Source organism: Sporobacter termitidis DSM 10068 (genome assembly GCF_900130065.1).
In the GTDB taxonomy this organism is placed as follows: Bacteria; Bacillota; Clostridia; order Oscillospirales; family Oscillospiraceae; genus Sporobacter; species Sporobacter termitidis.
In genome coordinates this window covers 1-57,671 of the sequence record NZ_FQXV01000010.1, presented here as the reverse complement: position 1 = coordinate 57,671, position 57,671 = coordinate 1, and the positions used below count along the sequence as shown (strand labels likewise).

At 55.8% G+C, this 57,671-nt stretch carries 37 protein-coding genes and 3 riboswitches (1 of these 40 running past the window's edge); of the genes, 30 read left to right on the top strand and 7 right to left on the bottom strand.

Going from position 1 to position 57,671, the window contains the following annotated elements:
* From BUB60_RS13650 to BUB60_RS13605, 10 genes are all read left to right on the top strand, one after another.
* Window positions 1-823 carry the 3' portion of an SDR family oxidoreductase gene (locus BUB60_RS13650; RefSeq protein ID WP_073080065.1) on the top strand. It extends 29 nt beyond the left edge of the window, so only the last 823 of its 852 coding nucleotides appear in the window; its start codon lies off the left edge, out of view; it ends in the stop codon at window positions 821-823.
* A 17-nt stretch (window positions 824-840) separates the two neighbouring features.
* Window positions 841-1,914: a PfkB family carbohydrate kinase gene (locus BUB60_RS13645; RefSeq protein WP_073080063.1), complete on the top strand. Its 1,074-nt coding sequence runs from the start codon at window positions 841-843 to the stop codon at window positions 1,912-1,914.
* A gap of 15 nt (window positions 1,915-1,929) precedes the next feature.
* Window positions 1,930-3,381: a decarboxylating NADP(+)-dependent phosphogluconate dehydrogenase gene (gnd, locus tag BUB60_RS13640; RefSeq protein WP_073080061.1), complete on the top strand. Its 1,452-nt coding sequence runs from the start codon at window positions 1,930-1,932 to the stop codon at window positions 3,379-3,381.
* Complete coding sequence (locus tag BUB60_RS13635; protein WP_242941211.1) at window positions 3,378-4,679, top strand: nickel-dependent putative hexonate epimerase; 1,302 nt, start codon at window positions 3,378-3,380, stop codon at window positions 4,677-4,679. The genes gnd and BUB60_RS13635 overlap by 4 nt, the downstream gene beginning before the upstream one ends.
* A 22-nt stretch (window positions 4,680-4,701) precedes the next feature.
* The gene (locus BUB60_RS13630) at window positions 4,702-5,637 is read left to right on the top strand and encodes an isocitrate lyase/PEP mutase family protein (RefSeq protein WP_073080059.1); all 936 of its coding nucleotides are present in this window, start codon (window positions 4,702-4,704) and stop codon (window positions 5,635-5,637) included.
* Window positions 5,638-5,692: 55 nt separating this feature from the next.
* The gene (locus BUB60_RS13625) at window positions 5,693-7,312 is read left to right on the top strand and encodes an ABC transporter substrate-binding protein (RefSeq protein WP_073080056.1); all 1,620 of its coding nucleotides are present in this window, start codon (window positions 5,693-5,695) and stop codon (window positions 7,310-7,312) included.
* Between the two features lie 121 nt (window positions 7,313-7,433).
* Window positions 7,434-8,384: an ABC transporter permease gene (locus BUB60_RS13620; RefSeq protein WP_073080054.1), complete on the top strand. Its 951-nt coding sequence runs from the start codon at window positions 7,434-7,436 to the stop codon at window positions 8,382-8,384.
* A gap of 6 nt (window positions 8,385-8,390) precedes the next feature.
* Entirely contained in the window at window positions 8,391-9,311 is a 921-nt protein-coding gene (locus BUB60_RS13615) for an ABC transporter permease (protein ID WP_084726494.1), read from the top strand.
* The gene (locus BUB60_RS13610; RefSeq protein ID WP_073080051.1) at window positions 9,311-10,318 is read left to right on the top strand and encodes an ABC transporter ATP-binding protein; all 1,008 of its coding nucleotides are present in this window, start codon (window positions 9,311-9,313) and stop codon (window positions 10,316-10,318) included. Before BUB60_RS13615 ends, BUB60_RS13610 begins: the two co-directional genes overlap by 1 nt.
* The gene (locus tag BUB60_RS13605) at window positions 10,315-11,310 is read left to right on the top strand and encodes an ABC transporter ATP-binding protein (protein ID WP_073080049.1); all 996 of its coding nucleotides are present in this window, start codon (window positions 10,315-10,317) and stop codon (window positions 11,308-11,310) included. The genes BUB60_RS13610 and BUB60_RS13605 overlap by 4 nt, the downstream gene beginning before the upstream one ends.
* A gap of 344 nt (window positions 11,311-11,654) precedes the next feature.
* Here the strand turns inward: BUB60_RS13605 and BUB60_RS13600 are convergent, their stop codons facing one another.
* Entirely contained in the window at window positions 11,655-12,455 is an 801-nt protein-coding gene (locus tag BUB60_RS13600) for an SDR family NAD(P)-dependent oxidoreductase (RefSeq protein ID WP_073080046.1), read from the bottom strand.
* Between the two features lie 235 nt (window positions 12,456-12,690).
* Between BUB60_RS13600 and BUB60_RS13595 the strand changes: the two genes are divergently transcribed.
* The 13 genes from BUB60_RS13595 (at window position 12,691) to BUB60_RS13535 (ending at window position 27,698) form a co-directional block, all read left to right on the top strand.
* The gene (locus BUB60_RS13595; protein ID WP_073080044.1) at window positions 12,691-14,268 is read left to right on the top strand and encodes a helix-turn-helix domain-containing protein; all 1,578 of its coding nucleotides are present in this window, start codon (window positions 12,691-12,693) and stop codon (window positions 14,266-14,268) included.
* Between the two features lie 322 nt (window positions 14,269-14,590).
* A complete protein-coding gene (locus BUB60_RS13590) occupies window positions 14,591-15,373 on the top strand; it encodes an SDR family oxidoreductase (RefSeq protein ID WP_073080041.1) in 783 nt (260 codons plus the stop codon).
* Window positions 15,374-15,427: 54 nt separating this feature from the next.
* A complete protein-coding gene (locus tag BUB60_RS13585) occupies window positions 15,428-16,966 on the top strand; it encodes a sugar ABC transporter ATP-binding protein (RefSeq protein ID WP_073080038.1) in 1,539 nt (512 codons plus the stop codon).
* Window positions 16,950-17,987, top strand: a complete 1,038-nt coding sequence (locus BUB60_RS13580) for an ABC transporter permease (RefSeq protein ID WP_073080036.1) — start codon at window positions 16,950-16,952, stop codon at window positions 17,985-17,987. The genes BUB60_RS13585 and BUB60_RS13580 overlap by 17 nt, the downstream gene beginning before the upstream one ends.
* A 55-nt stretch (window positions 17,988-18,042) precedes the next feature.
* Window positions 18,043-19,419, top strand: a complete 1,377-nt coding sequence (locus BUB60_RS13575) for a sugar ABC transporter substrate-binding protein (RefSeq protein WP_073080033.1) — start codon at window positions 18,043-18,045, stop codon at window positions 19,417-19,419.
* 360 nt (window positions 19,420-19,779) lie between these two features.
* A complete protein-coding gene (locus BUB60_RS13570) occupies window positions 19,780-20,808 on the top strand; it encodes a zinc-dependent alcohol dehydrogenase (RefSeq protein WP_084726492.1) in 1,029 nt (342 codons plus the stop codon).
* 93 nt (window positions 20,809-20,901) lie between these two features.
* Complete coding sequence (gene lpdA / locus BUB60_RS13565; protein WP_073080027.1) at window positions 20,902-22,275, top strand: dihydrolipoyl dehydrogenase; 1,374 nt, start codon at window positions 20,902-20,904, stop codon at window positions 22,273-22,275.
* 20 nt (window positions 22,276-22,295) lie between these two features.
* On the top strand, window positions 22,296-23,288 hold the full coding sequence (locus BUB60_RS13560) for a thiamine pyrophosphate-dependent dehydrogenase E1 component subunit alpha (protein WP_073080024.1): 993 nt from the start codon (window positions 22,296-22,298) through the stop codon (window positions 23,286-23,288).
* Window positions 23,289-23,293: 5 nt separating this feature from the next.
* Window positions 23,294-24,268 carry an alpha-ketoacid dehydrogenase subunit beta gene (locus tag BUB60_RS13555; RefSeq protein WP_073080022.1) on the top strand — a complete coding sequence of 325 codons (975 nt, stop codon included), beginning with the start codon at window positions 23,294-23,296 and terminating at the stop codon, window positions 24,266-24,268.
* Window positions 24,269-24,302: 34 nt separating this feature from the next.
* The gene (locus BUB60_RS13550) at window positions 24,303-25,502 is read left to right on the top strand and encodes a dihydrolipoamide acetyltransferase family protein (RefSeq protein WP_073080019.1); all 1,200 of its coding nucleotides are present in this window, start codon (window positions 24,303-24,305) and stop codon (window positions 25,500-25,502) included.
* Between the two features lie 33 nt (window positions 25,503-25,535).
* Window positions 25,536-25,976, top strand: coding sequence for a VOC family protein (locus BUB60_RS13545; RefSeq protein WP_073080017.1), 441 nt, complete (start codon window positions 25,536-25,538; stop codon window positions 25,974-25,976).
* Window positions 25,977-25,979: 3 nt separating this feature from the next.
* Window positions 25,980-26,969, top strand: a complete 990-nt coding sequence (lplA, locus tag BUB60_RS13540; protein ID WP_073080015.1) for a lipoate--protein ligase — start codon at window positions 25,980-25,982, stop codon at window positions 26,967-26,969.
* A gap of 18 nt (window positions 26,970-26,987) precedes the next feature.
* On the top strand, window positions 26,988-27,698 hold the full coding sequence (locus BUB60_RS13535; protein ID WP_084726491.1) for an MBL fold metallo-hydrolase: 711 nt from the start codon (window positions 26,988-26,990) through the stop codon (window positions 27,696-27,698).
* A gap of 234 nt (window positions 27,699-27,932) precedes the next feature.
* Here BUB60_RS13535 and BUB60_RS13530 read toward each other — a convergent pair whose 3' ends face one another.
* Window positions 27,933-32,453: a SpaA isopeptide-forming pilin-related protein gene (locus BUB60_RS13530; RefSeq protein ID WP_073080012.1), complete on the bottom strand. Its 4,521-nt coding sequence runs from the start codon at window positions 32,451-32,453 to the stop codon at window positions 27,933-27,935.
* 215 nt (window positions 32,454-32,668) lie between these two features.
* On the opposite strand from BUB60_RS13530, the gene BUB60_RS13525 reads away from it, so the two are divergent.
* Window positions 32,669-33,457, top strand: a complete 789-nt coding sequence (locus BUB60_RS13525; RefSeq protein ID WP_084726490.1) for a class D sortase — start codon at window positions 32,669-32,671, stop codon at window positions 33,455-33,457.
* 47 nt (window positions 33,458-33,504) lie between these two features.
* Window positions 33,505-33,589: riboswitch (cyclic di-GMP riboswitch) on the top strand.
* Window positions 33,590-33,677: 88 nt separating this feature from the next.
* The gene (locus BUB60_RS13520) at window positions 33,678-34,217 is read left to right on the top strand and encodes a CAP domain-containing protein (RefSeq protein ID WP_073080007.1); all 540 of its coding nucleotides are present in this window, start codon (window positions 33,678-33,680) and stop codon (window positions 34,215-34,217) included.
* Between the two features lie 184 nt (window positions 34,218-34,401).
* On the opposite strand, the gene BUB60_RS13515 is transcribed toward BUB60_RS13520, so the two are convergent.
* Entirely contained in the window at window positions 34,402-35,526 is a 1,125-nt protein-coding gene (locus tag BUB60_RS13515; protein WP_143162362.1) for a helix-turn-helix transcriptional regulator, read from the bottom strand.
* Window positions 35,527-35,903: 377 nt separating this feature from the next.
* Window positions 35,904-36,782, bottom strand: a complete 879-nt coding sequence (locus BUB60_RS13510; RefSeq protein WP_073080002.1) for a DUF4430 domain-containing protein — start codon at window positions 36,780-36,782, stop codon at window positions 35,904-35,906.
* 970 nt (window positions 36,783-37,752) lie between these two features.
* A riboswitch (cobalamin riboswitch) is annotated at window positions 37,753-38,008 on the top strand.
* Window positions 38,009-38,174: 166 nt separating this feature from the next.
* Here BUB60_RS13510 and BUB60_RS13505 point away from each other — a divergent pair.
* The 5 genes from BUB60_RS13505 (at window position 38,175) to BUB60_RS13485 (ending at window position 53,693) form a co-directional block, all read left to right on the top strand.
* Entirely contained in the window at window positions 38,175-39,116 is a 942-nt protein-coding gene (locus tag BUB60_RS13505; RefSeq protein WP_073079999.1) for an AAA family ATPase, read from the top strand.
* On the top strand, window positions 39,117-40,268 hold the full coding sequence (locus tag BUB60_RS13500; protein ID WP_073079997.1) for a DUF58 domain-containing protein: 1,152 nt from the start codon (window positions 39,117-39,119) through the stop codon (window positions 40,266-40,268). It begins immediately after the preceding gene.
* Between the two features lie 14 nt (window positions 40,269-40,282).
* Window positions 40,283-42,559: a transglutaminase-like domain-containing protein gene (locus tag BUB60_RS13495; protein WP_073079994.1), complete on the top strand. Its 2,277-nt coding sequence runs from the start codon at window positions 40,283-40,285 to the stop codon at window positions 42,557-42,559.
* A 101-nt stretch (window positions 42,560-42,660) separates the two neighbouring features.
* Window positions 42,661-42,915: riboswitch (cobalamin riboswitch) on the top strand.
* Window positions 42,916-43,084: 169 nt separating this feature from the next.
* A complete protein-coding gene (locus tag BUB60_RS13490; protein ID WP_073079992.1) occupies window positions 43,085-52,015 on the top strand; it encodes an InlB B-repeat-containing protein in 8,931 nt (2,976 codons plus the stop codon).
* Between the two features lie 19 nt (window positions 52,016-52,034).
* Entirely contained in the window at window positions 52,035-53,693 is a 1,659-nt protein-coding gene (locus BUB60_RS13485) for an S-layer homology domain-containing protein (protein WP_073079989.1), read from the top strand.
* A 129-nt stretch (window positions 53,694-53,822) separates the two neighbouring features.
* Here BUB60_RS13485 and BUB60_RS13480 read toward each other — a convergent pair whose 3' ends face one another.
* The 3 genes from BUB60_RS13480 to BUB60_RS13470 all read right to left on the bottom strand — a co-directional run.
* Window positions 53,823-55,115, bottom strand: coding sequence for a nitrogenase component 1 (locus BUB60_RS13480; RefSeq protein ID WP_073079987.1), 1,293 nt, complete (start codon window positions 55,113-55,115; stop codon window positions 53,823-53,825).
* On the bottom strand, window positions 55,081-57,285 hold the full coding sequence (locus tag BUB60_RS13475; RefSeq protein WP_200796636.1) for a nitrogenase component 1: 2,205 nt from the start codon (window positions 57,283-57,285) through the stop codon (window positions 55,081-55,083). The genes BUB60_RS13480 and BUB60_RS13475 overlap by 35 nt, the downstream gene beginning before the upstream one ends.
* Before the next feature lie 43 nt (window positions 57,286-57,328).
* The coding region (locus BUB60_RS13470; protein WP_143162361.1) for an ASKHA domain-containing protein at window positions 57,329-57,671 on the bottom strand (343 nt) is incomplete at its 5' end.

The window sequence follows — 57,671 nt, the reverse complement described above, 5'->3', positions numbered from 1 at the left end:
GCGTGGAAAGGTTGCTGTCGTCACTGGCGGCGGAGGCGTTCTTTGCAGCATGTTTGCAGAAGCCTTGGCGCAGTCGGGCGCGAAGGTTGCCGTGCTGAATCGTACATATGAAAAAGCGAGGGTCGTGGCCGAGCAGATCGCCGCCCAAGGCGGCGCTGCGAAGGCATATAAGGTCGACGTAACCGATAAGGCGGCAATTCTCGGCGTCCATGATACGGTTCTTTCTGAGCTTGGCAAATGCGATATACTGATCAACGGCGCCGGCGGGAACGATCCCAGGGCGACGACGGCCAAAGAATATTATGCGCCTGGTGATCTCAATGCGGACATCGTCTCATTTTTTGATCTTGATACGGAAAGCGTCAGGGCGGTATTTGACCTCAATTTCATCGGCACGCTGATTCCGACCCAGGTGTTCGCAGCGGACATGCTGGGGAGGGGCGGCTGTACCATTATCAATATCTCGTCTATGAACGCCTTTACGCCGCTGACGAAGATCCCGGCTTATTCCGCGGCCAAGGCTGGAATCAGTAATTTTACGCAATGGCTCGCCGTCCATTTCAGCAGGGTGGGCATCAGGGTCAACGCCATCGCGCCGGGTTTTTTTTCAACTGCTCAAAACGCATCGCTCCTTTTTAACCAGGACGGGACGCCGACGGCGCGTACGCATAAGATTCTCTCCGCGACGCCCCTGGGCCGGTTCGGAGAGAGGGATGAGCTGATCGGGACGCTGCTGTATTTGGCGAGCCCGGAAGCCTCCGGTTTTGTCACAGGCGTGGTCATACCCGTTGACGGCGGCTTTTCAGCCTACGGCGGGGTGTAATTCGAGGAGGAATCGCTATGGAACTGAGAAAAGACTGCAGGTATGCGCTGGTGATCCCGACAAGCATGGGAATCCGCATCACACCGGCGGAAAGACAGCCCGTCCATACGAGCGCACTTTATACGATGCAGGCGACCAGCGCGGAATCGAATGTCGGGAATATTGCCGCTGCGCTCGGGGAGCGCGTCAAGCTCCTGACGACCTTTGTGAAGGAAAGCGAGATCGCGCTTTTCATCAAAGGCGAACTGCGCAGAAGGAATCTGGAATTCGAAGGGCCCGAGGTGCCGCAGGGCGGCCCGTGGGGATACCGCCACCAGTTCAATATCGCCGACAGCGGTTTCGGTATGCGCGGCCCGCGGGTGCTCAACGACCGGGCCGGCGAGGTCGGCCGGACGCTGAACGTCGAGGATTTCGACCTGGACCTCATTTTTAACCGGGACGGCGCCGCGATTGTACATATGTCCGGCCTGATCGCCGCGATTTCACCCGAAACAAGCCGATTTTGCCTGGAGATCGCCAAAGCTGCCAAGAAAGCGGGCACGCTCGTCAGCTTCGACTTGAATTACAGGGCGTCCTTCTGGGTCGACAGGGAGTCCGAGTTGCGGGAAATATTTTCTCAAATCGCCAGCCTGTCCGATATACTTGTGGGCAATGAGGAGGATTTCCAGCTCGCGCTCGGCATCGAAGGTCCGAACGCGGGCGGCGACGGCCTCGGTGGTATGATCGACGGCTTCAAGGAGATGATCCATCGGGTGAAATCCGTTTACCCGAACGTATCCGTCTTCGCTACGACGCTCCGCCAGGTGCTGAGCGCCGGCACACACCTCTGGGGTTCCGTCATGCTCAGCGGTGGGGACTGGTATGTCATTGAGCCGCGTGAGATCGAGGTCTTTGACCGTATCGGCGGCGGCGACGGCTTCGTCGGAGGTCTTCTTTACGCCGTCCTCAAGGGCTGGGAGCCTGAAAAATGGTCGCAATTCGGCTGGGCGGCAGGCGCGCTGGCAGCCACGCTAGGGACGGATTATGCCCAGCCTGCCAGCGAAGAACAGGTTTGGAGCATCTATCAGGGCAATGCCCGAGTGAAGCGGTAGGCTGGGAGGATAGACATGAAGCAGAGCGATATCGGCATCATCGGACTGGCCGTCATGGGCGAGAATCTTGTCCTGAACATGGCGGGCAGAGGCTTTACAGTCAGCGTTTATAACAGGACGACCGAGAAGGTGACACGGTTCCTCGAAGGACGCGCTGAAGGAAAAACCATTACCGGCGCTTATTCTCTTGAAGAGCTTGTCGGCCAGCTCAAAAGACCGCGTATGGTCATGATGATGGTCAAGGCCGGTGCCGCCGTCGATCAGCTTATCGAAGTGCTGATCCCGCTTCTTGACAAGGGCGACATACTGATCGACGGCGGCAATTCCCATTATCCAGATACCATGCTTCGGACCGCCTATGTGGAGAGCCAGGGACTTTTGTACGTCGGTACGGGCGTTAGCGGCGGCGAGGAAGGCGCCCTGAAAGGCCCGTCCATGATGCCCGGCGGTTCTCCGGCCGCCTGGCCGCATATCAGGCCGATCTTCCAGGCGATATGCGCCAAGGTGGAGGACGGCTCGCCCTGCTGCGACTGGATGGGCAAGAACGGTACCGGTCATTTTGTGAAAATGATTCATAACGGCATCGAATACGGCGATATGCAGATCATTTGCGAATCATATCAGCTGATGCGCGATCTGCTCCGTATGACTGCCGATGAAATGCATGACAAATTCAGAGAATGGAACGATTCCGAGCTGAATAGCTATCTGATCGAAATCACCCGGGACATTTTGGCCTTCAAAGACGGAGACGGGGCACCCCTGTTGGACAAAATCCTCGATACGGCGGGGCAGAAGGGGACCGGGAAATGGACTGTGATATCGGCGCTGGACGAGGGCGCTCCGCTCACGCTCATCGGCGAGGCCGTCTTTTCGCGGAGCCTGTCGGCGATGAAAGACGAGCGCGTTGCGGCGTCTAAAGCGTACATCAGTAGCAGACCGCATTTTTCCGGAAATAAGGCGACGTTTGCCGATGATATCCGAAAGGCGCTATACGCCGCCAAGCTCATTTCCTATGCGCAGGGGTTTGAGCTCATGCGCAGGGCAGCCAAATCAAACGGCTGGAGTCTCAATTACGGCCGCATCGCGCTGATATGGCGCGGCGGCTGCATCATCCGAAGCGTCTTCCTCGGCAAGATCAAAGAGGCGTTTGACAGAAATCCGGCACTCAGCAATCTGCTGCTGGACCCCTATTTCAAGCGGACGCTTGAGGAGCTCGTCCCTGCGTGGCGGCGGGTTGTCTCGGCTGCGGTGACACACGGAATCCCCGTGCCGGCGCTGAGCTCGGCGCTCAGCTACTTTGACGGGTATACCAGCGAATTTTTGCCAGCAAATCTGCTGCAGGCACAGCGCGACTATTTCGGCGCCCACACGTTTGAACGCACCGACGCCCCACGCGGTCAATTCTTTCACGTCAATTGGACGGGAGAGGGCGGGATGACGGCGTCTACGGTTTACAACGCATGAGAGATATGAACAGCACGCTCCGGATCGGGAAAAACGAGGACGGTCTTTCCGACTGCGAAATAGCCGACGCACTCTGTAGCTCCCTACCCGATAATTTCACAAAAATGAAAAAGGTACTGCTGATTCCGCCGGACGCAACACGCGCGCATTCCGGCGCTGGGAAACTGACCAATATGCTTTTTCACCTGCTTAAAGACGCTTGCGCGGTGGACGTCCTGCCTGCGCTGGGCACGCATATGCCGATGACGGCGGGCGAGTGCGCCGAGATGTTCGGCGATATCCCTTATTCGCACTTCATGACGCATAACTGGCGGACGGACGTCGTCAAAATCGGGCAGGCACCGAAGGAATTTGTCAGGGATATTTCGGATGGCCTCGTAAACGAGCCGATCGATTTTGAAGTCAACAGCCGCCTGCTGGACCCGTCGTATGACCTGATCCTGTCCATCGGACAGGTCGTCCCGCACGAAGTCGTCGGCATGGCCAACTATACGAAGAACATTCTGGTCGGCTGCGGCGGCAGCAACATTATCAACATGTCGCATATGCTCGGCGCTTTTTACGGACTGGAGCGGCTGATGGGCAGAGACCACAGTCCCGTTCGCCGCCTGTTTGACTATGCTGAGGAAAGATTTCTGAAAAAGCTCCCGATTCATTATGTGCTGACAGTGGTCTCCGCTCCGGGCGGACACCCCGCAATTCATGGCCTTTTTATCGGTAGGGAACGCTTCCTTTTTGAACAGGCGGTTGCGCTCAGTCAGAAGTACAACGTGATGTTGACAGATCAACCGTTTAAAAAGGTTGTGGTATATCTTGAGCCGGGTGAATTTAAAAGCACGTGGCTCGGCAACAAAGCCATATACCGCACCCGGATGGCTATTTCCGACGGCGGTGAGCTCATTATCCTGGCACCGGGGGTCGAACGCTTTGGCGAGGACGCCGAAATTGACAGGCTGATCCGCAAATACGGCTATACCGGCCGGGAACATCTCGTTGAATGCTGCCGGAGCAATGAAGAGCTCATACGAAATCTGTCGGCCGCGGCCCATCTGATACACGGTTCCCCGGACGGCCGCTTCAAGGTTACTTATTGCGTGCGTCATTTGACTGCGCAGGAGGTCGCGGGCGTGGGCTTTGGCTACCTGCCGTATGATCAGGCTGCAGCGCTGTACGATCCTGAAATCTTGAAGGACGGCTTCAATACGACGGCAGGCGGGGATGAGTTCTTTTATATCAGCAATCCGGCCGTCGGGCTATGGGCCGAACGGAAAAAATTCAGCAGTAATCGATTAATTTGATTTTTATTAAGGAGGAGTTAAGGTGAAGGACGCCAGCAAAAGGGTAACATTGAGGGAACTCGTAGCAAAAGAACAAGTCTTTGCCCCCTGTATCTGGGATTGCTTTTCAGCGCAAGCCGCCGAGCTCAACGGATTTGAGGCGACGCTCCTGTCGGGTGGCGCGCTGTCGGGCTGTGTGGCCGGTATGCCGGATATCGGGCTGATCACGGCCGACGACCTTGTGCGCCAAACGGAATTCATCACGCAGTTTTCGCCGCTGCCCTGCATCATCGACGCCGACGACGGGTATGGCGAGACGCCGCTTCACGCCTATCGGACGACAAAACGATTGGCGCATGCCGGCGCGATGGCTCTGACAGTCGACGACACGACAGGTCTTCGCGGGTACAACAGGTGGGGAAAAGAGCTGCGCTCTGGTATGAAGGACGGCACTATGAAGCATCCCGTTATCACGAGAGATAACTGGCTGGCCAAGATGAAGGCCTCGCTGGAGGCCTGTGAAAGGACGGATTGTCTGCTGATTGCCCGGACAGAGTGCAAGCTGCAATACGGGCTGGACGAGGCGATCGAACGCTGCCTGAGAGCTATTGAGCTCGGCGCCGAAATGACGCTGATTATTGGACTGATGAATCTGGAGGAGGCCGAGTATGTCTCGAAGCATGTGCCCGGCTGGAAGATGTGGCCGGACGTCATGTCGCGCAACGGAGTGCCGGATGTCCGCATCGAAGATCTGGAGCCGTTGGGCTTTAACCTGGTGACAATGCACATTTATGAGAAGGCGGCCATGTGCGGGATGCTCGATTTCGGCAAGCATGTCATCAGGGACAGAAACACGGTTTATCACGATTCGCATGATATGGGCCTGACGCCGGAGGAGGCAAAGGCCTTTATGGGGCCGTCGCACGACGCCCACTGGTTTGAGAAGGAGGCAAGGTTTTACGATTTGACGAAGTCCTGAGCAAGCTTCTACAGGGATCCTGCGATGCTTAATAATGACGGAAAGGAAATGACGAATGAAAAAGTTTATCGCAACACTTCTCGTTCTGGCCACTGTGATTTCTCTTGCGGCGTGCGGAGGCAGCACAAAAAATACCACGACGAGCGCATCGCCTGAATCCAGCAATACAGCCGCAATGACTGAAGCATCTGCTCCCGCAACCTTGACGCCGACCGCCGGCGGTATCCTGGAAATCGGAGGATCTGCGATACTGCCTACGGACGTGACGTGGTTCAAGGTCCGCGGAATCATGGAAGTGGCTTTCGCAGGGCTTTGGGGGTATGAGACACTGATGCGGTACTCCGCAACAGGCACGCCGGAGTGCTTCCTGCTGGATTCGATCACGCCGGATGCCGGGGCCCTGACATGGACAATGAAAGTCAAGGACGGCATTACATTCTCCGACGGCAGCAAGCTCACGGCGGAGGTCGTCGCCTGGAACCTGAACTACTATAAGGAAAACGGCATTCTGGCATCATCGTTTTTCTCCAACTTCGTCAACGCCGAAGCGACGGACAGCAAGACTGTTGTCTGCCATTTCTCCTCCTGGGAAATTCTGTTTGACTATTATCTCTGCCGCACAGTCCTGATTGCCTCCAAGGAGGCCTTTGACAAGGGCGGCGCCGACGGACTCGTTGCCAATCCTATCGGGACCGGGCCATTCGTCCTGAAGAACATGACACCCGATGTCGATATGACTATGGACAAAAACCCGAGCTACTGGCAGGGACAGGTCCTGCTGGACGGCGTGCATTACACGTATTACGCCGATGAGCTTGTCGCAATGGAGGCGCTTAAGGCCGGCGAGATTACCGCCGCCATGTCCGATTCCTATTCATCAATCGATTCGTTGATGAAAGAAACCATCAGCCTGACGAAAACGCAGACGGCACTGCCCAGCTATGCCTATACAATGTGCTTTAAGTCGAACGACCAGAACGATCCCTGCTCCAACCTCGATGTTCGCAAGGCGATCAGCTACGCCATCGATACCCAGGCCCTCGTCGACACGCTGACATACGGCTATGGGGTAAAGACCACGCAATGGTGCATGTCCAATAACGAATATTACAGTCCGGATGTGACGGGACAGCCATACAATCTGGAGACGGCCAAAAAGCTGCTTGCCGACGCCGGCTATACGGATGGCTTCAGCACAAAGCTTTGGTACTTGAACATCCCGCAGATGAGCGATACGGCTGCCGCCGTTGCTGAAATGCTGAGCAAGATCGGCATTACCGCCGACCTCAATCCGATCGATGCCGCGTCCTATGTCAACTACATCGGCGGCTGGGATTCCGGTATACTCATCCACACAATGGGCATGGAGGGCGGCGCCGCCTCCCAGTATGCGACAACGTTTGTCAACGACATTTCCTTCGGCCTCGGCATGAACGCCTTTGCCATCCCGGACAGTCTCGACGCACTTGTCAAGCAGGCAAAATCCGCAGCCTCAAGCGATGAGGCCGTCAAGCTGTTCAAGAAGGTGGCGTATGACGTTTTCGAGGATCAGTGCCTTGTCAAGGTCCTGTACTGCACGACCTCTTACAGCTTTGTCAGCGATAAGGTACACGATGCGGATTACTGCACCGTGCAGAACAGAAGGTGCGATCTCTGGAAAGCCTGGGTCGGGTAAAGCACTGAATTGAGTTCATAGCCGACATCAACGGTATGAACAGGTACGCGAGGGGGTCCGCGCCGATCGGGGCCGGTCGGCGCGGAGTCTGCTCGATTCATTTGCATTAGGAGGTGTATGCGTGAGCGCATATATCGTCAAGCGTATCTTAATTTCCATATTTGTTGTGTTTGCCGTCTCGATCTTTTCGTTCATGATCCTGCAGATCATGCCGGGAGATCCGGCCAGGCTTGCCCTCGGATACGAAGCGTCGGAGGAAGATGTGCAGACGCTTCGTGAAAAAATGAATCTTGATAAGCCGGTCGTGACGCAATACATCTTGTGGGTCAAGGGCGTTGCCAGGGGGGATTTCGGGCAATCGGTTATTTATAAGCAGCCGATTGATAAAATGATGGCCGAACGCGTTCCCAGAACTCTGACGCTCGGAATTCCGGCGCTGTTCATCGCCGCGCCGCTGGGTATCGTGGTCGGTGTGATATCGGCCGTCCGGCGCGGTAAACCGCTCGATCAGATACTGACGTTCCTGACGACGGTGTCGATGGGCATGCCCGTTTTCTGGACGGGAATACTCAGCGTCTTCATTTTTTCCGTGGAACTGAAAATTCTTCCCCTGCAGGGATATGTGAGCCCGTCTCAGGACTTCGGGCAATACGTCTACAAGGCGATCTTGCCGGTATTCTGCATGGCGCTTCCGATGATCGCGGGGATCGCCCGCCAAACAAGAACAAATATGCTGGATTCCATCAATCAGGACCATATCAGAACCGCCCGCGCCAACGGTCTGCCGGAGCGAAGCATCATCTTCAGGCATGCGCTGAAAAATGCCATGATTCCTATTATTACGGTAATCGGCATGCAGGTGCGCGTCGTGATCGGCGGATCGCTTCTTGTTGAGAAGGTTTTTAATGTGGCCGGACTCGGTACTATTCTGACATCTTCCATCAATACGCGCGATTATATCGTCGTTATGGTCGGCGTTCTGATCATCTCCCTCATTACCGTGGCGGTGAACCTTGTCGTCGATATTCTGTACGGCGTCATCGATCCGCGGATCCGTCTTTCACGGAGGTAGAACACTATGGATAATGAAATTCGCGAAATCAGCTGTATCACGGACGAAGAGACCAGGCTGAAAGCGAAAAAGCGGCGAAAACAGAATATCAGATATTTCTTTACCGTTTTATTCGGTCGCGGCATCCTGGCGAAAATCTCCTTCGTCCTGGTCTGCATTTTTATCCTGGTTGCCGTTTTCTGCCCTCTTTTGACCTCCTATACGCCGTTCCAGCAGGAGCTCTCCAATGCGTTGAAGGGCGCTTCCCCGCAGCACCTTCTGGGGACCGATAATCTTGGACGGGACCTGTTCACGCGCATTGTCTACGGCGCCAGGTTTTCCTTGAGCATCGGCCTGCTGTCCAGCGTTTGGGCGCTGGTAATCGGTGTCGCGCTCGGTCTGGCGGCCGGATATTTCGGCGGCATCTTCGGAGGCCTCGTCATGCGCCTGATGGACGCACAGCTCTCAATACCGCCGCTGATCCTCGCCCTGTGCCTCGCCGCTGTTTTCGGGGGGGCGGTCTTCTCGATCAGCCTCATCATCGGGATATCCGCCGTTCCGGGTTATGTCAGGGTTATTTACGGCCAGGTTCTATCTCTTCGGGAATACGACTATGTCGAGGCGGCGCGATTAATCGGCCAGGGCAATTTTAAAATACTTTTCAAGCACCTGCTGCCGAACTGCTTCCCCACGATCATTGTGATGTTCACGATGGGTGTCGGCACGGCGATTATGATTGAGTCGGGTCTGGCGTATCTGGGCATCGGCATAAAGGCACCTACGCCATCCTGGGGCGTTATGATCTTTGAAGGCTATAAGTATATCTTCAGTTCGCCCCATCTGGCCTTATGGCCCGGCATTATGCTTATGCTCCTGATTATCTCCCTCAGCGTTGTCGGAGACGGTCTGCGTGACGCGCTCGATCCGAAATTAAGAGGTAAACTGTGATGGGGAATAAACTGCTCGAGGTCAAAAATTTAAAAACGACATTTTTCACTGTCAACGGCGAAATTAAAGCCGTTGACGGTATATCATATTATGTCGATGAAGGGGAGGTCGTGGCGCTTGTCGGTGAATCCGGCTGCGGGAAAAGCGTCTCTCAGCTGTCCGTGATGCAGCTTGTCCAGTCCCCTCCGGGAAAAATCGTGGGTGGGGAGATCGTGTTTCAAGGACAGGATCTCCTGCAATGCGGCGCACAATCAAAGGAGATGCGGGAAATCCGCGGCGCGCGGATCGGCATGATCTTTCAGGAGCCGATGACGTCGCTTGACCCCGTTCAAACCGTTGGCAGCCAGCTTGCCGAGGTCATACGCCGGCATAAAAAAGTCAGTAAAAAACAAGCCTGGGAAATCGGTGTCAAAACGCTTGAAGCCGTTTCGATTCCCGACGCCCGGGTCAGAATGAAAAACTATCCGTTTGAGTTGAGCGGTGGAATGCGGCAAAGGATTATGATCGCGATCACGTTGGCCTGCCAGTCACAGCTCATCATCACCGACGAGCCGACAACGGCGCTTGATGTCACAATCCAGGCGCAGATCATGGAGCTTTTGATGAGGCTCGTCAGGGAGAATAAAACGTCGCTTGTCGTCGTGACGCATAATTTAGGCCTTGTAACGAGGCATGCCGACCGGATTTACGTCATGTACGCCGGGAAAATTGTGGAATCCGGCGTCACGGAGGATATCATCACGAAACCGAGGCATCCATACACCATCGGCCTTCTGAATTCGGTGCCGAAGCTGCGGAGAGATTGCTCGGAGGATCTGAATCCTATAGAAGGCGCGCCTCCGGATCTTGCCAATCTTCCGAACGAATGTTATTTTCTGCCGCGATGCCCGTATGGGAAGCAGGCCTGCAAGGGAAAGAAATATCCCGATTTGAGACAGGTCGATGGCCAAGAACATTTCATCGCATGCTTTATGGATATAGGGAATGATGAAGGGTGCACGATATGAACGAGAAAAAACCGTTGCTTCAGGTCGAGGGACTGAAAATGTACTTCCCGCTGAAGAAGGGCCTGCTGTCACGAACGTACTGCCATGTCAAAGCGGTCGACGACGTCAGCTTCGAGGTCCGCGAGGGCGAGACCTTCGGCATTGTCGGTGAAAGCGGCTGCGGGAAGACGACAACCGGGAAATGCATCTTAAGGATTCATGATCCGACGGACGGAAAGATCATCTATAACGGCAGAGATATCTCCAAGCTGCCGAAATCAAAGTTCAAAGAAAACAGGCGGGAGCTTCAGCTGATCTTTCAGGACCCGTATGAATCGCTCGACCCACGGCAGTCCGTCTGCTCTATCCTGGAAGAAGCGATCGTCTGCGACAGGAAATTCCACACAAAAGAAGAGATCAAAAAACGCATGCGCGAGCTTCTAAGCCTTGTCGAGCTGCATCAGGATATCGCGCTGCGGTATCCGCACGAGCTTTCCGGCGGGCAGCGCCAGCGGCTGGGCGTTGCCAGGGCCCTGGCCTGCAATCCGAAGCTGATCGTCTGTGATGAGCCCGTATCGGCGCTGGACGTGTCGATTCAGGCGCAGATTATCAATCTTTTCCGGCGGCTCCAGGAGGAGCTTGGTCTGACTTACATCTTCGTCGCGCACGACCTGGCCGTTGTCCGTCACATCGCGGGAAGAATCGGCGTAATGTACCTGGGCCGGATGGTCGAAATCCTGGATTCCGACGACCTCTTTGAAAATTCGCGGCATCCTTACACGAAAGCGCTGCTTTCGGCGGTGCCGACAACAGACTACTATAGGGAAAAGCGGCGTGAAAGGATCGTGCTGGAGGGAGAAGTCCCGAGTCCGATCAACGCGCCGCCGGGCTGCCCGTTTCATCCCAGATGCCGGTATGCGACCGATATATGCAGGACAACGATGCCTGAGCTTCTTGACCGGGGGCGCAATCATCTGGTCGCCTGTTATCACGACGGCCCTTGTGAATCGTAGATATTAATTACGATAAAGTGCTCACATAGGAATAAAGTTATGCTTGCCGCAGAACGATGACAACCTAGTTGCCGAATGATTATTCCTGTGACCTCCACCCCGTTTTGACGTACACGCCGCCAAAAATGTCGGCTTACATCGAGTTCCGCCGTGCGCGGCGGAAGTTCTGCGAAGCTTTTATCTCGAAAATAAGCTTGGCTACAGTCTGAAAGACACTATTCGATAGTGTCTTTTATATTTATTAATGTAATTTACATCGAGCACATCATCTAACTAATAGACGAATCGTAAGGGGTTTCCATATAACGGGCTACCAGTGCTTCGTCATTTTTACGGGCACGCAATCATTCCCAGTTGAAATAAGCTGCATTGGTTGCTAAGTGACCTCCGTCAACCGGAAGAGCAACTCCGGTAATATGGGAAGATTCCTCAGCTGCAAGGAATGCCGCAACGGAAGCGATCTCCTCAGGCAACGCCAGACGCCGCATTGGATTTTGCGTTCTATTAAGTTTGGCGTAAGCTTCGGGATCGTTACGTACCCGACCATTAACGCTTTCCCACATGGGAGTGGCGACTTGACCTGGACAGATTGCATTGGCTCGGATGCCTTTATCGGCATAATCGCAAACAATCGATTTCGCCAAGCCGATAATTGCATGTTTTGAGCACACATAGTCAGACGCGGACGGAGTGCCGATAAGACCACCGACAGAGGAGGTGAAAATGATTGAACTTGGCTCATCGTTTTTCAGCATCTGTTGGATTTCGTATTTGGCGCAATAAAAGGAGCCAAATAGATTGATACGTACCACACGCTCCCAAGCTTTGCAATCGACCTCTCCGACGGGGGCTCTGGTCATCATAACCCCTGCATTGTTCATGGCAAAGTTGAGTTTGCCGTATTCTGCAATAGTGTTTTCCATTGCCATTTTGACGCTTTCCTCGTCACTTATGTCGACGTTCAGACAAATAACCTTTGCTTCAGAGTTTTCTGCCGCTATTAAAGCCTTAGTCTCGGAGAGCTGACTGTCGGAAATGTCGAGGAGGGCCAACTTTGCCCCCTCTCTGGCGAAGCGTATAGAACAGGCTCTGCCGATCCCCGTGCCAGCGCCTGTAACGATTCCTACCTTATCCTTTAAAAGCATGGGACTCTCTCCTTGCCGGTATATTCCATGAAGGGAATAATACCTGTTGATAATTTGAATATTTGACTGTAATATCAAAGTAATGGTAATTTATCAAAAAGATAAATCAATGTAAATAAAAACGAATTGTAAGATTAATAATACCCACATTATTTACAAAATCCTTCACAAACGACGAATTAGCCCACATTAAAATATAAGCTGAACGATATTTTTTGGAGGGGGAGACTTTGCAATGCCACATAATATCACGATCTTTGCAGATGACGATATTATTGATGCTTTGGAACACTTCCTGAAAGCTTTCTACCCTTCTTTCAGGATCGGACATAAGGCAAGTTCATATCAGGACTGTCTGGAACCGTCCATCCAAAACAAAGCCGACATATTCATTCTGCAGGCCAAATCTCCTGTCACGCATGTCGATGATTTGCTTTTTGCATTACAATGCGCTGGTTTTTCTCCTGTGTACGTTTTGTTCCAGGTATTTGCCCCCGGGAAAATCCGCTATGCGACAACAACATTTACAAACCCTCTTGCCATAAAGGTTAATGAAATTTTCAACAATGCAGTCAAGGGCATATTCATGTGCGAGCACCTCAGTTTCCGCACGACGCTCTTAAATGATGATGTTTGCTCCAGCGCCGAGTCCTCGGCGCGGCACGAAAGCCTCCTGGAGATTCTCAGAGGCTGCAACCAGCAGGAATTTTTATTTTACCGGGAGAAATACGGACTGAATCTAAAGGGCAACGGGTATTATCTGTTTTTCTGGGAGCTGATGGGTGTCGAATTCACCGATCATGAATCCAATAAGTTTATATATAATTTTTCGGGAGAAATGCTCCTGAGGGAATGTTACGATATCATCAACCAGTATAACGGAGGCGAAGTGTTTTATAGCACGCCCAATCTCCTGTGTATCATTTTAAACGACCTTGATATAAGGAGCGAAGCGGGGAAAAGAGTCAAGTTCGAAGAGATGGTCCGCAAGCTGGCGTTTTGTACCGGCAATAAGGTCGCATGCCGGTATTTAAGCGCCCGTGTTGACGACATCAAAAGTTTACGGTATGCCTACCAGAAATATCATTCAGAAAAGTCCCTCTCCTTTTTCCTCAGGGATATGAGCGTCATTCGACCGGCGCTGATTGAAGAACAAAAGAGATATACGGATGTAAAGACCATCAACACGCTGCTCCATGAAATAACGGATTATTTATGCTATGACTTGTTGAATCCATCGCTGGAGGCCGAACTGTATATGCTTTATTTTGATATACTTAAGCCTGCCATGAGTTTTACCCTTTATTATTCCAGTATAGCCGCCGTCTACAATGCCATGGCCGAGGTCCAGTACTCATTTGACGATATCATGCCGGTCGTGAATAATAGCCCGAATCTTCTGCAGTTTTCCTCTATCGAAGAACAGTATGATATTCTCCTGGAACGGATCCAGGAATTACGCTCCACAAGGATGCGACGGATGAGCAGCGCCGTCGTGCTGAAAGCCATGAATTATATATCTGAGCATTACGCGCAGGATATTTCAATCATGGATGTCTCAAAAGCACTTTTTGTCAGTAATGGCCATTTGAGTCAGGTTTTTAAACGTGAAATGGGCATGAGCGTCATTAAGTACTTAATCAACTACCGTATTGAGCAGGCAAAAAAATTTCTAAGGGAAACGGAAGAATTTATTTATACGATTTCAGAAAATATTGGGTATCATGACTTCAGGCATTTTTCCCGGACATTCAAGGAGATCACAGGTCTCTCTCCCACAGAGTACAGAAAGCAGTATCGCTTGAATTCATGATGCTTGCAAAGAAAACAAGAAGCTGACCGATATATTACAGGGATACGTTTAAAAAGATATACTGCCTCCGTCAATTATGCGCAAGACGCCATAGCCTTCAATCGGCCATGGCGTTTTGTATTTTATTCGCAGGCTATGAACTTGGCGGCTCTCCGATTACTTACGAAAAAACTCTCATATATTTATGCAAATACCACATATACAACTTTTAAAACCTCAAAATTTTAAACACTTTTTCAATTTACACACACACTGCGCTCCGGCTGTTGATGTAAAGTTAAATAAAAGCAATTCAAAATAAATTCATCGAACTGGGGTAAATATGAGTAATATGGAGAGTTTTTCCTTAGAATCATTCAGCCTGCGCGACAAGGTCGCTATTGTGACAGGTGCAAATCAGGGACTGGGAATGGCATTTGCAGCGGCTTTGGCCAAGGCGGGTGCCGATTTGTTCGTACCTCATTTGACAGACGACGTATCCGAAGTAAAAGAACTGGTCGAGCGCGAAGGCCGGCGTGTGTTTTTTTCCCAGGGCGATCTCACGGATGCCGCCTATCTTGACAAGATCATGCCGGAGTGCCTCCGTGTTTTTGGTAAGGCCGATATTCTTGTCAATAATGCCGGTGCGCACGCATTTGCGGAATTCGAGAGCTTTAGGGACGAGGACTGGAAAAAGGTTATAGATGTCAGCCTCAACGCATGTTATTACCTCGGTCATCGGGCGGCGCTGCAGATGATAAAACAAGGTGGAGGCAAGATCATCAATATCGGGTCAACGCTATCCTTCACAGCCGACAGGATGTGCCCGCCCTATGTGGCCGCCAAGCACGCCATTACCGGCTTAACGCGCAGCTTTGCCAACGAACTGGGCCAGTACAATATTCAGACAAATGGTATCGCGCCAGGCTTTTTTGCCACTGAGGTCAATGCCGAGCTCCGCAAGGATCCGGCTTTTTATGACCGGATCACCAAACGCATACCAGCGGGAAGGTGGGGTAATCCATGTGATCTTATGGGGCTCGTTGTGTTTTTTGCATCCCACGCTTCCGACTATATCAACGGCTGGATGCTTGGTGTCGACGGAGGATTTTTGACAACGCTGTAGTCTTTATTCCGTCATAGTAGTTCCTTAATTTGTTTCGAGAGGTGTGAGAAGTCAATGGCGGAAGATCAGGCGGCAAAAAAATCGTTCGACATTGAATACAGGGTGGAAATGCATCATATCTGTAAGAGCTTTGAAGGTGTCAAGGCGCTCCGGGATATGCAGCTGCAGATACGGCCTGGTGAGATACACGCACTGGTGGGCGAAAACGGCGCCGGGAAATCCACGCTGATCCGCGTCCTTTCCGGAGTTCACATGCCGGACAGCGGCGAGGTGAAAATCAACGGAAAAAAAGTGCATCTGCATGACCCGAAGGACGGCATCCTGGCCGGCATATCCGTTATTTACCAGGAGTTTGCTCTTGTGCAGCATCTTTCAGTGATGGAGAACATTCTTCTGGACGAATTTAGGGACAGGAAATTTGTCAACTGGAAGGAAATGCGTCAGAAAGCAAAGGAATTCCTTGAAGAGATCGGATTCGGCAACATCGACGTCAATGCCCGGGTGAGCGACTTGTCGGTCGCTTATCAGCAAGTTGTTGAGATGTGCAAGGCGCTGACGCGAAAGGCCTCCATCCTGGTCCTTGACGAACCCACGGCTGTCATGACAAACAGGGAAGTGGAGCAGCTTTTTAAGCTGCTATTAAAACTGAAGGAAAAGGGCGTCTCCATCATCTATGTCTCGCACAGGCTTGAGGAGATATTCCAGATCTGCGACAGAATCACCGTGCTGAAGGACGGCCAGTATGTAACCACGGTGGAGACGTCATCCATTGACAAGAATCAGCTGGTAGCGCTGATGATCGGGCGTGACCTGAGCAGCTTCTTCCCCGCGCGCGATTGTGAGATCGGCGATGTCGTTCTCACGGCAGAGCATATCAAGGCCGGACGGGCTGTGCAGGATATTTCTTTTGACGTCCGCGAGGGCGAGATTCTCGGCCTCAGCGGGCTGGTGGGCGCAGGGCGTACCGAATGCATACGGGCCATCCTTGGCGTCGATAAGCTGGAGTATGGCACGGTGACGCTCCATGGGAAAAAGATCCGGCTTGGCTCCACAAAGGAGGCCTACGAGCACGGCGTCGGCTTTTTGCCCGAGGACAGGAAGAACCAGGGCGTATTGTTAAGGAGGCCTATCTTCCAGAATATTACGCTTTCATGCCAGAAGGCAATAACCAGGTTCGGCTGGATACGCAAGAAGAAGGAACAGCCGATCGTAGAGAAATATATCAGGGAACTGGCCGTCAAGTTGGCGTCACCGTCGAATAACGTTGAGAGCCTTTCCGGCGGCAACCAGCAGAAGGTGGCAATCGCCAAGATGCTGGCCGCCAACTCCAAGGTGCTGTTCCTGGACGAACCGACCCGCGGCGTGGATGTCGGTGCGAAGATTGAGATATTCAAGATCATTAACGAGCTGGTATCGCAGAAATACGCCGTCGTCATGGTATCGTCGGAAATGACGGAAATCATCGGCATGTGCGATCGCGCGGTTGTGATCAAGGAAGGTCGAAGTGTCGGAGAGCTCCAAAAGGATGAGCTGACAGAGCTCAACATCATTCAATATGCTATGGGGGTCAGGGTCAATGATACTGAAGAATAGGGAAAAAGCCGCAGCAGACAGCAGAAGCACCGTCGGCGTGCAGAAGATGTCGCTCAGTACGTTTCTTATACGCTATAACGCCATCATCATCCTTGTAATATTGATCATCGCCGCGTCTGGTCTCTCTCCCTTGTTTATCTCCAAAACGAATGTTTTCACGCTGCTTCGGCAGCAGGTCCCGTATCTGATCATCGCCATGGGTATGCTGATGGTCATCGTCACTGGCGGCATTGACCTGTCGGTGAGCTCCGTTGCAGCGGTGAGCAGCATTATGGTGGCGTATTCTATGACGAAATGGGGCCTGTCGGGCGGCGGCTGGAGCACATGGGGCGCCATCGTCATCGGCGTGGGTGTCGGCGCGCTGTTCGGTGCGCTGAACGGTTTGCTGATCGCCCGGCTACGTATGCCGTCCTTCATCGTGACGCTGGCGATGATGTACGCCGGCGAGGGTATTGCCTATATCATCACGAAGGGCAACACGCTGATGCTCAACAACAAAACCGGAGGCTATGCGGACCTGGTGGGATTCTCCACGGCAACGACAATTTTTGGAATTCCCGTCGCCGTTATTTTCGCGCTTGTGGTTGTGATCATCTTCTTTTTAGTGATGAAATACACAACCTTTGGCCGGATGGTATATGCCATCGGCTCGAACGAATCAGCCGTACAGTTGGCCGGCATCAATTCGAAGAAGCACCTGTTCTTTGTGTATCTTCTATCCGGCATCCTTTGCGGGATCGCCGGCGTGATCATCACGGCGCGGTCGGGCAATTCCTCGGCGCTGACGGCAAGCGTTGACTACAACATGTCGACGATCGCGGGCGTCGTCATCGGCGGCGCGAGTCTGATGGGCGGCGAGGGCACGGTGGTCATGACGGTAATCGGCGTCTTCATCATTGCCGTCATCGGAAACATCATGAACCTCATCAACCTGGCGTCTTACCCGCAGATGGTTGTCAAGGCTGGTGTCATCATCCTGGCCGTATTGCTCAAGAGCCTAAGCAGCAAGAAACACGGATAAAAATAAAAGGAGGCCACTTCTTCAGAATTTGAACAAATAACAGGAGGAAAGCACGATGAAAAAATGTAGAAAGCTCATGGCATTGGTCCTGGCTGTACTTATGCTCGTCGCCGTATTCGCGAGCTGTGCGGGTACAAGCAACACCACCTCCCCCAGCGCCTCGACATCCGCAACCCCCTCCTCCGCCGCCCCCGCGTCCGGCGAAACACCTTCAGCATCAACCTCGTCTAACGGCAACGGTGCCGAAGCGCTTGACAAATTGATGTCCCTGGAGGACAAGCTGCCTCTCGGCGGTATACAGGCCAGCCATCTGGACAGCCGGGCCAGTGTCGACAAGGCTCTTCCTTTTAAAGCGCATAATAACCCCATCACCATCGGATGGTGCAGCGCCACACAAAGTGCCACTTTCTTCACGGAGATGGTCACGTCGGCCAAAGCAGCCGCCGATAAATACGGCTATAAGCTGAACTACCAGGTCGCGGATTTTGACGTCAACAAGCAAATGACCCAGATTGAAAACTTCCTGACTCAGAATGTGGATTTCCTGGTGATCAATGCGGTTGATATTGACGCCACCTCGAGCTATTATCAGCAGGCTGTCGATAAGGGCATTCCTGTCATTGTTGTAGGACCCACAGGGGGCAAGCCCGAATATCCGATCATCACCACCGTCGTATCAGCCAGCTTTGAGTGCGGCTATGTGGTCGGCGAGTACACCGCCGAAAAGCTGTATGACCAGTTCAAAAATACCCCGATTAAGATCGGCGCATTGGTCAGCCGCGCCGGCGACGCCGACTCCAACAGCCGTTGCTGCGGTTTAATCAGCGGGTACCTGCACAAGTTCGCCGAGCTTTCCGGCAAACCCTATCCTTCCAAGTGGGATGCCGTTCTGGACGGTTATGACTTTTGGACCGAATGCCGTGACAGCGGTTCAGGAACTTTTGAAAACATCATTAATTTTGTGGGCTACGGCTCCGCCGGCTCCACGGAGAGCAATGCCGGGCAACCCTTTGCCGCCGACCTGCTTACCGCCCATCCTGATATGAACCTCTTTTTTGTCGAAACAGCGACTCTTCAGCCTGGCGTTATGGCGGAGATCGCACAACACGGACTGACGGCGGGCGAAGACATTTATGTGGCGTGCGGAGCCGACGGTGAGGACTGGACCTTAGATGAGATCAACAAGGGCACAATCCTTTGCACCGGAACAAATGCGCCCTATTATACCGGCGAAGGCGTCGTTGACCTTATTCATAAGATTGTTGACGAAGGTTTTGATGCCAACAACCTTCCTGCCACATCCTACACGCCGACCTATGTTATCAGCGTGGACAACATTAAACAGTATTATGATCCCAACAGGCTTTTTGCCCCCATGCTCCCATGGGATATACAGACCATCGATCAATATAACGCCGCTAACGGCGGCTGAGCAAAACGCTCAGGCGATCAGGAGAAGCACCGCTTGCCGTCAAACCGCCTGCCGTCAATGATACGCATTTAATATGAAAGGCGGTATGTTCATCCTTTATCAGGAGGACATACCGCTTTTTCATCCGGCGGAGTCAACCGTCCGAGGCCCGGGTATATTTACGTTTTGAATCAAATTTTCAAACACTTTTAAGATTTACGCGCACACAGTTTTCTCCCGGCTGATGTAGACTTAAATAAGAGGTGCTGATTCCGTCCGCGCTGAAAAGGGCAAGTTCATAGACAGCTTGCATAGGAATGGAGCTGTCCTGATGCATTTTTACATTTTAAATAATCAAGAATCAAAGCGGGGTGCTGAATTTTGAAAGGCGTTGTCTATGTAGACCGGGGCAGGGTCGAAGTGCGGGAGCTGCCCATACCTATTACGGGGGAGGATGAGGTCCTGGTCAAAATCGAATACTGTGCGCTGTGTGCGACTGATGTCCATGTCGTCAGTCACGGTTTATTCGGTATTAAGCCGCCTATGGTTATGGGTCACGAAGCTACCGGCACGGTGGTCGAAGTGGGGGCAAATGTGAAGGCCAAGGGGTACTTCCAGCTCGGAGACCGGGTTTCCGCTTGTCCGGCGCAGTATTGCGGCAAATGCAGCCATTGTAAAAAGGGGCTTATCATGTATTGCGAGGAGTCCGGCTTTGAACCGGAGAAAAAGCCGATGGATGCAATGGTCGAATACCGTACCTATCCTCCCGAGCAGCTTTTTAAGCTGCCGGACAATGTCCCCTTCGAGTATGCCGCGCTGGTTGAACCCATTTCCACTGCCAGCCGGGGAATCGCACTTGCCGCTATGCCGATGGGCAGCACGGTTTGTGTCTCCGGCGTAGGCGCCATAGGTCTCATTATGCTGAACCTCATTAAATACCGCGGCGGTACACGATTGACTGTCATCGATCCCGTGCCCGAAAAGCGGCTGATGGCGCTGGAGCTGGGCGCGCAATATGTCATCGACCCAACGAGCCGGGACGTGGAGGCAGAGTGCGAAAAAATTACTGGCGGCATGGGTTTTGATTTCGTATTCGAGATGTCCGGTTCGCCCAAGGCAGCGCCGCTCTGCCCAAAAATCATAGGTAAATGCGGATGTATCATATACTTTGGCGTATATCCCATGGATTATGAGCTGCCGCTCAACCTCTTTGACATGTTCGGCAAGGAGGCGCGTCTCCAGTTTGTGTTTACGGACCCATATCTGTTTCCAAAGAGCGTGGATCTGCTCAGCCGTTTGGATATGAACAAATTGATCGGTCCCATTTACGAGATGAAAGACGCTCAGCAGGCTTTCGATGATTTCCAGACCGGGAAATATCCCAAATTGCTGATCAAATGTACGCAATAAAACAAATGAACACAAATATAAGCCGTAAACGCCTGTGACAGGCGCATGATATGTTGAAACACACCGCGCCGGACGGAAAGGGGAAACAAAGTAATGGGAAAAAGGATCGTCGTCATCGGAGGCGGACCCGGCGGTTACGCGGCGGCTATCAAGGCCGCGCAGCTGGGCGCCCAGGTGACATTGGCGGAGGCCGCGCAGGTGGGAGGGACCTGCCTGAATGTTGGCTGTATTCCAACTAAGGCGCTGCTCCATACGGGAGAGTTCTACCGCAAGGTTGCCATGAACGCAGTCGCCGGGGTGAAAACTGTAGGTGCTTTTTTGGATTGGCCTGCCGTACAGCAGCATAAGGAGAAAATTGTCGGGAAGCTGACCGGCGGCGTGGCTGCCCTTCTGAGGCATAACGGTGTGAAGGTCATCAGTGAGTCCGCGTCTCTGCTGCCCGACCGTAAGGTCAGGATCGGAAACGAAATACTGGAAACGGATGCGGTTATTCTTGCCACCGGCTCCGTCAATACCGACCTGCGCTTTCCCGGCTCCGATCTGTATGGCGTCATAGACAGCACGAAGGCGCTCTCGCTGGACGAGGTTCCAAAATCCATGGTCATCGTGGGCGGCGGCGTGATCGGCGTCGAATTTGCAACCCTCTTCAACGCCGTCGGCACAAAGGTCTCCATCATTGAGCTGCTTCCGGAAATATTGCCGCCGGTTGACGTGGAAATTGCCGGCTTCCTGCACGAAACTCTGATGGAAAACGGCGTGCAGTTATACACCGGCGCCAAACTCACCGGCGTTGAAAAATCTGAGGATGTTCTGACCGTCGGTTTCGAGCAGAACGGTGAGACGCGGCAGGTCACCGCGGAAAAGGTTTTGGTGGCTGTAGGGCGGCGGCCCCGTACCGCCGGCCTGGGGCTGGAGGCGCTGGGCATCAAGCTGACGCGAGGCGCCATAGACGTTGACGACTATTTCCGCACGAACGCGCCTGCTGTTTATGCCGTTGGTGACTGCAACGGCCGGATCATGCTGGCACATGCCGCTATGGCACAGGGGGTCGCCGCCGCGGAGCATATTATGGGCGCAAAGCCGCATTATGATCCCAAGATTGTTCCAAGCTGTGTTTATTCCTCGCCTGAGATCGCCTGCGTGGGCATGACCGAAAAACAAGCGAAGGAGTCTGGAATCGACTATTCGGTCGGCAGCTTCAACCTCGGTGGAAATGGCAAATCCCTCATTGACGACGCAGGCGGCGGTTATATCAAGATTATCGCCGATAAGACGTTGGGCGAGGTGCTGGGCATCCACATGATCGGTTCCAGGGTGACGGAAATAATTGCGGAGGCCGCCCTTTGCATGAACATGGAGGGAACAGTGGAGGACATCGTCAATACCGTGCATGCGCATCCGACTGTCAGCGAAGCGGTCTGCGAAGCCGCCATGTCCGTATTTGGGAAATCGATCCACGGAGTCTGATGATATATGGAGGAAACGATATGAAATCTCTTAAAGATGAGAACCGGGAGGAAATGCTGGAACTATTGCGGATGATGGTTCGGATACGCGCCTTTGAGGAGAAAGCGGCACGGCTTTTTCTGGACGGCAAGCTTATCGGCTTTCTTCACCTGTACAGCGGAGAGGAGGCTGTTGCCACGGGCGTCTGTGCCTGCCTTCGGGAGGATGATTATATTACCAGCACGCACCGCGGTCACGGACATTGTCTTGCAAAAGGCGCGGATATTAACCGTATGATGGCCGAACTGTACGGCAAGGCAACGGGATATTCCAAGGATAAGGGCGGTTCGATGCACATCGCGGACATCTCAAAGGGCATCATCGGCGCCAACGGTATTGTCGGCGCGGGAATCCCGATTGCGGTGGGCGCCGGCTTTGCGCAGAAGTACCGGGAGACCGACGGAGTGGCTGTGACCTTTTTCGGGGACGGCGCCTCAAATCGGGGCACCTTTCACGAAGCCCTGAATATGTCGGCGGCGCTGAATTTGCCCGTTATTTTCATATGTGAAAACAACCAGTTCGGGATGTCCACGCCCTTTGCCTATCATTCGAAAAACAAGACCATCTCTCAGCGGGCGGCGGCTTACGATATACCTGGCGTTACCGTGGACGGCAACGATCCTATCGCCGTGCGCGACGCGGCGGCCATTGCCGTCGCCCGTGCCCGCACCGGCGAGGGGCCGACATTGATCGAATGCCTGACCTGGCGGCATTACGGCCACTTCGTCGGCGACTCCGCGCCATACAAAAAGCCGGAGGATCAGACTATCTGGCGTGAAAAAGACCCGATTCCCAACTTTGAAAAGCGCCTGATGAAGGAAGGCGTCGCGAATGCCGCGGAAATAGATAAAATACAGGCGGAAACGGAAGAGGAAATTCAAGCGGCCGTTGAATTTGCTGAGGAAAGCCCGTACCCGGAGATCGACGTTATGTTCGAGGACCTCGACTTCTCCCCGGCTGACAGGAAGGAATAACCCAAATGGCAAAGATTATCACCTATACGCAGGCAATACGGGAAGCGCAGGACATTGAAATGGCGCGGGATTCGCGTGTTTTCATCTGTGGCGAGGATGTGGGCGTCTACGGTACGGCTTTCGGACAGACCGTGGGGCTTATGGCGAAATACGGCCCGATGCGGGTGCTGGACACGCCTCTGAGTGAAACGGCCATCACCAGTCTCGGCGTGGGCGCCGCGGCGGTAGGATTGCGCCCCATCGTCGTACATGACTTTATGGACTTTATGGGCGTATGCATGGACGAGGTGCTCAACCAGGCCTCCAAGCTGGCATGGATGGTCGGCGGGCAGACAAGGCTTTCTATGGTTATACGCACCCAGGCTGGCGCGGGCATTAACGCCGCGGCCCAGCACTCTCAGAGCCTGGAGTCCTTCTTCACCCATATGCCGGGTATGAAGGTCGTCGCTTCCTCTAACCCCGCCGATATGAAGGGACTTCTGGAATCGGCCATACGGGACGACAATCCTGTTATTGTTCTGGAAAACAAGACGCTGCTTGGTATGGAGGGGGAGGTCCCGGAGGGCGAGTATCTTGTCCCCATCGGCAAGGCCAATATCGCCCGGGAGGGCTCGGATGTGACTATCGTGTCCTATGGTATGATGGTCAACAGGTGCTTAGCAGCGGCGGAAACTCTCGCGGCCGAGGGCATCCGGGCCGAGGTCATCGATCTCCGAAGTCTTGTGCCTCTTGACAAGGATGCGATTTTTGAATCGATTGCCAAAACCAATCGGCTTCTCATCGCCCATGAAGCAATCGGCTTTTCGGGCTACGGCGCAGAAATCGCCGCCCTTGTGGCTGAGGAGGCGCTGGATTATCTGGATGCCCCCATTAAACGTGTCACGGCACCTTTTACGCACTGCCCGTTTTCTCCGCCGTTGGAAAATGCGTTCGTTCCCAACGAGGATAAGATTATCCAAGCGGTAAAGACGCTGATGTAAAAGCATGCTGCAATACTATTGAGGTGAAATAAAAATGGCTGTTGAAGTATTAATGCCCAAGCTTGGGCTGACGATGAAAACCGGTACGGTCGTCAAATGGCTCAAGGATGAGGGCGAAACGGTTAAAATAAAAGAACCGGTGCTGGAAATCGAGACGGAAAAGCTGAGTCACGAGATAGAGAGCCCGGCAGACGGCGTTCTCCTCAAGAAGATCGCAGTCGTGGGAGAGAAATATCCAATAGCATTTGTTGTCGGTTACATTGGCCAGCCGGGTGAACAGATTTCCGCCCCGGCCGCCCGTACTGCTGCTCCTGCTGAATCAGCCGTCAGTGCAAAATCTCCGGTGCCGGCTGCTGTAAATACCGCGCCGGAGCATGGCGGGCGTGTATTCATTTCGCCCGTCGCCAAGAAACTCTCCGCCGCGCTGAATTTAGATTACAAGCTCATCAAGGGTACCGGCCCCAACGGCCGCATCGTCAAGGCAGATGTTCAGAAATATGCCGACACCTGTTGCATGGCGCCGTCCCTTGCGCCGGAGGCTTCCGATACCGTGATCCCATACAACGGCATCCGCCGGGCCATCGGCGTGAATATGCTCCAATCCTGGACCACAATACCCATGGTGACGCATCAGGTCATGGCCGACGTAAGCGCTCTGTTGGAGTACCGTACGATGATTAACCGTGGAATAACGGAAAAAAGCGAAAGCGTATCCATCAACGATCTGCTTATGAAGATAACCGCCGCTGCGTTGGAGAGACATCCCAGCATCAACTCATCTCTGGCGGATGAAGGAATCATACTGCATAAGCGGGTTCACCTCGGCATGGCCACCGCACTGGAAAACGGCTTGATTGTGCCTGTTATCCATGATGCCAACCGCAAAAATCTGTTGGCCTTGAGCCGTGAAGCAAAGGACCTGGCCGCCCGAGCCAGAAACGGCGGGCTTGGCCCGGATGAACTGCAGGGCGCCACCTTCACTGTCTCTAACCTGGGAGGCTATGGCTCCGTGGATCTTTTTACTCCCATCATCAATCCGCCTCAGGCCGGAATATTAGGTATCGGCCGCGTGATGGATACGGCGGTACCTGTGAGCGGTGAAATTAAGGTCCGCCCGCAGGTCGGCCTGTCCTTCACTTACGATCACCGAATCATCGACGGCGCCGTCGCCGCAGAATTTATCCGGACGTTGATGCAGCTCTTGGAGAATCCGGCCCGCGCCGTGCTGTTATGAGCGTCCCGACAGGAAAAAAGGAGCGTTTTGATAATGAAATTCTGGCATATCGGCATCCTGACCCCAGATGTTGAAAAAACACTCGATGCCCTTTGCGCTATGTCCGGCGGGCGGCGCGGCGTATGGCAGATTGGTGAAATCGAGTTCCCGTCGTCAGAGATGATCACAGGTTCCGGCGGGCGGTTAAAAACCGCTGTGGGCCGGATGGGCGGCATCGTCTACGAGCTGATCCAGCCCCTGGATGAGCATTCGTTTCACGCCGCGGCGCTGAAGAGGAGAGGCCCCGGATTACATCACGCAGCCTACGTCTGTGGGGAAGAGCTGGACGCTGACGTGGCTTCCTGTATTGCTGCCGGCGCGCAAATCGTCTGGGAGGCGCGTCACGGGGAGGAGCACGTTTGTTACCTGGAGGCGAAAGACGGCGGTTCTGTTTTGGAACTGATCAATATCTGTCCGCCCATGCCGGAGGAATAAACTATGCGATACCTCGAAAGCACGTCAACCGACCCGGCCTTCAATCTTGCGCTTGAGCAATATGCGTTCGATACCCTGTCCAAAAACGATGAGCTTTTCATGCTCTGGCAGAATTGCGATTCCGTTATCGTGGGCCTGCACCAGAATACTGCGGAGGAGATCAACAGGGCGTATATCGACCAAAACGGTATCCCCGTTGTCCGGCGCCTGTCCGGTGGCGGCGCCGTCTTTCACGACCTGGGCAATCTTAACTATACGATTATCACCAATGCTCAAGACGCCGGCCGGCTTGATTTCCATCAATCCTGTCGGCCGATCGTTGAGGCCTTGGCCGGACTGGGCGTTTATGCGGAAGCAAACGGCCGGAACGATATCAGCGTCGGCGGGAGAAAGTTCTCGGGCAATGCCAGGTATCTCCGGTACGGCCGCCTGATGCACCACGGAACGATCCTGTTTGACACCGATTTTGAAAGGATGTCGGAGGCTCTGCATGTGCCGGAGGATAAATTCGTTTCCAAGGGTGTGAAGTCCGTCCGCGCGCGGGTGACAAATCTGAGAGAGCATCTTCCTGTGGATATGACGGTAGCCGAATTCTGGGCATATCTTCGCATGACCCTTGTCAGAGAGCAAAAAATGTCCATGTATGCTTTGTCCGCCCGGGATCTGGAGGCCGTAGAGGCAATACGGCGCGGACGGTATGCAACCTGGGAATGGAACTACGGACAGTCACCTGAGTATGGCATAAAAAAACGCCGGCGGCTGCCGGGCGTCGGCGCCATCCGGATCAGTATGCAGGTGGAAGACGGCAAAATCACGGCCTTTACCAGTGATGGCGATTACTTTGGCAGCAGGCCGTGTGACGACATTGCCATGGTTCTGCTCAACACGAAGCTGGAGGAGGACGCTTTGCTTGAAGCGTTGTCTGCTGTCTCGCTGGAAGAATATTACGAGGGGCTTACTAAAGATGAATTTATCCGGCTTATTCTCGATTAGCCCAAGAGGTGACGTGCAGTGGCTTGCAGCCTGATTCTGACGGCCAACGCGGGCGTCATCATGACGGTCGGTGACAGGCAATTTCTTGTTGATGCGCTGCATAATGAAAAAATGCCCGGCTTCAGCGCAGTGCCGCCGAATGTTTTGCCGGCAGTCTGGAGACGGTTCCAGAGCTGTGCGCCCACTGCTGTTATCACCACACACGCGCACCCTGACCATGTCTCAACGGCGCTCTGGAACGAGGCGCGCCTTCGCTGGCCTGCGAGCTTTTTTATATCTCCCGGTGCTCCGCTTGAAGGCACCATTGTGCTGAATGATCCGCGACAAAGAATTTTCCTGGCGGGTGCCGCTCTTGACGCCGTACGCCTGCCGCATCAAGGCAGCGGGTTCGAACCGATTGTTAACTATGGATTCTTTTTTGAAATTGATGGCTTTAATGTTCTCATCCCTGGTGACTGCTCTGTTTCCGCTTTGGATATGCTCAGCGAGCTTATCGCGGGCCGGCATGTAGATGTAGCCCTTCTAAACTTCCCGTGGATTACGTTATCCGGTCCCAGAGATTTTGTTCTTAATTCGATCGCGCCATCGCATCTCGTTTTGTTTCATTTGCCTTTTCGCGAGGATGACAGCGAGGGATACCGGCCTGCGGCCTTCAAAGAAGCAAATGTCATATCATCTGTGGCTGTCCGGCTGCTTTCGGAACCCTTTCAGGAGGTTGTCGTTGAATAAAACGCTTTTTGTCTGAAGCAAAATATCCCTGATGAACAGGCGCTTGCAAATACAGCGTAAGGATAAGACCTGCGCGGCATTTGCTTGCCCAACAAAGCGATGCGGCCCGCGTACCAGCAAAGACTGGTGCGCGGGCCGCGCCTTATCGAGAAATGTGCGGGGATTACACGATCGATTGCAGGGTTGGCCTTGGACGGCATATCATCTGCTTTGAGGATATGCCGGCCGTTTTATTCACACATCTTGTGTTTTGCTTTTCCTCCGGTGTTTCTTAGGCTTTGCCGTAAGTAATCCGGCCGCGAGCAGGGCAAGTCCTGATATTAAAAAATAAAATGTGCCGGATATGCCTCCCGTCTGCGGCAATGTCCCGCCCGGGGCCGGCGTATCATTGCCGCTCCAACCTAAAACACCGGAATCTTCATCTGTCAGGAGATTGTTTCTCAATGTATACGCAAGTGTCTGCCCGGCCCCGATATCGAGCGGCAGAGGCTCGGCAAAGAGCTCGTAACCATCCGGCGCGGCGGTCTCCCGCACCGAATACCTGCCCGGTGCGACTCCTTCAAACAGCGCCAAGCCGTCCTCCCCTGAAATTGCAATGCCGATAGCAGCCCCGCTTTCGTCGTACAGCGTAAACTCCGCGCCGGAGAGGGGATGTGAATCCTTATCAACTTTTTTGATCTGTATACTGCCGGCGTCAGCGGATATTTTCCGGTTTATAAAGGTCAGGCTGGAACTCTGGCCGCTGATTACCGTAACCGCCGCGCTGTCCGTATCGGCAGCGTAGCCCGCCGGCGCGCGGGTTTCAGATACGGTGTAGGGGCCTGCCTGGACGCTGTCAAACACGGCACGCCCGTCCGGGCCGGTCACGACGCTTTTAAGCGCCTTTCCGTTTGCGTCATAGAGGGTGAACTCGCCGCCCTCGAGTGCGTTGCCCGCATCGTCGGTTTTGAGAATCCGGATATTGCCCGAAAGGCTCGCGTCCGCTTTGTTGGTTACAGTGAAAGTCAGGGTGGCCGTGTTGGTCACGTTGACGTCAATAGTGTCCGCGCTGAGCACGTACCCTTCCGGCGCGGCGGTTTCGCGTATGACATACCGTTCCACGGGCACGTTGCTAAAGCGCGCCAATCCCTGTGAATCGGAAACAGCCGTCGCAACCAGGCCGCCGTTTGACTGACGGTACAGCGCGAAGGTGGCTCCTGCCAGCCTGTGCCCGTCCTCATCCGTTTTTGTTATCTCAATGTTGCCGTAAATAGTTGCGGGACCGGGAAGGGGTTCGTTGGACAGGGTATTTGGGCTCACGTTTGTGACCACTCCGGTTTTATCCGCATTATACGAGACGCTCGCCGTAAGCACCGTGTCCGAGCCTTTATAACCGGCGGGGGGGATGGTTTCACGGATGGCGTAGTTGGTTCCAAGCGGGACATCGGTAAAGGTCACCGTACCGGCAACACTCGTGGCCGTCACCGCTACGGCGTTGCCCGCATAGTCCGTTCCCGTCAGCGTAAATGTACCTCCGGAGAGCGGAGAGCCGTTTGTTGAGGTCTTGGCAAACGAAATACTTCCCAGGGCAGGGTCATTGGAAATGGAGAGGGTTGCGCTCCCGTTCAGCTGGCTGCCGCCCGAGATAGGATCGGCAGGCAGGATATAGCCCAACGCCGGCTCCGTCTCTTCCACATAGAAGGTCCAGGATGGAAGCTTATCGAACACGGCGTCACCCGAAGGGTTTGTCGTCCGTATGATGGGGCTTCCGCCGCTGGTGACGGGCTGCTTGTTGATATTGAGCAAACGGAACGTCGCACCGGAAAGTGGGTTGCCGTGAGCATCCATCTTATGTACCGTCAGCGTATTGCTGCCGCTGCCGCCGTTCGAATACAGGTCGGTAATGACGATCTGGGACGAAACGGCGCCGCCCGAGGGATCCCCCGCGCTTCCCGACAGAGTTATCGTATTGGTGAGATCCAGATCATCGGACAGAATGCTGGTCGTGAATTCCAGCCGGTAGGCCGCCGTGGTGCTTTTCGGCAGCTCCACGCTCAGCGTGTTGCTGTTGTCTGCCGTAGGAAGCGTTATAACATAGTCCGAAGCAGATACCTCGCCGACCGTACCGGCCACCGTGCCGTCGGAGCTGTTGATCGATACCTCGTAAAGCTTTACGGAAGCCGGATCCAGCCGGAGCTTGGGGTCCAGCACGTCCTTGACCACGCCGTCAGTCAGAAGCACCTGGCCGGGATTGATGACCGCCGACCAGTCGATGTGGTCAGAGCCGGAGGTATAATGATAGGTCTTTGAAATGACAGGGTTTTTGACCTGCGCCGTGGCGTTGTCCGATATAGTGATCTCATCAGCGCCCAGAGATGCGCTGTTGGTAAACGGCCGTGTTCCGCTCCATTGGGTTTTTAAGGTCGACTCATCCATCAGCGTCCAGAAGGTGATGGTGTACTGGTCGGAGGTTGAAACCGGAAGCGTATAAGTAAAGGCTGTGTCCCCGTTCGCGCCGGCGAGGGTACCCGTGGCCCCGCCGCCGGCAGCCGTGACCGTAAAGGGATGCCCGGCGTCAATGAAAAGCGTCATTCCGGAGGGAATCGTGTCTGTTACGACGGCGTCCGTCAACGGAAGTCTGTTGCGGTTGACCACGAGCTGCCATTGTACTGTGCGCGTGTTATAATCGTATGCCGTCGCCACGGTCTTGTCGAGCATTTGGCCGGAATAGGTCTTTGTGCCGGAGGTGTAGATGCTGCCGCCTCCTCCGGTCCGCGTCAGCGTTACGCCGTTGTCAAAGCTCACATCGCCGTTTTTGTATAAAGTGTCAAGCCCTGAGCTGTCTCCCGGCGTGCCCGGAACCGTATCCACAACGCGGGTATAATAGTCCACAGTGTAGGTGTTTTTAATAGTGTCATCAAGGCCGTCCCCCGGGTCTTCATCCGGAAATTCATAGGAAAAGCCCGTCGGCGTGACTGCAAAAACGCCCCCATTCGGATTAATCGTTGCCCCATCGTTTCTGTAAATCGACGTGTCGGAAGAGCCCTTTTCTGTCACCGTGAAGGCGTGTCCCGCGTCGATCAGGAGTGTTTGTCCTGACGGAATGATATCCGTTATCGCAGCTTTTTTAATGCCGATTTTGTTGCGGTTGACCGTGATGGTCCAGTGAATGGTCCCGGGGTCGGTAACGGAATAGGCATAAGGCGTAGTCCCGCCCGCGGAGGACTTGGACAAAAGCCCTCCGGCGCCGATGCCGTTTGCGATCGCGGCGGTGTCGGAAGGAGCAGCGCTTGTTGTGCTGTGATTCCAGGTCAGGCTTGCCCCGTTATTGAAGGAAATGGCGTCGTTGCTGTTTAAGTAGTGGTCCCGCGACGCAGGCTTCACCCGTGTGTAAAAGGTCAGCGTGGCTGTGGTCCCGGCCGTTGGCTGGCTGGCGGTCGGGAAACGGTAGGTCAGCGTATTGCCCGAATACTCGTATTGGCCCGCGTCACCTCCGCTGTCGACGTCTGCTGCGGCGGCAGAGCCGAACTTGATCTGAACGGGGTGATCCGTGTCTGCAAGCAGTTCCAGATCGGGGGCGATACTGTCCGTAATCGCCGCGCCGGAAATGGCTTTTCCGATATCTCCGGGCACAGCCACGGTCACTGTCCACTGGGCGATTGTGGGATCACTCGTTGTCGCGGCTAACGCGCCGTTTTTTTCAATCCAATCGAGGCGCACGGGATAGGTAACCGGGTCCGCCGCGTCGTCCGCACCCCGCTTCAGGCTGGCCGTGTTGATAAATTCAGAATACTGAGAGGAAGCGGAGGAACCGTTTTCTGCTGAAAAGTCGTTGGGACTGGTCTTGTAGGTGATGGTCTGCACGCCGGTGATGTCCGGATCGGTATCGGGGAAGGTATACGTAATGATCCGGTCGGTCGACAGCCTGGACGTATCCAGGGCCGAATCTGAAATCGATGTGCCTCCCACGGCGAAGGAATCGGCCACATAGGTCTGGCCGGGGCCGAATTCGTCGATCAGGGAATATCCGTCATAGGCCATGTCCGGCGCGCCGGCCGGAGGCGTCACCGTTACCGTCCAGGTGATGGTATTGTCTGAGGCGTCATATCTGCCGTCCTTTGAAAGAGTGCTTTCCATAGGCAGCGGCTGCCGGTTGATGACGATGACCTCGCTGCCGAACCGAACCTCCGTAGCGGTTCCGCCGCCGGCATTCAGGGGCTGGAAGGTGCCCTCGATATGGACCATGCCCCATTTGTCCAGATGCGCGTCATTGGCCGCGCCCCCATGTCCCGACAGGTCCTCGGCGCCGCTCGTAAGCGACACCGTGAGAGTGTGGCCGGTAATGCTCCAGGCAGCGAGCGTGTAAGTGTAGTTCCCGGTCGAATCAAAGGCATCCACGGTCCCCGTGGCAGCGGCAAAGTCGAGTCCCTGGGGAAGCTCGGCAGTAAAATATTCGTCGCCCGTATAATCATAAAGCTCCGTGCCGTTGCCATCCTCCAGATGGAACGCGTAGTTGAGCATGATCTTGGCGCCGGCAGGGATATCGTTGTATTCTCCGTTGGCGCTCGGAGGAATCACCGTCACGCCGTCCGCCTGAGTGATTTTCAGCGAGGACGCCCGATCCGGCGGCGCGTAGTCCGTGCCATGGACCACCAGGTAAGTGCTGTTGGTCAGGTCTGTGGGCGAGATGGCCGCAACCCAGTTCAGCGGCAGCAGCTGCAGTAAAAAAATTACGGCAACGACCATTTTCACGAGCCTTACTCTTGTCGTTTTCATCTTTCGATTACCTCCACGATAAATGATTCTATGAATCGCCCGGAAATCCCGGGTAGCTGATGTAATAAATTTCTTCGTCAATATCTACAAAAAATTTTTTTGCGTTCAAGATTCCGATCCAGCTGTCGATATTATAAGAAGGAAGGGCTTTTGCCATTTCTTCCTGGAAGCTTATACCACCGTTGCTTTTATGAACCGTTGCATCTGTTTTGCCAATGTGTTACGATTTTATCGGACCAGTTTGGCAGCATACAGGAGGCGGCGGTATGAAAAGAATTCGATGGAACAAGAAAACCCTCTCCCGTCTGCTTATTTTTGCAGGGATTGTCCTTATTTCGGGCGCTCTGATCTTTGAAGCATATCATTACCCCTGGGGAACACTTTTCGGCCGTGATGATCAGGACGAGGTCTCAATACCGGATCCCTCGCCCATCGTTTGGGAAAACGAGGACAGGGACAGCGTCATAATCCGGAGCACGCCGGAATCGTCTCCAGCCGCTTCCGCCGAAGAACCCGGGCTGCTGCCAGGAGACGAAAAGGCCGCAACCTTGCCTCTGTCTGTTTACACCCAGCTCGGGATATTAAAAATACCGAAGCTCAACGTCTCTGAATATGTTCTGGAAGGGACGCAACGGCAGTTGCGCTATGGCGTGGGGCATGTGGAGAAAAGCGGCGCTTTGGGGCAACAGGGAAATTGTGTTGTCGCAGGGCACCGTACAACGGCATTCCGCTATCTCAACAAGCTGGCTGCGGGCGATAGCATTATCCTGAAGGCGGATGATAATATATATACCTATACGGTTTATGAAAGCTTCGCCGTGTTGCCCAAAGAAACCTGGGTACTCGGAAATGTAGAAAATGAACCGTATACGCTCACCTTGATTACATGTACGCCATATCTGGTTTCCAGTCACCGGCTGATTGTCCGGGCGCGGCTTGCCGATATAAACGGCATGACGCCGGAGGCATATTATGGCACGGCGTCCGCTCCGCCGGCAGACTGAGGCCGCAGAAAAAGATATACGTAATCCACGATCTCATACAGGTACTAAAACGATACTGGCAAACCTGCTGAAAAGCAGGGACGCAAAGCCACGGGTCTACAGTCTTTTGACCATGACAGCCGGGTTGCCGAAAGTAGGTCATCATTTTGATGAGTTCTGTTCAGGCAACCTGAACAGAACTTTTTTTCATGCAAAATATGGGACAGCCGGAGGCGGGAACATGACTAAAAAAAGAATTTTTAACGCCGTTTTTTTGCTTTTCGCTTTTATGACCATCTCGCTTACCGCGCCCACCACGCTGGCAGGTTGGGAACCGGGAACTGCCGCCGCTCCGGGCGAGGTTGCAGCGTCCGCCAAAACAGATCAAAATTGGGAGGATCCGAAAGCGTTCAAGGCGGAGGTTGTCCGACTTGTCAACGTGGAGCGGACAGACAATGGGATGAATACACTGGAGGAAACGCAGGCGCTTGCCGATATGGCCGATATCAGGGCAGAAGAGTCCGCCGTTTTTTTCTCTCACACCAGACCTGACGGTTCAAATTGCTCCACCATATTTTCCGAGCACCATATGCCGTACCGTGTTGCCGGGGAGAATCTTTCCAAGGGCTTTTCATCGCCCGAGAAACTGGTAGCGGCATGGATGAACTCAGCGTCACACCGTAAAAATATCCTGAACGAGAAATTCGCCGACATCGGAATCGGCCTTTACGTCAATGAAGATGGAAAGATTTATTGTTCACAGCTTTTCTATACACCTTAATGACCGTGAACGGCAGGTCCTGTGCGCATATTAGGTATACGTTTGTATGTTATCATTTGCTTCCGCCAGAAGACATGGAACAATTGTTACAATAACTGCGGATTCAGGACTCTGTAAAAAACAGGCATTCTTCGATGACGAAGAATGCCTGTTTTCACCGGCGGCAATACCAATGGTTTGGGACTCAGCTTATATCATATTTATCTTTAAATTCCTGAATCAAATATGGATTTATTCCCGGATCGTTGAGCAGTACGTGAAACACAGGATTTGTCACCATATAGTATACATTTAACGGATCATACTCGAACATTAATGAATAAATCGCTTTTCTGAACCATACGACGGCGTTCTCCTGAGAACCGGTTTCAAAATACGAAAAGGCCAGATAAAAACAAATATAATCGAGACGCTCGCTTGAATTGATTTCCGCTTTATATTGGAGCAGTTTATGCCCCTTTTGAATGACCTGATCGAATTCGCCGGCCATATAATGCATTGCCAATGTACCCACGCCCACAGTGCTGATGATTTCCTCGTAATCTTTGATCGCATACTTATCATGGATAATTTCGTTTGCCAGCAACGTCACAGCCCTTGTGCTTGCGGCATCTCCCGTAAGCTGGTAGCACATTATCAGCAACGCGTAAAGATTTGCAACATAAATGCCCTTTGAATATTTCGGCTTGATTCTGCGTAATACGGAATTGATGCCGATTATCGCTTCCGTATATTTTTTTTCTTCGAAAATTATATAGGCAAATCTATTCACTTCGATTTCGTAAAGCCATGGCTCATGGTGAAAGTCCGGCAAAGCTATTGCCGCGTCCGTCAGCGTTTTCAATGTGTCGTAATCGCTCTTCCTTCGAGATATATTGAAGTTTTTTATTTTATCACGCACGGCGATCGGATTTTCGCAGTCAAGATATTGATAATGCTCGAATAGATCCACACCCAGCTTATCGCTGAATAGTCTGGTCATATCCACGGACGGCACGCGTTTGCCTTTCTCAATCAAGTATACATACTTCTCGGAGCAGATATTCTCAGCAAACGCTGCGCGGCTCATTTTTAGCATGGTGCGATAACTTTTGATAATATTCCCGATATGGTTCATGCGCTCCGTCCCCTGGCCTTTTTTAAGTATTATTTCGTTATTTGACCGCAATATTGATTTAAGACGCGTTGCCCCCGGGAGCAGGCGACACAACAACAGCAGCCGGAAGGCGGGCTGCTGTTGTTGCCGGCCCGCATAGGCTCTACATACATTCGGCGGCATACTGAGGCACAGTTCCAGCTGTGCTACCATAAGAGCATGACGGAGCAACCAACGGTATGTAATATGCTTTGTTTAGTTCCTTAATATTCTTCTCGTCGTGCCTGCCACCGGCTGACACTTCTGTGTGAAGTCCCAAAAATTAAAGATACAACACAAAAATAGATAAAGCAATGGTGAACCGGCATAATTGCAAAAAGGAATCAGAAGCCGCCAAGACAGAGTATGAGTAACCGTAATTTTGTCTCATTTCATATTCTTGATATTTGGGCCTAAATACGACAAGAACCCGGTTTGCGCTGTTGCGTAAACCGGGTTCTTGCAGTCTGAAATAAGGTGGCTTTAACCGGCTGTGTGCTGAGCCTTAAAGCCTGTTGGACCGGGAAGGATTAACTGCACCCGGCGCAAATTCACATCATGGGATAATCGAGGTCGTAGCCCCAGTCGCAGGTATAGTGCCAGGTGATGACGTCGCCCGGCTGCAGCTTCCACAGCGTGGCCGCGACGGACGGGAAGAAGGTATCGCCGCCACGGGTGACGGTATACATCCAGCCGCCGGTGCCGATCATGCCGTAGTACATCCCCGTTGTCTCCTCGCCCAAGCCTTCAATGGCCGAAACGTAGGACGCCGTGCCTTCAATAAAAAGATTGTCGTGCAAGTTCGCGTATGTTGTCAAAATGTCCTTGGCGTTGCTGCCGGCCACGACGTTGCTGTAGCTGTCGGAATAGTCACCCAGTACTTTTGAGTCCAAAGCGGAAACAGCCGCTGTTGCCAGGGCCTTCTGCGTGGCATCCACAGGATCTGTATACGGAGAGACCCCGTAAGCGTCGTCAACGTCGAGCTCTGAGAAAGTGCGCGCGTTCTCGTAGTCGAAATTGACCGTCGCCGATATGGCGGTGCCGGTTATATATGCCGCGGCATGATGCACGTGGGAGCCGGCGGCGTAAACGACCTCAATTTCGTGGGACTTATCAAGGAAATCTATAGAGCCTGTATACGGCGTCGAGGTCGCGACGGTCACGCCGTCAATTTTCAGAGCCGTACCCTCAAACGATATTGTGACGGGCAAGTTGGACAGATTGGTTCCGACAGGCATGATTCCGGTGTCGGAATACGCGGAATATGTAATACCCTCGTTCGGATTGTAAACATCAACCTGCTCTTTTGTAAAAGTCGTCGAGCCGCTGGTAATTGTAAGATCGCCGCTCGCGGCAAACGCCGTGAGGCTGAGACCTAGGATTAGAGCGAGTGTCAGAACCGCAACAACTGAGGTTTTTAAGCGTTTCATTTGTAATTTCTCCTTTAATGTAAATTTGATTAAGGCCCGATAAAAACTGCATTGACCGCGGTTTTCCTTTTCAGCAGGGTCATATTATTTAAAACATCGGAAACACCCTTTCTGTTTGCAAATTACGTTTAAGACAGCCCGCGGTTTCTTCTGCAGATGGGCCGGCATCTTTATCTGATTTTTTGGTTGTTGATTCATATAAAAAAGCGTCAATCCCATAACAGAGATTGACGCAACCGTATTTTGAGCGCAATCACACAGAAGCTATAAGCTTCTATGCAACAAGGGAAAAGTGTAAGTCTTCTGATTCGCGTTAGGGAAACGAGTTAACGTTTCCTGCGTCCGTATCCTACCTTCCCCAGGGGCAACAAGATGCCCAAAAGTGGCGGACTTTCGTCCAGGCGGCGAGCTTCACCGCTTCGGTACGGCCTCACGCTTACAGCGCCGGCAACATGGGGCTTTGCACCCCTTTCCATCTACATCGCACCTGACCTTAAGCAGACAATTATGTATAGACCAAAGGATTGACCGCTTACGTCTTTACAGTAACGATGACAAATTCCCATTCAGTTTTCTTGTACGGATAAATCTTTTTATCCGGGTATATTAAAAATGCTTGAACATAACCTTTTTCTTTCGTAAAGCAGCCCGTTTCGAGAAACCGAAAAGGCTGATCCATTTCCTACAGTTTGATTATAACCGAAGCTTTCACTTATTGTCAATAGTAACCTTTTATACCATAACAAGGAATACGCGGGATTGCAATTGATGGTGAAAAGATATTGTGCCGTCAGGCTGGGGCGGAATATTGCATCGCACAACGTGAAACCCGGCGTTGACATTTTATAGTGATATTGGTATGATTAAGCAAACATTAATCGTCAATCGTCAAAAATCTGTGAGGCTTTTGAAAAGCAGTTACATTTGAATATTTGCTCCGGCTTTTGTGGCAATTGCGCGACCCCGCTCTGGGCGGGACACGCAATCTTGTTCAGCTGAACAAGGGAATCAGGTGAGAATCCTGAACACGTTTTGAATTGCCGCCCGCGCCCTCTGGAGCGGCCCGGTTTCAATTCAGTAGCTGTAAGCATGGAGCGTATCCTTTTTCTGCGAAAGCAGGTCACTGGCTGCTGTAATGGCTCGACCGGGAAGGCGGAGGGTGCGCGCCGGCGCGAAAAGCGCCTGAACATGCAAGTCAGAAGACCTACAAGAAAGTATGATCTCGCGGATATGGTGCAACCGCCTGATATACTTTAGAAAGTGCCAACGAAAGCGGCAGGTATGACCTGCTGCTTTTTTGTTTCCATTTGGAACAATTGCGGGTGCGTGAGCATCCGTTTTTTATTTTGTGGTGGTCGCTGAAGAGCATTTTTTATACTTGGAGATATATCGATGAGAGAGAAAATTGAGCTGGTTTGTGATCAGATCACAAAGGTTATTCTGGGTAAGCGGGAAGTCATCGAGAAGGTGCTTATGGCCATGCTGGCACTGGGACACGTGCTGCTGGAAGACGTGCCGGGGGTGGGGAAGACCACGCTCACAATTGCTTTTGCCAAAACCATGGGGCTGGATACCAGGCGCATCCAGTTCACATCGGACAGCGTCCCCTCCGACGTCGTTGGTTTTTCCGTCCTGGATAAGCGGACGAACGAGTTTGTCTATAAACCTGGCGCTGTGATGACCAACCTGCTGCTGGCCGACGAGATCAACCGCACCTCCAGCAAAACCCAGTCGGCCCTGCTGGAGGCAATGGAGGAACGGAACGTCACGGTGGATGGCCAGACGCATAGCCTGCCCGTGCCCTTCATCGTACTGGCCACGCAAAATCCCGTGGGCTCAGCCGGCACCCAGATGCTGCCAAGCTCGCAGCTGGACCGGTTCATGATTTGCGTCAGCATCGGCTATCCTGACTTTGAAAGCCAGGTCAATATTCTGAAGGATCGCAGCGGGGGCAATCCCCTGGACAGCGTGAAGCCGTTAATGAGCTGCCGGCAGCTCATGGAGACCATTGCCCAGGTGGAGCAGGTACATATTGCGGATGAAATTTACAGGTACATCACGGCGCTTACCGAAGCGACCCGAGCCCATCCGATGGTGCAGTTGGGTATCAGCCCCCGGGGCGCGCTGGCGCTGGCGCGTATTTCAAGGGCGCGGGCCTACTTGGACGGGCGCAGCTACTGCATACCTGAGGACGTGGCGGCGATGGCCTGCGACGTCTACGCCCACCGGCTCCTGCTGGGCGCCAAGGCGCGCTTCAACGAGACCAGCGCAGCCGATCTGATGAAGGATATTCTCCGGCAGGTGGAAATGCCGGTGCTCAGGGAGCTGAGGTAGATGGCGCGGACCGTTGTATGCATACTTTGGGCGGCGGGCGCGGCAGTCGTCTATGTCTTCACGGGGACGACGGCCGCCCTGCTGATCCTGTGCGCGGCTCTGGCGCTCCCTCTCTGCGCGGTCCTGGCGGCCCTCCTGGCGGCGGGAAGGATCATGCTCACGTTAGAGCTCCCCGGTAATATACCGAAGGGGGAGACGGTTCAGGGCGAGATCAGGATCAGAAATCGCACGCCCGTGCCGGTGGTGCGCGCGGTTTTGCACCTGGAGCTGGAAAACACGCTCACCCAGGAAACGGAGCTGCTGCCGCTGGCCTTTTCCATTCCGCCTTTCGGGAAGGAGAGCCTGCCGTTTACCTTCCGGAGTGCCTACTGCGGCAGGCTCTGTTTTAAATGCGGGGTGCTCACCGTGAGCGACACCTTTGGACTGATTCACATACGGCGCCCTCTGCATGTCGACAAAAAACGGCTGATCACGCCGGAGCTGTTCCCTATGCGGGTACGCCTGACGGGCAGCGAGACCCCCTTGTGGGACGAGGTCAGCATCAATCTCAGCCGAAAGGGGCAGGACTGGTCCGAGCCCTTTCAGATACGGGATTATGTGGAAGGGGACAGCCTGAAGCAGATCCACTGGAAGCTGAGCCAGAAGCTGGAGCGGTATATCGTCACCGACCCCTCCCAGACCCTGGACAGGGCCTTGCTGGTGTTCTGGGACCGGAGCGCCCTGGCAAAGGACGCCCCGCCCCGAATCCCGGATACTCTGGCGGAGGCGGTGGTGTCATTCTGCCTGGCGGTCACCCAGGAGGAAATCCCCTACAGCGTTGCCTGGAGCGGCATAAGGGATGTCGGCTGCGCCGTGCGGGACGTCGACTCAATGGATGATCTCTATGGAATCATCCCGGGAATGCTTGAAGGCGCTTCAGACGCCGGCGGCATGTCCGGGATATCGGATTGCATCCGTGCCCTGGACGGGAAACAGTATCCGCTGATCGCGTATTTCAGCGACCGGGTATCTACAGAAATAGCGGGACTGGCCGCTGTGGGAAGAGTCACCCTGTTCCTGTGCGGTGAGGATTCGGATGCTTGCGGAGACTTGGCCTGTCATTTATTTTCCCCCGCCGATTACAGGCAGTCTTTGTGTGACGTGACCATTTAGCGGGAGGAAGCGCAATGACAAATGCAGATGGATTATTCTTCTGCGTCTCCGAGGAGAGTGGTGGCGGCGCGGCGGGCCGCGTCATCGCATCGTCGCTGCTGTTTTTAGGTCTTGCCGCCTGTGCCTGGGGCGGGCTGGGGCTGGAGGGAACGGGCTGCAGCCCCTTGCCGCTGGCGGCCGCCGGTATTTTATACTGCGCCGCGGGCAGCAGGCTTCCCCGGCGCGCGTTAGCCTTTCAGGCGGCAGCGGCCGCTGCCCTGCTGATCTACACGGTGGCGGTAAGCCAGTTCATCATCAGCGGCTGGAACGTGACGATGAACGGGATATTCAGTATGCTGGAAACACATCTGGGTTATATCTTTCCCCGCTATGAGGTCATGGCTGCCGGGCAGTCTCCGGCGGTGTGCGCCGGGCTTTTTCTGGCGCTGCCCACCGTGCTGCTGGGGCTTTTATCCGCCAGAGCGGTGAGCGGCGCCCGGCTGTGGCTTCTGCCGGCGGGTCTTCTGGCGGCCGCGCTGTGGGCGATGGGCGCGACGACGCTGTATCCGCCTGATTGGCGATGGGGCCTGCTGGCGTTGGGGCTGGCCATGCTCGGCGCGTGGCGCCTGTCCAGAAAAAATCTGAGGTCGGGAGGCATCCCCCTTGCCCTCTCTGTGGCGGCCCAGACCGGCATTGTACTGCTGTTATGCGCCCTCCTGGCGGAACTGTGGAACGTCAGCGGCGGGGCAAATGCGCTCGAGGCCCAGCGCGCGGCGAAAAGCTGGCTGCACCATGTGCGATATGAGGAAACGGAGCCCACCCTGCCCGAGGGGGATTTCAGGAATCTGGGGGATTTCGCACCGGAGGCCACGACGGCGCTGACCGTTACCATGGAAAAACCGCAGGAGACGTATCTGCGCGGCTATGTGGGTGAGGTTTACACCGGTTCCGGATGGACAGGGCTTGAGCCGTCCCGGAAGGCGGAATACGCCACGTTGTTTTCCTGGCTGCACGCCCGCGGCTTCTATGGTCAGGAGCAATATGCCCTGCTGAACCAGGCCCTCGGCACGTCGGGAAAAAGCAATGCCGTTTCCATACGGGTGCAAAGCGCCTGTACCGGGTGGCGGTATGCCCCCTACGGGCTCGACGGCGCGGAGACGGACCCCCGGCAGATCGGCGACGCGGACTGGGCTGCCCGGGGCGTACGGGGCGAGCGAGAATACACCTATGAGACGAGCGGCGCCGTCCCGGGCGACTATGAGCGGCTGTCGGACCTGCTGACGGCGGCGCGAAAGGCCGGCGCGGCGGCGGCCACAGACTACCTCGCCGGCGAGAACGCCTACCGCGAATTCGTATACGACAATTATCTGGACGTGCCGGTGCAGGCTCGGGAGGCCATCGGCAAAGTGTTCAGCGGGTTGGATCTGCCGAAATCGGGCGAGATATCCTTCAGCGACGCCCAACTGGTAGTGCGGGCATATCTGAGCAATATTGTGTCCTATAACGAAACGCCGCCGGCCATTGACGGGAACCGGGATTTTCTGAGCGTTTTTCTGGGTGAGACCAAAGAAGGATACAGCATCCATTACGCCACCGCGGCGGCCCTTATGTTCCGGTATCTGGGCGTCCCGGCGCGCTATGTGGAGGGGTGGTACATCCCCGGCGCCACGGCGCTGGAGATGTCGCCCGGCGAGCCCATTGCGCTGGACCAGAGCTTTGCCCATGCCTGGGTAGAGATATACCGGGACGGGGTAGGCTTTGTGCCCTTTGAGATCACCCCCCCATACACCGACCCGATGCAGCAGAACAACCAGCGGCAGGGCGGCAGCGGCGGCGCGGAGATACCGCCGTCGGAGGAAGAGACTCATCCTCCGGCGCTATGGCGCCTCGCACTGATCCTCCTGTGGGTATTGCTGGCGCTCATAGCCGCCCTGGCGCTTTTTGCGGTTATCCGCAGGTACGCCAAGAGACGGCGGCGCGGGCAAATGTTTGAGGACCCGGACCCCTCCACGGCGGTGAGCAACATGGCCACGTGGGCGGTGCGCCTGCTGGGATATCTGGGCGTGGCGCGCCCAAACGGCAGCCTGTACCTGATGCTGCCGGAATTGGAGCGCCTGCTGGGCGACGAGCCGGCGGACCAGTATCGGGCCGTGATAGAGGCGCAGCGCCGGGCCGTGTTCAGCCGCGGCGGAGTGTCCGACGGGGAGCGGCACCAGCCCAGGCAGTTTTTGACAAGACTGGAGGCAGAACTCAAACACAGAAGCACCTTCGGGGAAAAGCTCCGCCTGCGCTGGATCGCGTGCGTCATCTGAGGCGCTTAAATAGATAATCGTAAAAATTTGTGAGGCTTCCTGAAAAGCATTGACATTTGAATATTGCTCCGGCTTTTGTGGCAATTGCGCGACCCCGCTCTGGGCGGGACACGCAATCTTGTTCAGCTGAACAAGGGAATCAGGTGAGAATCCTGAGCACGTTTTGAGCCGCCGCCGCGCCCTTTGGAGCGGCCCGGTTCCAATTCAGTAGCTGTAAGCATGGAGCGTATCCTTTTTCTGCGAAAGCAGGTCACTGGCTGCTGTAATGGCTCGACCGGGAAGGCGAAGGGTGCGCGCCGGCGCGAAAAGCGCCCGAACATGCAAGTCAGAAGACCTACAAGAAGGCATCCCCCACGGGGTGCTTCCCAGCCAATCAAAAGCGGTGGTATTTTTACCGCCGTTTTTTCTTTCCCGATCGGGACAAAAGCGGATGCGGCCTGCGTTCGCTTTTTGTCTTTGGCCGCTGGCTGTGAAATGTGTTTCATCATTCCTGAGAGGATAGAAAAATAAAAGGAGAGTGCGTACATGAAAAAAAACAGAAAAGCGATCGCGCAGAGGCTTTTCAGTCTGTTTCTCTGCTTTGTCATGGCAGCGTCGCTGGCGCTGCCCACGGGCGCGCGGGCTCTGGAAAGCGGAACAGAGCCGGGGGTGGTTCAAGGTCTGGAAGATAAGACGGACCAAGCCTCCGGCGATTCTGAGCAGCCGGGAGATTCCGAAGCTCCGGAGGCCCCCGCGGACCCGGCGGTTCCCGAAAATTCGGAGGCCCCCGAGACTCCAGAGACTCCCGAGAATCCCGGGACCCCCGAGACTCCGGAGACCTCAGAGACTCCAGAGACTCCAGAGACTCCAGAAGAGCTGGAGGAAACCGAATCCCCCGTGCTGACGGCCTTCCAGGCGCTGCAGGAGGCCCTACCCGAAAGCCTGCAGCCGGGTGCCCTGCCGGAGGAGGATGAGCTCGAAGCAATGGCGCGCGAGGATCTGCTGGCGCTGCTGGCGGAGCTGGACACATTTCTGGAGCAGTGCGACGCACTCGTGGGCGGCGGGACATACACGGCAAGGTCTGCGGACAAAGCGGCGGACGACGCGACTGCGGAGGAAGGCCTGGACGAACAGCTTGCCCCCTATTACGCCCTGCGCGAGCTGCTGATGGACGCACTGGCCGCAACGCCCCCCACGATGCCGGAGGGCACCTACATCTGGTACACCGGAGGCTACGCAAGCGGCATGTTCACCATATCCGCAGGCGCTGAGCTGCGCGAGCTGGCGGAGCTCGTCAACGGCACGGCCAAAGATGCAGGCGGAGCCGCGGTGATAGACGACTTCTCGGGGAAAACCGTCACGCTTGCCGGTAACATTGATATCGGGGGGGCGGATTGGTTCCCCATCGGCGGAGACACATACAATGCCGCGACTACGTATTTCAAGGGCGTCTTCGACGGAAACGGCAAGACCGTCGGCGGACTGCAGATCGGCACCAAGGACGTGCCCAAGACGAATGGTGTTCACAGCAGGTCTTCCGAAACGCTGGACTACGTGGGGCTGTTCGGCTGCATATCCGGCGCGACTATCGAGGACCTGACCGTTGAGGGCGCGGTTTATATCGGCGTTTCCAGCACTGAAAAATTTGGTCAGCGCACCGGGGGCGTCGTGGGCTCTTCGGAAGGCGGCAGCTCTCTTGCGAGGATTACCAATAAGGCGACAGTCTCCAACAATGGCGCCGCCAGCACCAACCGCCGCTATGTCGGAGGCGTGGCGGGCTATACGAAGGATACGAAAATTACTTACTGTGTGAATTACGGTGCCGTAACCGGCGGCGCTTATGTCGGCGGCATTGCCGGCGGCTATTCCGAATCGGTCAGCACAAGCCTGATCGAAAACTGTGAGAACCATGGCGCGATCAATGCGGATAACACGTCTGCGGGCTACATCGGCGGCGTGGCCGGTCGAGTGAACCAGATAACCGACTGCACCAACAGCGGTTCCGTTACCTATACGGGAACCAACAGCTACACCGGCGGCGTGGCCGGGGGTATCGGGAATACTACGGTGTCCGGCCTGGAGAATAACGGTCCTGTAACAGCTGACAACGGCGCTTACGTCGGCGGGGTAGCCGGCGATAAGGTCGGCGGTGCGGGGAGCATTCCCTCGAATCCGTCGTCTGGCTGTACGAACAACGCGGCCGTGTCCGGCAAGTCTTCGGTCGGCGGCGTTTTCGGCAGGACGGCCGCAACCGCAAAGGAATGCCGCAATACCGGCGCTGTAACGGCCTCAGGCGGTACGGTCGGCGGTATCGCCGGTGAGCTCAGAAACGCGAATCAGGGCGTCGTCGACAGCACTAATACCGGCATGGTCACATCTTCCGGGATAAACGCCGGCGGCATTGTCGGTACGATCGGCGCCAATAGCGCCAACATCAAGATCAGCGGCTGCGCCAACAGAGGCGACGTGAGCTCCACGTCATCCGAGGCCGGCGGTCTCATTGGCTACGGCAACACAGCCGACAGCAGTGTCACGGCCTCCTCCAGCAGCGGCAATGTCAAAGGCACCACAAACGTCGGCGGCCTCGTCGGCCGCGGCAAGTGTACGATTTCTACCTGCTATAATACCGGCACGGTTAAGGCTACGGCGGTGGGCGGCATCGCCGGGGGTCTTGCCGGCACCGCGACGGCAAGTGTCGGCAATTGCTATACGACAGGCGCCGTCACCGGTGACAAAGCGGGACAGCTGGCCGGAAGTAATGCAAGCGCGGTGACAGGCTGCTTTGCCTATGTGGCCGGCAGCACGCTGCCGGGGCTGGCCGGGGGCGCGGGCAAGAGCTGTTATATCCTCGGCAGCGCATCGGCGGGAGCCGACGCTTCCGGCGTCGCCACGCTGACTGCGGAGCAGTATAAAGAAGAAACCCTCCCCTATGAACTGGATAACGCCTCCGTTCCCAGGACCTATGTCTGGATGGCCGGCGAGAAGCACCCGCTGCTGACAAACGATCCGACGAAGGCCAGCTATAAGTTTTCCTACAAAGTCAAGGGGGGGAACGACCCCGATGGCGGAAGCATCTCCGTAAAAGTGGATAACAAAACCATTGATGCCGACACCGACAATTTTGTGGCGTACGGCAAATCCTATGAGATCACCGTCACCATGGCCGAGGGCTACACCGTCCAGCTGGAGGGCCTGCCGGAGAACGCGGAGGCCGCGGCGCGGGAGCGCACGACCGTGTATACCGGAACAGTCAAGGCCGATGCGGCGTTTACTTACGTATTTTATATTCCCGGTTCGGGCTCCGGCTTTGAGGAGGAGCCGGAGGACGGCGTCTATGTCATCAGCACCGCGGACGACCTTCTCGGCCTCTCCGCGCTGGTGAGCGGCGGCAGAGCCTTTGAGGGCAAGACCATCAGGCTGGCAAACGACATCGACGTGTCCGGCCGCTACTTTGAGGCCATCGGTACGCAGAGCAATCCCTTCAAGGGCAGCTTTGACGGCCAGGGCCACAGCGTAACGCTGAATATCGACACCGATGATCCTTATCAGGGCTTGTTCGGCTGCGTCGGCAGTGCTTCCGGAGAGACCCCGAATACCATCTCGAATGTGACGATTAAGGGCCGCGTAAAGAGCACGGGCGATTATGTCGGCGGCGTTGCCGGCTCGGCCAGCGCGCCTGTGACCGGCTGCCGGAATGAGTCTGCCGTGACCGGCGCGCAGAACGTCGGCGGCATCGTCGGCAGCATCGGCGCATACGACATAAAAAACTGCGCCAACCTGGGCGCGGTATCCGGCACGCAGCACGTCGGCGGAATCTGCGGCATCGGCAGTCCCCACATTGACAGCTGCTATCACGCGGGCTCGGTCAGCGCGGCGAGCAGAGGCGGCGGCATCGCCGGCAACTATCAGGACAGCACCCCCGGCGCCGTGTCCAACAGCTTCTCCTACGATGCCGCCACGCCCTTTGCGGGCTATATAAACGCTTCGGTGGTCAAAAACAGCTACGCTCTGTACAAGAACGATCCCACGGGGGGTGTCACCGTCAAAACTGCGGAGGAATTTACCGCGCTGGAGCTTGTCTGGCTGCTGGATGCGGGCGGCAAGGAAACGCGCACCTTCAACTGGGCGCCGGGGGAGAGGTACCCTGTGTTCAGTACAGCGGAGAGCAAGGCGGTCTACCGTGTGCATGCCGTGAAGGAGTATGGCAGCGCGGAGGGCGCCGGCTCTGTGACGGTAGGCGCCGGCGAAACGCCCGTGCCGGGCGCGGTGGCTTACGGCGAGGCCGGAGACGCTTATGCCGTCACAATCACCCAGCTTGAGCCGGAAACGTATAGTCTGTACCTCACGGGCATTCCGGAGGACGCCGTTGAAGAGCCCGCCGGAACCTACAGCGGCACGCTCGCCGGGGATATCGACGTGTTCTTTTCGTTCGACACACTGGGAGATTCCAGCTGGCTGGAACCGGAGGGCGACGAGTATGAGCTCGCCACCGCGGACCAGCTTGTCGCGCTGAGGACAGCCGTCAACAGGGGCAATACCTTCAAGGGCAAGACCATCAGGCTGACGGCCGATATTGACATGAGCGGCAAGACCTTCATGGGCATCGGGTCCGAGGAAAAGCCCTTCATGGGCAGCTTCGACGGGCAGACGCACACCATCAGCGGCCTGAACCTCCAGACGGCGGAGCAGGATAACCGCGGCTTCTTCACCGGAATTGAAAACGCCACCGTGAAGAACCTGACCGTCGGCGGCGTCATCACGGGGCGGGATAATACCGGCCTGCTCGCCGGATGCCCGAAGGGCAGCACCGTGTTTGAAAACTGCTTTGTCGCGGCCGGCAGCAGCATCAGCGGCAGGAACTGTGCCGGCGGGCTTATCGGCCGCGCCGGGTACGGAATATCCGTCGTCGGCTGCGAAACGCTGGCCACCGGGGCCTCAGAGGGGCTCCCGGCGGCGAATGTGTCCGTCCGGGGTGCCGGCACGGCCGGCGGCCTCGTCGGCCTTTTGGAAGCAAAGCCGGAGGGGGCCACACCGGTAATCTGCGTGCAGGATTCCGTATCCCGCGCCGTGGTCGAGACAACAGGGAGCTCTGCCGCCGGCAGTTACGGCGGCGGCGTCGCCGGACGGATGGAGGCCGGTACGGCTGTCCAGAACTGCAGAAACGAGGGTCCCGTAAGCTCGTATCAGTATTCCGGCGGCATTGTCGGCGCGATGGATAAGCTCGCGGCGGTCACGGGCTGCGTGAACAGCGCGGCGGTCGAGGCGGGGAGCGGACGGTACGTCGGCGGCATTGCCGGAGCCGCCGACGATGGCTGCGTATTTACGGGCTGCGTCAACGAGCAAACCGGCACGATTTCCCAGACTTCCTGTCTGGGCGGTATCGTCGGTTTTGCATCCGCTGCGGTCAGCCTGGCGGACTGCAAAAATGAGGCGGCTATCACCGGAACCTCCGACTATATCGGCGGCATTTTGGGCCAGGCGGGTGAAATGAACGCATATGGCCTTGCCGCCTTTACAAAATGCTCCAACAGCGGCGCAATTAAAGGCGGCTCAAATGTCGGCGGCGTTGCGGGCGGCGTTGCGGGCAGCAGCTCCTGCTACATCTCTGCGCAATTGGCCGACTGCACAAACAGCGGCGGCGTGACGGGTGCGGATAATCTGGGCGGTATCGTGGGCCTGGCCAATTACAGCACCCAGAAGGTCCCCACCAAGCTGTCCGGCTGCTCCAACAGCGGCACCGTCAGCGGAACCGGCGTCTCTGTCGGCGGCGTCGGCGGTTCGGTAGGTGGTAATTATATTGTGGTCGAGAATTGCTCCAATTTAGGCAGCGTCAGCAGCACGACAAACCGCGCGGCCGGTATTTTGGGCGGCACCAGCCCGAATGCGAGCTCATATTGGAAGATCATCGGCTGCTCCAACAGCGGAAATATCGAGGGAAAAACGGCATACGGTATTGCCTATACCATCCGGCAGTATGCGGCGGCGGAGAACTGCCGCAACAGCGGCACGGTCACCGCGACCGGCGGCGATGCCGCAGGTATTGCCGGTACGGCGTCAAACGCGATGCGGATCAAAAGCTGCTATAATACCGGCAGCGTCACAGCCACCGGCAACGCGGCCGGTATCATAAACGGCGTGGACGGATTTTTGCAGGATCAGGGCGGAATTCAGGATTGCTACAATACCGGCAGGATTACGGGCAGCGGCGTTGTGGCCGGTGTTCTGGGCAAGCTGGACAAGGCGGGCTATCTGGAGATGCGATACTGCTACAACACCGGCGAGATTGTGGCCGGCGCTTCCTCAACATTAGTAAGCGGCGTGTTTGGCGCCGTCGGCAGGTACAGCTATCCCAGCTATTGCTACAACGCCGGCAATATCACCTCCGCCGCCGCGGCGCCGACGGGTATCGGCGGCGTGGTCGCAAAGGCTGAGACGGACACCTTCAACTATGTGAAATATTCTCACAACTACGGCAAGATCACCGTGGCAAACGCGGGCGCCGCGGCTGTCACCGGCGCCGTGACCGGCGGAAGCGTCATTTCCGCAAAAGGCAGCAATCTTTATTACAGGACAGACTGCGTTGCCCTGACAGATGGGTCGGCCATGCCCCCGGTGGACGCCGGCGTATGCACGGAAAAGACCGAAGCGCAGTTCAAGCTGGCTGAGGTCGCGTATCTGCTGGACAACGGCGCAAACCCGTTACGAACCTATCACTGGTCCCAGGGCGAAAACTATCCCGTCCTCGCCGCCTCGGATGAGACGGCGGTTTACCGCGTGACCGTAGAAAGTGTTGCGAACGGAACGCTTGTTCCCGCCGGCGAGAACTACGGCGTGGGCGGCTCGGCAATGTCCTTTACGGTGAAGCCGGAGGCCGGCTATAAGCTCGATAAGCTGACGCTGAAGGATACGGACGGCATCAGCTACGCTTTTACTGTGAACGCGGATACCGTAGCCTTCGCCATGCCGACGGCGGATTCCACGCTGACCGCCTCCTTTGTCAGCGGCACGGCGGAAGATAAGGAATATACGGCGACGTTTATCTCCGGGGATCAGACCTTTGCCAGCGTCCAGGTGAAGAGCGGGAATACCTTGGCCGCCCCGGCCGAAAAGCCGGTTTTGGAGGGCTATGTGTTCAAGGGCTGGTATACCTCCGCGGCGTACACAGACCTGTATGATTTCAACAGCCTGGTTTTCGGGAATATCACGCTCTACGCCAAGTGGGTGGAGGAGGGCAGCGAAACCGTCACGGTCAGCTTCAACCTGAACGGCGCCGACGGCCAATTGCCTGAAAAGCAGGTCATCACCATCGGCGGCCTTGTGAGAAGACCCGCCGCGCCCACCTGGACCAGCAGCGAGGACGGCATCAGCTATAACTTCTCCGGCTGGTATACCGCCAGGGTCGGCGGCGTGCTTTGGGATTTTGACAACGACCAGCCCACCGAGGATATGACGCTTTGGGCGCATTGGACCAAGCAGGATATCTTTTCCAGCGGCACGGCGGAAAACCCCTATGTGTTCAAGACCGGTGGGGAACTGGAGCAGCTGGCCGACAACGTTGCCGAGGGCAAAGGGTATGGGGGCTGCTACTTCAAGCTTGGCATCGATATTACCATTGACGATGCCGGTTGGAGCGGTCTCGGCTATATCAAAGCCGATTGGAAGCATGACCTGACTGAGCTGTCGGAATCCGGAACCGTTCCGTTCAACGGAAACTTTGACGGCGGAGGGCATACCATCACGCTCAATCCCAGGCAGATCGTCGCGGTCTTCGGCGCGGTCGGTTCCACCGGGGTGGTATACAACCTGAACGTGGTGGGCGTGCTGGACCCTGCCGTAAATCGCGAGATGTTCGGCGGCGTGGCCAGCGTCAACTTCGGCACGATTGACACCTGCAATGTGGTGCTGACGGGTGACGGCGACGACGCGGATGGCAACGTCTCCAGCTACGCCGGCGGCATCGTCGGCGGCCTGGCTGCGGGAACGATCAAGAACTGCACGGCGACGGTACAGCTGTATAACCACACCGATGGAATAAAAGCCTTCGGCGGCATCGCCGGATATGTGGTGCGCGGCGGTGTTGAGGGCTGCACGGTCAAGGCCGGCTCGACCATTTTAGCCGATAAGCCCGCGGTGCTTGATTATGGCGTCGGCGGCATTGCCGGCACGATGACTTCGGATACGAGAGCGAACGGCCAGTGTGCCTATATGACCGGCTGCACCGTTGAGCAGGGCGTTACGATTACCGGCTATACCATTGCCGGCGGCCTTGCCGGCATTGGCACGATTATGGAGGACTGCCGCGTCGGCGCCGACGTGTATGTAACAGGGGTACTTTCCTCAGGTGAACACGCCAGTGCTTCAGCTTTCGCGGGCGCTCCGCAGAGCGCCGGTGAATCGGGCGTCAGCAACAGCTATTATTACGGAAGCTGCGTCCAGGGAACGGGCGACCTGATCAAGGACCTTCACGTAACGAACTGCTATTACGCCTTTGTGGACAACAAGCCGGCGGACGGCAGCGCGTCGTCGTCCGCCTTCGCCAGTTACAAGACGGAAGAGCAGCTCGCCTCCGGCGAGGTCGCTTACCTGCTGGACGGCGGCGGGGGCGCGCACCGCCACGTCTGGACGCAGGGGACGGAGAGCGAAGCGGGCTACCCCGTACAGGGGACGCCCTCCTATTATTGGATTAAAGAGCTGAATGCCACGCACGGCACCATCTCCATCGGCGGCAAGACGGAGAGTCCCTATCGGGCCGCGGGCAGCACCGTACAGGTGACGGTCACCCCTGAGAAATACATAAACGCGCAGTACGGCCCGCAGTATGCCTATAAGCTGTCCGGCCTGACCGTGACGGACGTCAATGGCGGGGTTATCCCCGGCAGCATTGACGAGCTCCGCTTTGTCATGCCGGAGGGCGACGTCGGGCTTGTCGCCGCGGTCTTTACGCGGCAGCAGACAGGCTACGTTGAAGAACAGGACGGGGGCAAGGGCGACGACCCCGGCACCACCCCCAATCCCGACACGGGCACAGGTACGGGCTCGGGTACAGGCACGGGTGAGGGCGGCGACGGCGAGGGCGCCGGTGAAAATCCCGGCGGCGGCGAGGGCACCGGAGCGACCGATAACAGCGGCGTCGGCGAATCCGGCAACCCCAGTGGCGAGACAGCGCAGGACTCGAACCAGCATGCCGTGACGTTAGGGGGCCAGACCCGGCAGACCCAGCCTGCCGACCCCGTGATCAGCGAGCCGCTGGAGGAGAAGCCTGAGGAACCCGAGGAGAAGCAGGCGGAGGAGCCACAGCCGCCCGAGCAGCCCAAGGACGACGAGAACCTCCTGGACCAGGCGCCCGAAATTACGGAGACCACCCGGCACAACATCTGGCCTGTGATCGTGCTGATCGCGGCTATCGCGGCGGCGGCGCTCACGTCCTTCCTGGTACTGCTTTCCAGAAAGCGAAAAAAAGAGACCATTACAAAATAAAAATTAGGAGGATTATCTGATGAAAAAGACCACTGTAAAAATCCTGTCGCTGCTCCTGGTGATCGGTATGCTCCTGGGCCTGCCCGCGGGCGCTTTCGCCGCCGCAGGCGGCGGGACGCTGGATACGGCCGTGGAGGAAGCGGCGGCGTATATCTATCGGACTGTCGCAAATCCTCAGGTAGATTCCATAGGCGGAGAGTGGGCCGTTCTCGGCCTTGCCCGCAGCGGCTATGAGGTGCCGGACGAATACTATCAAAAATACTACGACACCCTGAAAAATTACGTAACAGCCCGAAAGGGTGTCCTGAGCGAATCGAAATACACGGAGAATTCCCGGGTAATCGTCGCGCTGTCTGCCATAGGAAAGGATGCCAGGGATGTTGCCGGCTACGACCTGACCAAGCCCCTGGGCGACTTCGACGCCGTCATTTCCCAAGGGATTAATGGCCCGATCTGGGCGTTGATTGCCCTTGACAGCGGGAATTACGACATGCCGGAAAACCCGGATGCCAAGACGCAGGCCACCCGCCAGATATATATCGATGAGCTGCTGTCCCGCCAGCTGGCCGACGGCGGCTGGTCCATGGTCGGGAGGGGCGGCGATACCACCGAGGCCGACCCGGACATCACCGGCATGGTCCTCCAGGCCCTGGCCAAGTATCAGGATCAGCCGGCGGTGAAGCAGGCAACCGGCAAAGCACTGTCCTGCGTCTCGCTGATGCAGGACGCCAGCGGCGGGTTCGTCTCCTGGCACTCCCTGAATGCCGAGAGCTGCGCGCAGATCATCGTGGCTCTGGCGGAACTGGGGATACCGCTGGACGACAGCCGCTTTGTCAAGAACGGGAACACGGTCCTGGACGCGCTGATGTCTTTCCGCGCGGAGGACGGCGGCTTTCTGCATACGGGCCAGGGCGCGGGCGCTTCTAATCCGATGGCCTCCGAACAGGCCCTTTACGCACTGGTGGCCGCCCAGCGCCTGCGCGACGGCAAAACCAGCCTGTATCGCATGACCGACACCCGGAGCATCCCCGAAGGTGAGAATACAAGCGGTAAGGGACTGCCCGGAAAGCACGCGGACGTCCGGCCCACCGAACTGACGGCCCCCGGCGCTACCTTTACCGATATCTCCGGCGTCAACGCCCACAAGAATCAGGAAGCCATCGAGGCGCTGGCCTCCCGGGGCATCATCGACGGCATGGGCAGCGGCCTGTTCGAGCCGGACAGCGCCATGACCCGCGCCCAGTTTGCCGCCATCGTGGTGCGCGCCCTGGGGCTGACGCCCAAGGCCGCCGATTCCTTTGCGGACGTCATATCCGACCAGCAGTACGCCGCCTATGCGGATACCGCCCGGACCTATGAGATCGTCCTGGGCGTGGGCGACGGTAAATTCAGTCCCGAGGGGACGGTCACCCGCCAGGAGGCCGCCGTCATGGTAGCCAGAGCCGCCAGGCTGTGCGGTATGAACACGGAACTGGACGACAACGCCGTCCGGGACGCGCTGGCCCCATTCCCCGATTATATGACCGCCGCGCGTTGGGCGCATCAGGGCCTGGCCTTCTGCTACAGTGAAAATATTCTGGACCAGAGCGATCTCAATATTCAGCCCACAGCGGCAATAAAGCGGTGCGAGGCCGCCCAGATGCTGTTCAATCTTCTGAGCCGCGCAAACCTGCTATAAGAGATATTGGAAAATGTGCGTTCACAAAATGCCTGGAACCTCTACGGTTCCAGGCATTTTGTGTTCTTGTATAAGGGATACGGCCAGCTTTCCTTTGACCAGCTTCAGGATTATCCGGCTGGGCCGGGGCTAAAACATCAGCCCGTTGACAATCTGCTCCGTCAGCAGCAGCGCGCCTTGAATGCCAAGGTGGGTTTTTGGTATGACATCCACATAACCAAGCGACGGCAGAGATATTTCGATCCCCGAGAATGCATGCTTTTTGAGCTTCAGCTTGGCAATCGTGTTGCCGCTTGCCAGCACCAGCTCGCTGTCCGTCTCCAGAATGTCACGATCCAGAGCGTCGGAAACACCCAGCTTGTCGAGCAGCGCACGGAGGCGATCCTTAAAGCAGTCGCTCCCCGCACTTAAAACCGACAGGCAGCTTGGGATCATCCCGAAATACCGGACAAGAAAGTCGGTATACGCGTACAGCTCCGAATACGTCCCTTCGACAGAGAAGGTGACGCCCTTGGGCAGCCCCGTTAAAGAATTGACCCGCGAGATGAAAGCGTACGCCCGGGCGCGCGCCCGTTCGCTTTCGGCGATGGCGGGGGAAGCGTCCGCTCCAAGAGAGACGCAGATTTCGCGCAGCAGCTTTTCCGTCGCGGCGAAGCCCACCGGCGGCCCATCGCAAACGTAAAAGGGCATGCCATATTGCGCGTTTAAGTTTTCCGCCGTCCTGAGGCCGTAGTCCGGATGGATGACAATATTGAGCGCGGCATTCGGCAAGTTTTTGACGCTCTCGAGGTCGCCGCCGGCGCAGAGCGGGCAGTTTACAGCAATGCCGCAAAGCGCCAAAAGGCGCCTGAGCTCCGCAATATCCCCCGTATAGTTTCGGTGAAAGACGGAAAGGCCAAGGAGATTGACCGTTTTAGGCGCTTTCTCATCCGCCTGACGGAGAGGGAGCTGCTTTAAAAGCTCGAGCGCCGCCGTCTCGTGGCCGGCGCAGATATCGCGTGAAAAACCCGGCGTTTCTACGACGACAACGGGCCTGTCTTGAATGATCGCCGCGGCGATCCCGCGCAGATCGTCGCCGATGAGCGCCGCGCCGGGGGAGTTGACGATACACAGCAGCTCGAAGGAAACGTTGTCGCGCAGGAATTCCAAAGCCTCGGTCAGCTTATCCCTGCTGCCGTAAATATAATCGCTGCTGTCCAGATAGGTGCACGGGACGCGCGGCTGCCCGAAGTACCATTTTTCGGGGTAATTGAGAGGATCGAATTCAAACTGCCGGATGGTCTGGTTATCCGAGGTGGCGGAATGATAAAACTTGCAGCCCGTAGGGCCGTTCAGCAGGACGATCGTCCGCGCGACGCCCTCCAGGGCAAAAATGATGCCGGAAAAGCTATCCGGCGTAATATTGTCTAAATAACCGCTCATCCTGTTTCCACTCTCCCTTCAGGTTTAGTTTCAAGAGCTGCGCCCAGCGCTTGGCCATGATAAGCCCTGAGTAAAAGCCGACGTCAGGGCACATGGGGATGGTATCGGCCACAAACACCTCGTCGGCAATGGAGGACGCGTAGTTTGTCAGGAGGATATCGGGCCTGTATCGTTTCAGGTCCTTTTCCCGGTTGTCCCGGTCGTAATTCTCCTCTACGGGAAGCGGCACATCAAGCCTTGTGCGAAAGCCCTCGTCCTGGGAGAAGTTGAGTATCCCAACCTTCACAACCTCTATGCCGACGTCGAGGGCTGTCTGCAATATCCAGTCCAAGCTGTGGTTATAGGTGATGACCATCAGCTTTTTCCCGGATAGAACAGGCTTTAAGGCCGCGACCTCCCGCGCGTATCGCGCCTGATGCTCCGCGATGATCGCTTCCGCGGCATCGGGTCTTTCGAAAAAGCCGGCCACGCCGCGCAGCCAGTCCGCCGTTTCGGCGAAACCGACGGGGAAGGCCATGTCGAAAAAGACGGCGCCGTACTCCCGGGTAAAAAAATCCTGGAGGAGCTTGCCGGTATAGTCCTTATACGCCAGCAGATTGAGCGGCGCGGCACAGAAGTTTTCCAGCCTGTCGTAAGTCGTATCGCAGAGAAAGCGGCAGTTTACGCCAATGCCGAGCTGAGACAGGAATTCGCTCATGATCCTGAAATTGCCATCCGTATTTTTTGCAACGACTTTTTCAAAGACCACGTTTACCGTATCCGGCGCCACGGGGACATCCCGGCGGATGATCTGCTTTGCCAGCATGGTGTAGCACATCAGCATTCCCTGGAGATAGTCGCCGGACATATTCCCGTCGGTTTTGATCGTGACAACGGGCAGGTCCGGTTCGGAAAGCAGCCGGACGCTGTCGATATCGTCCCCGATAATGCCGGCGGGGCAGGCGCTTATAACAACGATCGCCTTTGGACCGCGCTTTTTGATTTCGTTGATTTTGTCCTCCAGCTTTTCCATACCGCCGAAGATCACCTCCGACTCTCCCATCTCGGTGGCTTCAAGGTTCGGAGAGAGGGGGACGGGCAGAAGCGCCCCGCGCTCGAACAGTCCGCGCCGCCCCGTCGAGCTGATGCTCTGATAGGAGATATACGCGCAGCTCTTCGGCGCGTGCGCCAGGATCACGGCGTCTCTGATATGGACGCTCATTGTCACGGCGCCGTTGAACGCGCAGCCGTGGAGCGGCTCGCTCCGTATCATGTTTTTGGATAAGTACCTGTTGGGGTCCGTCAGGTCGATCTCCGGCACGGCCAAGGCCGGCTTCGGTTTTTTCCCGGGGGTCGACGCGGCCGGTATCTGCAAGCCGACCGTTTCCTCGCGGCCAAGCACGACGCTTTCAAGCTGTTCGTCAGAGAGAGGCTTTGCCTCGTAAAGCGTGCAGCCCGCCATGATCTCCTGAGCCAGTTTGGAGAAGATGTCTATGACGCCCCGGTCGATCGCCTGCTCTACAACAGTCATATTTGCCCGTTCCGCTCGTGTAAAGGCGTCGCTCCGCGGGATGATCGCGCAGATGGGCAGCCCCACGGCGCGCGCGAAGCGCACGACCCGTTCATCCTCATCCTCGACATTACGCTTGTTGTACAGGATGCCGGCAACCCGCCTTTCCTCGTTATCGTAGTTGCGGATACCGCGCAAAATATTATTCGCCGCGTACAAGGCCATAAACTCACCGGACGTGACGACAAAAATAGTGTCCGCATATTCTCTCCGGATCGGCACGGCGAAGCCGCCGCACACCACGTCCCCAAGAACGTCATACACGGTGATGTCATAGTGCTCCTTCAGCTTGAATTGATTGAGAAGCTCAAAGGTGCTGATGATGCCCCGGCCGGCGCAGCCGACGCCGGGCTTCGGCCCGCCCGCCTCCACACAGCCGATATCCGCGTAGCCGCGCAGCAATATGTCCTCAAGCTTGTAATCAAGGGGATTTGTGACACGCATATAATCGAGCACGGTGGTGAGCCGGTGCCCATGCGTCAAAAGCCTCGTGGAGTCGTGCTTCGGATCGCAGCCGATCTGCAGCACCCGCTTTCCCGCTTGCGCCAGAGCCGCGGACAGGTTGGCGCTGAGGGTCGATTTGCCGATGCCGCCCTTGCCGTAAACCGCTATTTCTTTCATTTTTTTGTTCACTCCTTTTTTGAGGCGCTATGCGATATGTTATCTAATCTGCCGAAGACGACGGGAAGAGGGCGGCGTCGGTATGAGGGAGGAAGCAGGCGGCGACGAAGGCGTCCATGTAGCCGGGCTGGGTGGAGAGCTCCAGATATGTCATGCACCTGGCGATCTCGTTAAGCTTGGCGGCGGCGTCCTCGGAGGTGAGCATGGCGTAGGCGCCGGCCAGGGAGGAGTTGCCGATGTAGGAGTATTTCTCAACTGGGAGGTCCGGGAACATGCCGATGCGGATGGCGTTTTTGATATTGATGCCGCTGCCGATGCCGCCGGCCACGGCCACGTGCTCCAGCATGTCGGGGGTGAAGCCCAGGGAGGAGATGAGGGTCATGATG

Coding starts and splice junctions, on each gene's coding strand:
- BUB60_RS13645 (WP_073080063.1), top strand. CDS start 841: ATGGAACTGAGAAAAGACTGCAGGTATGCGCTGGTGATCCCGACAAGC.
- gnd (WP_073080061.1), top strand. CDS start 1,930: ATGAAGCAGAGCGATATCGGCATCATCGGACTGGCCGTCATGGGCGAG.
- BUB60_RS13635 (WP_242941211.1), top strand. CDS start 3,378: ATGAGAGATATGAACAGCACGCTCCGGATCGGGAAAAACGAGGACGGT.
- BUB60_RS13625 (WP_073080056.1), top strand. CDS start 5,693: ATGAAAAAGTTTATCGCAACACTTCTCGTTCTGGCCACTGTGATTTCT.
- BUB60_RS13615 (WP_084726494.1), top strand. CDS start 8,391: ATGGATAATGAAATTCGCGAAATCAGCTGTATCACGGACGAAGAGACC.
- BUB60_RS13610 (WP_073080051.1), top strand. CDS start 9,311: ATGGGGAATAAACTGCTCGAGGTCAAAAATTTAAAAACGACATTTTTC.
- BUB60_RS13605 (WP_073080049.1), top strand. CDS start 10,315: ATGAACGAGAAAAAACCGTTGCTTCAGGTCGAGGGACTGAAAATGTAC.
- BUB60_RS13600 (WP_073080046.1), bottom strand. CDS start 12,455: ATGCTTTTAAAGGATAAGGTAGGAATCGTTACAGGCGCTGGCACGGGG.
- BUB60_RS13595 (WP_073080044.1), top strand. CDS start 12,691: ATGCCACATAATATCACGATCTTTGCAGATGACGATATTATTGATGCT.
- BUB60_RS13590 (WP_073080041.1), top strand. CDS start 14,591: ATGAGTAATATGGAGAGTTTTTCCTTAGAATCATTCAGCCTGCGCGAC.
- BUB60_RS13585 (WP_073080038.1), top strand. CDS start 15,428: ATGGCGGAAGATCAGGCGGCAAAAAAATCGTTCGACATTGAATACAGG.
- BUB60_RS13580 (WP_073080036.1), top strand. CDS start 16,950: ATGATACTGAAGAATAGGGAAAAAGCCGCAGCAGACAGCAGAAGCACC.
- BUB60_RS13575 (WP_073080033.1), top strand. CDS start 18,043: ATGAAAAAATGTAGAAAGCTCATGGCATTGGTCCTGGCTGTACTTATG.
- lpdA (WP_073080027.1), top strand. CDS start 20,902: ATGGGAAAAAGGATCGTCGTCATCGGAGGCGGACCCGGCGGTTACGCG.
- BUB60_RS13560 (WP_073080024.1), top strand. CDS start 22,296: ATGAAATCTCTTAAAGATGAGAACCGGGAGGAAATGCTGGAACTATTG.
- BUB60_RS13555 (WP_073080022.1), top strand. CDS start 23,294: ATGGCAAAGATTATCACCTATACGCAGGCAATACGGGAAGCGCAGGAC.
- BUB60_RS13550 (WP_073080019.1), top strand. CDS start 24,303: ATGGCTGTTGAAGTATTAATGCCCAAGCTTGGGCTGACGATGAAAACC.
- BUB60_RS13545 (WP_073080017.1), top strand. CDS start 25,536: ATGAAATTCTGGCATATCGGCATCCTGACCCCAGATGTTGAAAAAACA.
- lplA (WP_073080015.1), top strand. CDS start 25,980: ATGCGATACCTCGAAAGCACGTCAACCGACCCGGCCTTCAATCTTGCG.
- BUB60_RS13530 (WP_073080012.1), bottom strand. CDS start 32,453: ATGAAAACGACAAGAGTAAGGCTCGTGAAAATGGTCGTTGCCGTAATT.
- BUB60_RS13525 (WP_084726490.1), top strand. CDS start 32,669: ATGTGTTACGATTTTATCGGACCAGTTTGGCAGCATACAGGAGGCGGC.
- BUB60_RS13520 (WP_073080007.1), top strand. CDS start 33,678: ATGACTAAAAAAAGAATTTTTAACGCCGTTTTTTTGCTTTTCGCTTTT.
- BUB60_RS13515 (WP_143162362.1), bottom strand. CDS start 35,526: ATGGTAGCACAGCTGGAACTGTGCCTCAGTATGCCGCCGAATGTATGT.
- BUB60_RS13510 (WP_073080002.1), bottom strand. CDS start 36,782: ATGAAACGCTTAAAAACCTCAGTTGTTGCGGTTCTGACACTCGCTCTA.
- BUB60_RS13505 (WP_073079999.1), top strand. CDS start 38,175: ATGAGAGAGAAAATTGAGCTGGTTTGTGATCAGATCACAAAGGTTATT.
- BUB60_RS13500 (WP_073079997.1), top strand. CDS start 39,117: ATGGCGCGGACCGTTGTATGCATACTTTGGGCGGCGGGCGCGGCAGTC.
- BUB60_RS13495 (WP_073079994.1), top strand. CDS start 40,283: ATGACAAATGCAGATGGATTATTCTTCTGCGTCTCCGAGGAGAGTGGT.
- BUB60_RS13490 (WP_073079992.1), top strand. CDS start 43,085: ATGAAAAAAAACAGAAAAGCGATCGCGCAGAGGCTTTTCAGTCTGTTT.
- BUB60_RS13485 (WP_073079989.1), top strand. CDS start 52,035: ATGAAAAAGACCACTGTAAAAATCCTGTCGCTGCTCCTGGTGATCGGT.
- BUB60_RS13480 (WP_073079987.1), bottom strand. CDS start 55,115: ATGAGCGGTTATTTAGACAATATTACGCCGGATAGCTTTTCCGGCATC.
- BUB60_RS13475 (WP_200796636.1), bottom strand. CDS start 57,285: ATGAAAGAAATAGCGGTTTACGGCAAGGGCGGCATCGGCAAATCGACC.